At 37.5% G+C, this 57,671-nt stretch carries 39 protein-coding genes and 1 pseudogene (2 of these 40 running past the window's edge); 27 read left to right on the top strand and 13 right to left on the bottom strand.

The window, feature by feature from the left end:
- Positions 1-508: the end of a lytic murein transglycosylase gene (locus AAEU28_RS10285; RefSeq protein ID WP_421964028.1), read on the top strand. The gene continues 509 nt to the left of window position 1, outside the view; 508 of the gene's 1,017 nt are visible here — the last part of the coding sequence; the start codon falls outside the window, past its left edge; it ends in the stop codon at positions 506-508.
- A gap of 73 nt (positions 509-581) precedes the next feature.
- Here the strand turns inward: AAEU28_RS10285 and AAEU28_RS10280 are convergent, their stop codons facing one another.
- Both AAEU28_RS10280 and AAEU28_RS10275 read right to left on the bottom strand, forming a co-directional pair.
- The gene (locus AAEU28_RS10280; protein ID WP_349287025.1) at positions 582-1,124 is read right to left on the bottom strand and encodes a GbsR/MarR family transcriptional regulator; all 543 of its coding nucleotides are present in this window, start codon (positions 1,122-1,124) and stop codon (positions 582-584) included.
- 141 nt (positions 1,125-1,265) lie between these two features.
- Positions 1,266-2,405: a Na/Pi symporter gene (locus tag AAEU28_RS10275; protein WP_421964027.1), complete on the bottom strand. Its 1,140-nt coding sequence runs from the start codon at positions 2,403-2,405 to the stop codon at positions 1,266-1,268.
- Positions 2,406-2,752: 347 nt separating this feature from the next.
- On the opposite strand from AAEU28_RS10275, the gene AAEU28_RS10270 reads away from it, so the two are divergent.
- From AAEU28_RS10270 to AAEU28_RS10260, 3 genes are all read left to right on the top strand, one after another.
- On the top strand, positions 2,753-4,636 hold the full coding sequence (locus AAEU28_RS10270; RefSeq protein ID WP_421964026.1) for a 7TM diverse intracellular signaling domain-containing protein: 1,884 nt from the start codon (positions 2,753-2,755) through the stop codon (positions 4,634-4,636).
- Positions 4,637-4,719: 83 nt separating this feature from the next.
- Positions 4,720-6,522, top strand: a complete 1,803-nt coding sequence (locus AAEU28_RS10265; protein ID WP_421964196.1) for a DUF885 domain-containing protein — start codon at positions 4,720-4,722, stop codon at positions 6,520-6,522.
- A 91-nt stretch (positions 6,523-6,613) separates the two neighbouring features.
- Positions 6,614-7,111 (top strand): YcgN family cysteine cluster protein, encoded by a 498-nt coding sequence (locus AAEU28_RS10260; RefSeq protein ID WP_421964025.1) that lies wholly within the window; start codon positions 6,614-6,616, stop codon positions 7,109-7,111.
- A gap of 54 nt (positions 7,112-7,165) precedes the next feature.
- On the opposite strand, the gene AAEU28_RS10255 is transcribed toward AAEU28_RS10260, so the two are convergent.
- Entirely contained in the window at positions 7,166-9,325 is a 2,160-nt protein-coding gene (locus tag AAEU28_RS10255) for an ATP-binding protein (protein ID WP_421964195.1), read from the bottom strand.
- Positions 9,326-9,525: 200 nt separating this feature from the next.
- Here AAEU28_RS10255 and AAEU28_RS10250 point away from each other — a divergent pair, with 200 nt between their 5' ends.
- From AAEU28_RS10250 to asd, 10 genes are all read left to right on the top strand, one after another.
- On the top strand, positions 9,526-11,415 hold the full coding sequence (locus AAEU28_RS10250) for a methyl-accepting chemotaxis protein (protein WP_421964024.1): 1,890 nt from the start codon (positions 9,526-9,528) through the stop codon (positions 11,413-11,415).
- 240 nt (positions 11,416-11,655) lie between these two features.
- Positions 11,656-12,408: a DUF3450 domain-containing protein gene (locus tag AAEU28_RS10245; protein ID WP_421964023.1), complete on the top strand. Its 753-nt coding sequence runs from the start codon at positions 11,656-11,658 to the stop codon at positions 12,406-12,408.
- An 11-nt stretch (positions 12,409-12,419) separates the two neighbouring features.
- The gene (locus AAEU28_RS10240; protein ID WP_421964022.1) at positions 12,420-13,784 is read left to right on the top strand and encodes a MotA/TolQ/ExbB proton channel family protein; all 1,365 of its coding nucleotides are present in this window, start codon (positions 12,420-12,422) and stop codon (positions 13,782-13,784) included.
- A gap of 2 nt (positions 13,785-13,786) precedes the next feature.
- A complete protein-coding gene (locus AAEU28_RS10235) occupies positions 13,787-14,314 on the top strand; it encodes a MotA/TolQ/ExbB proton channel family protein (protein ID WP_058032524.1) in 528 nt (175 codons plus the stop codon).
- 20 nt (positions 14,315-14,334) lie between these two features.
- The gene (locus AAEU28_RS10230) at positions 14,335-14,745 is read left to right on the top strand and encodes an ExbD/TolR family protein (RefSeq protein ID WP_058032525.1); all 411 of its coding nucleotides are present in this window, start codon (positions 14,335-14,337) and stop codon (positions 14,743-14,745) included.
- Between the two features lie 8 nt (positions 14,746-14,753).
- Positions 14,754-15,359: an energy transducer TonB gene (locus AAEU28_RS10225; protein WP_058032526.1), complete on the top strand. Its 606-nt coding sequence runs from the start codon at positions 14,754-14,756 to the stop codon at positions 15,357-15,359.
- A 28-nt stretch (positions 15,360-15,387) separates the two neighbouring features.
- On the top strand, positions 15,388-16,689 hold the full coding sequence (locus tag AAEU28_RS10220) for a tetratricopeptide repeat protein (RefSeq protein WP_421964021.1): 1,302 nt from the start codon (positions 15,388-15,390) through the stop codon (positions 16,687-16,689).
- 214 nt (positions 16,690-16,903) lie between these two features.
- Positions 16,904-18,559: a hypothetical protein gene (locus tag AAEU28_RS10215; protein WP_421964020.1), complete on the top strand. Its 1,656-nt coding sequence runs from the start codon at positions 16,904-16,906 to the stop codon at positions 18,557-18,559.
- A 75-nt stretch (positions 18,560-18,634) separates the two neighbouring features.
- Positions 18,635-21,349, top strand: coding sequence for a TonB-dependent receptor plug domain-containing protein (locus AAEU28_RS10210; protein ID WP_421964019.1), 2,715 nt, complete (start codon positions 18,635-18,637; stop codon positions 21,347-21,349).
- Between the two features lie 213 nt (positions 21,350-21,562).
- A complete protein-coding gene (gene asd / locus AAEU28_RS10205) occupies positions 21,563-22,672 on the top strand; it encodes an aspartate-semialdehyde dehydrogenase (protein ID WP_421964018.1) in 1,110 nt (369 codons plus the stop codon).
- Here asd and AAEU28_RS10200 read toward each other — a convergent pair.
- Positions 22,669-23,175 (bottom strand): DUF4240 domain-containing protein, encoded by a 507-nt coding sequence (locus AAEU28_RS10200; RefSeq protein ID WP_421964017.1) that lies wholly within the window; start codon positions 23,173-23,175, stop codon positions 22,669-22,671. The two genes, asd and AAEU28_RS10200, sit on opposite strands and share 4 nt — an antisense overlap.
- Before the next feature lie 194 nt (positions 23,176-23,369).
- On the opposite strand from AAEU28_RS10200, the gene AAEU28_RS10195 reads away from it, so the two are divergent.
- Positions 23,370-24,581 (top strand): tyrosine-type recombinase/integrase, encoded by a 1,212-nt coding sequence (locus AAEU28_RS10195; protein ID WP_421964016.1) that lies wholly within the window; start codon positions 23,370-23,372, stop codon positions 24,579-24,581.
- 64 nt (positions 24,582-24,645) lie between these two features.
- Here the strand turns inward: AAEU28_RS10195 and ydiJ are convergent, their stop codons facing one another.
- Together ydiJ and ppsA are read right to left on the bottom strand one after the other, a co-directional pair.
- Positions 24,646-27,681 carry a D-2-hydroxyglutarate dehydrogenase YdiJ gene (ydiJ, locus tag AAEU28_RS10190; RefSeq protein ID WP_421964015.1) on the bottom strand — a complete coding sequence of 1,012 codons (3,036 nt, stop codon included), beginning with the start codon at positions 27,679-27,681 and terminating at the stop codon, positions 24,646-24,648.
- 366 nt (positions 27,682-28,047) lie between these two features.
- A complete protein-coding gene (gene ppsA, locus AAEU28_RS10185; protein ID WP_421964014.1) occupies positions 28,048-30,426 on the bottom strand; it encodes a phosphoenolpyruvate synthase in 2,379 nt (792 codons plus the stop codon).
- A 139-nt stretch (positions 30,427-30,565) separates the two neighbouring features.
- Between ppsA and ppsR the strand changes: the two genes are divergently transcribed.
- Positions 30,566-31,375, top strand: a complete 810-nt coding sequence (ppsR, locus tag AAEU28_RS10180) for a posphoenolpyruvate synthetase regulatory kinase/phosphorylase PpsR (protein ID WP_421964013.1) — start codon at positions 30,566-30,568, stop codon at positions 31,373-31,375.
- 103 nt (positions 31,376-31,478) lie between these two features.
- Here the strand turns inward: ppsR and AAEU28_RS10175 are convergent, their stop codons facing one another.
- The gene (locus AAEU28_RS10175; RefSeq protein ID WP_421964012.1) at positions 31,479-32,828 is read right to left on the bottom strand and encodes a class II 3-deoxy-7-phosphoheptulonate synthase; all 1,350 of its coding nucleotides are present in this window, start codon (positions 32,826-32,828) and stop codon (positions 31,479-31,481) included.
- Between the two features lie 869 nt (positions 32,829-33,697).
- Positions 33,698-33,838: pseudogene (locus AAEU28_RS10170) on the bottom strand (integrase core domain-containing protein); the annotation flags it as partial.
- A gap of 1,936 nt (positions 33,839-35,774) precedes the next feature.
- Between AAEU28_RS10170 and AAEU28_RS10165 the strand changes: the two are divergent.
- Positions 35,775-36,644, top strand: a complete 870-nt coding sequence (locus AAEU28_RS10165; RefSeq protein WP_421964011.1) for a DNA replication terminus site-binding protein — start codon at positions 35,775-35,777, stop codon at positions 36,642-36,644.
- 9 nt (positions 36,645-36,653) lie between these two features.
- On the opposite strand, the gene AAEU28_RS10160 is transcribed toward AAEU28_RS10165, so the two are convergent.
- The gene (locus AAEU28_RS10160; RefSeq protein ID WP_421964010.1) at positions 36,654-37,868 is read right to left on the bottom strand and encodes a replication protein A; all 1,215 of its coding nucleotides are present in this window, start codon (positions 37,866-37,868) and stop codon (positions 36,654-36,656) included.
- A 675-nt stretch (positions 37,869-38,543) separates the two neighbouring features.
- Here AAEU28_RS10160 and AAEU28_RS10155 point away from each other — a divergent pair.
- The 6 genes from AAEU28_RS10155 to rmuC all read left to right on the top strand — a co-directional run bounded on the left by AAEU28_RS10155 (position 38,544) and on the right by rmuC (position 46,670).
- Positions 38,544-39,782, top strand: a complete 1,239-nt coding sequence (locus tag AAEU28_RS10155; RefSeq protein WP_421964009.1) for an AAA family ATPase — start codon at positions 38,544-38,546, stop codon at positions 39,780-39,782.
- Positions 39,783-39,792: 10 nt separating this feature from the next.
- On the top strand, positions 39,793-40,755 hold the full coding sequence (locus AAEU28_RS10150; RefSeq protein WP_138479350.1) for a transcriptional regulator: 963 nt from the start codon (positions 39,793-39,795) through the stop codon (positions 40,753-40,755).
- A 155-nt stretch (positions 40,756-40,910) separates the two neighbouring features.
- Positions 40,911-44,015, top strand: a complete 3,105-nt coding sequence (locus AAEU28_RS10145) for an SNF2-related protein (protein ID WP_421964008.1) — start codon at positions 40,911-40,913, stop codon at positions 44,013-44,015.
- 227 nt (positions 44,016-44,242) lie between these two features.
- Positions 44,243-44,443: a hypothetical protein gene (locus AAEU28_RS10140; RefSeq protein WP_421964007.1), complete on the top strand. Its 201-nt coding sequence runs from the start codon at positions 44,243-44,245 to the stop codon at positions 44,441-44,443.
- A 14-nt stretch (positions 44,444-44,457) separates the two neighbouring features.
- Positions 44,458-45,141 (top strand): response regulator, encoded by a 684-nt coding sequence (locus AAEU28_RS10135; protein WP_421964006.1) that lies wholly within the window; start codon positions 44,458-44,460, stop codon positions 45,139-45,141.
- A 65-nt stretch (positions 45,142-45,206) separates the two neighbouring features.
- Positions 45,207-46,670, top strand: coding sequence for a DNA recombination protein RmuC (rmuC, locus tag AAEU28_RS10130; protein ID WP_421964005.1), 1,464 nt, complete (start codon positions 45,207-45,209; stop codon positions 46,668-46,670).
- A 49-nt stretch (positions 46,671-46,719) separates the two neighbouring features.
- Here rmuC and AAEU28_RS10125 read toward each other — a convergent pair whose 3' ends face one another.
- The 3 genes from AAEU28_RS10125 to AAEU28_RS10115 all read right to left on the bottom strand — a co-directional run bounded on the left by AAEU28_RS10125 (position 46,720) and on the right by AAEU28_RS10115 (position 51,124).
- Positions 46,720-47,211, bottom strand: a complete 492-nt coding sequence (locus AAEU28_RS10125) for a hypothetical protein (RefSeq protein WP_421964004.1) — start codon at positions 47,209-47,211, stop codon at positions 46,720-46,722.
- 115 nt (positions 47,212-47,326) lie between these two features.
- The gene (locus tag AAEU28_RS10120) at positions 47,327-49,360 is read right to left on the bottom strand and encodes an ATP-binding protein (RefSeq protein ID WP_421964003.1); all 2,034 of its coding nucleotides are present in this window, start codon (positions 49,358-49,360) and stop codon (positions 47,327-47,329) included.
- A gap of 159 nt (positions 49,361-49,519) precedes the next feature.
- Positions 49,520-51,124, bottom strand: a complete 1,605-nt coding sequence (locus AAEU28_RS10115; protein WP_421964002.1) for an isocitrate lyase — start codon at positions 51,122-51,124, stop codon at positions 49,520-49,522.
- 249 nt (positions 51,125-51,373) lie between these two features.
- On the opposite strand from AAEU28_RS10115, the gene AAEU28_RS10110 reads away from it, so the two are divergent.
- Positions 51,374-53,551, top strand: coding sequence for a malate synthase G (locus tag AAEU28_RS10110; RefSeq protein WP_421964001.1), 2,178 nt, complete (start codon positions 51,374-51,376; stop codon positions 53,549-53,551).
- A gap of 473 nt (positions 53,552-54,024) precedes the next feature.
- Here the strand turns inward: AAEU28_RS10110 and AAEU28_RS10105 are convergent, their stop codons facing one another.
- The gene (locus AAEU28_RS10105) at positions 54,025-56,070 is read right to left on the bottom strand and encodes a beta-propeller domain-containing protein (RefSeq protein ID WP_421964000.1); all 2,046 of its coding nucleotides are present in this window, start codon (positions 56,068-56,070) and stop codon (positions 54,025-54,027) included.
- Between the two features lie 174 nt (positions 56,071-56,244).
- Between AAEU28_RS10105 and AAEU28_RS10100 the strand changes: the two genes are divergently transcribed.
- The 3 genes in view from AAEU28_RS10100 to AAEU28_RS10090 are tightly spaced (each overlapping or abutting the next) and all read left to right on the top strand, a layout consistent with a single transcriptional unit that may run on beyond the window.
- On the top strand, positions 56,245-57,180 hold the full coding sequence (locus AAEU28_RS10100; protein WP_421963999.1) for a MipA/OmpV family protein: 936 nt from the start codon (positions 56,245-56,247) through the stop codon (positions 57,178-57,180).
- Positions 57,170-57,580, top strand: coding sequence for a DUF3019 domain-containing protein (locus AAEU28_RS10095; RefSeq protein ID WP_421963998.1), 411 nt, complete (start codon positions 57,170-57,172; stop codon positions 57,578-57,580). The genes AAEU28_RS10100 and AAEU28_RS10095 overlap by 11 nt, the downstream gene beginning before the upstream one ends.
- Positions 57,580-57,671: the beginning of a response regulator gene (locus AAEU28_RS10090; protein ID WP_421963997.1), read on the top strand. It continues 598 nt past the right edge of the window; the window shows 92 of its 690 coding nt (coding positions 1-92); it begins with the start codon at positions 57,580-57,582; its stop codon lies beyond the right edge, outside the window. The genes AAEU28_RS10095 and AAEU28_RS10090 overlap by 1 nt, the downstream gene beginning before the upstream one ends.

Raw genomic sequence — 57,671 nt, 5'->3', positions numbered from 1 at the left:
TAAATTCAAAGGCTCCTGGGCTGGGGCTATGGGTCAAACTCAGTTTATGCCAACTTCTTTTAATTCTTATGCCGTTGATTACGATGGTGACGGGCGAAAAGATATTTGGACGACTGAAGTTGATGCATTTGCTTCAATTGCTAATTATTTAAAACAAGCTGGTTGGAATGACAATCTCACTTGGGGTCGCCAAATCCAACTACCTGAAAACTTTGACCATAAATATGTTTTAAAACGAGGCACTAAGACGCGTAAACAATGGCTAGAATACTGGAAAGATTCAGAGCGTTCTTTAAGTGACTGGCAAGCTCTGGGTTTACGAAGAGCGGATGGTTCAGACTTACCTAAAGTAGATATTACAGCTGCGTTAGTTATGCCTGATGACATCAATGGTCGTATGTATTTAGCGTATGATAACTACAAAGCCTTAATGCATTGGAATCGCTCTTATTACTTTGCAACGAGCGTTGGTTACCTATCAGATAGAATTGGCTATCCAAAAATCTAGTACGATTCTCATATAAAAAAGGCAGCTTCATAGCTGCCTTTTTTGATTGGGCATAATGCCTGCAAGTGTGAAATTATTTCTTTAAAAGCTTATCTTTTAAATCTATTACTTTGCTAACCGAAGAGCCAAGCTTCATGAGAGTTTGTAATTGTTCAGGTGAGAGTCTTTGTAATTCGGCTGACCATTTAGTTACCGTTTCTAATAAGTCATGGATCTGCTGCATTTGCTCTTGCGCATAAGCTTCTTCATTAGACTGAGCCGGTTCTATAATCGAATCTCTAAGTAAGGTAAGTGTTGGATCGATTTCTCTTTTTCTTCGTTCTTCAAAAACTTTATTTGCCAAATCCCAAATAGACCCATTTGGTGCATAGTATTCTTTTCTATCACCAGGGACATGAATGACTTTAACCAGTTGCCAAGATTGTAGTTCTTTGATCCCCATACTGACATTACCACGGCTAATTCTAAGTGCTTCAGCAATCTCATTTGCACTAAGAGGCTGCTCACTGATAACCAGCAGACCAACCATTTGACCTATCGTTCGGTTAAAACCCCAGCGGCTACCCATTTCACCACAGTGCAATACAAAGTTTTCTAATTTCTGAGATAAAATCATTTTTAAAGTTTCAGTAAAATTTGAAAGTCAATTTAGACTTAGCAGAATTTAATTGCAAGGAAATTATTGAATTAATATGAAGGAGATCAATAAAAACAAAAAAGAGGAGCAGGGCTCCTCTTTCATTTATTTCACAGTTGTTTATCTTACTGCGAACATGATTAGTCCAGGTAGTACGAAGAATGAACCAAGTACATAGCCTAACGCTGCTGGCTTATTTTCAGCGCCAATCTTTGCAAGTTTGTCAGCAAGTTGTAATGGAATCTCACGAAGTAAAGGCATGCCGTAGATTAGGGCTACTGCAAATACATTAAACATTACATGAACTAGGGCAATGGTTAGTGCCACTTCTGCTGCTGGACCTGTGATAGACGTTGCTGCAAGTAGTGCTGTGATGGTAGTACCAATGTTCGCACCTAGCGTGAATGGATAAATTTGGCGTGTAGTGAATACACCGCTACCTGCTAACGGGATCATTAGGCTAGTAGTGGTTGAAGATGATTGAACCATTACAGTAACTGCGGCACCCGATGTGATACCTGCAATAGGGCCACGACCGATTGCGCCATGTAGTAAATCTTTTGCTTTACCAACTAGTGCTTTTTTCAATAGTTTACCAAGCGTAGTTACAGCAAACAGGATCATCGCAATACCGATAACAACCATTGCAATACCAACTGCTTTGCCGTCTAAGAAGCTTACTGCGTCTTTAACTAAACCTACAGCTGGTTTTACGAGTGGCTTGATGAAGTTGTAGCTTTTAAGTGAAAGATCTGCATCACCAACAAATAAATGTGCCAGGCTAGATGCAAATTTCTCTAACAAGCCGAACATGATCTCAAGTGGTAAGAAGATTAATACCGCAAGAAGATTAAAGAAGTCATGAACTGTTGATGCTGAAAATGCACGCTGGAATTCTTCTTTAGAACGAATATGACCAATAGAAACTAATGTATTAGTAATTGTAGTACCAATGTTTGCACCCATTACCATTGGAATTGCAATACTGATAGGCAATCCACCAGCAACTAAACCTACTATTACAGAAGTTACAGTTGAAGATGATTGAACAAGTGCTGTTGCAAGTGCACCAAGTAATAAGGCAACAAATGGGTTGGTTGCGAATGAGAAAATCTCTTTAGCACCAGCACTACCGCCAGATGCTAATTTAAAACCACCACTGACTGTACCAACGGCAACTAATACTAAATAAACTAAGAAAGCAATTGCAGCCCAGTTTACGATTTTATTGAAAAGTGTTTGCTGATTAGAAGCACTCATAATGTTCTCGTTTTGTTTATGCCTTATATGGCATTTTCATGAAGTTTTTGTTTCAGGCGGCATTAAAACAGACAAATATTACAGAAATATTTCATCTTGGTGATTGTGTAATCATTCAAGTGTTTAATGACATAAAAATAATTGAGAACATTATAGAAACATATAGTTACAGATTTATGTTTTTACATTCATTTACAATCTGATTAGTGTGTAATCTGATACAATCCATATTTGATCCATAGTTGGTTCATAAATTGTAAATATTAATAATTCTTAATTGATTCTATTTGATGCGTTTTTGTTATTTTATTGTTTTAAGTGTGTGTTTTGTCCTTTACAGTTTTGCTGTGAAAGCAAGTGACTTAGTACTAGATAAGCATGGTACGGTCTATGAGCTTAAGGACTTTGCCTTGATGCACCTTAACTATGACAATAACTTATTTGACACTGAGGCTATTAGAGATAACAGAAATTGGGTTGTAGCGCATAGTCTAAAACAGAAGCCACAAATTCATAATTACAGTAAATGGTTAAAACTTGAAGTTGAAAACCAGTCTGATTTAGAAAATTGGTATCTTTCTTTCGGTTATGCAAGACTTCCTTTGTTTCGAATGTATGAAATTGAGGACACGAGCTTAAAGTTAAAGTTCGAACTTGATGCTAATGATACATTTTATGATAGACCGATTTACGACCCCCAGCTTTATATTCCTATAAATTTAAATCTAAATAGAAAACACACACTTTTAATCGAATACAGAACGTTTGCAAATGCACCTGCCAATATGCGATTACATAGCTACAATCATTATTTAGCCACTTCCCAAAAAAGCACACTTATTAATGGTGCAATAGCTGGTATTGTCATGGCTATTCTTCTCATAATTAGCGTAAATCTATTTTTTAACCCTAATAGAACCAATATTTTCTATGCACTATGGACATTCACTTTTTTAATGATTGTATTGGATATGTCTGGCTTCACCTCAAAGTATTTTTGGCCTATGTTAGGCGGTGAGTCCAGCTCGTTTTCAACTCTGTTAATGACATCAGTGCCAATTTTTCATTTGCTTTTTATCAAGAGTTTCTTACAACTTAAGCAATTTAATCGTGTGCTTTGTAAAATCTATACGTATTTATTATACGCATATCTTGTTCTGATCCCGGTTTCATTGTGGTTCAACACTGTATTTTTTAATTTAGTCCTGAGCACTTTGATTATTCCTTTGTTTTTATATACAGCTTATTGGAGTTGGTATCAAAAAGCCCCGGGTATAAGAGTTTTTTCGTTAAGCCTCTTTAATCATGTCCTATTTGTAAATGTATTGACGATTGTCGGTGCAAGTTATGGCAATATTTTTCCAAGTCTAGAGATTTCGGATTATATAAAAATAGGGTATTTGTTAGAGGTAAGCCTGTTTACAGTCGCCTTGGCTATACAAAACAAATCAGTACAAAATCAACTTGTCACATATCTTGAAACGCAAGTTGATGTTTTAAATCAGAATCTTCATAAAGAGAAACTTCAGCAAGAGTCAAGCATTGAAGCGGTTAAACAAAAAGAAGAAAAGTTATTTGCTGATTTATCTCACGAATTAAGAACGCCACTGACAGTGATGAAAGTTCAAGTGGAATCACTTCAGCATAATATTGTAGATAATGTGCACACAAGTTACGGTAAATTGATGAATAAAATTGATGAACTCAATTTGTTTATCGATCATTTAATGCAAGTATCGCCAAATATCCAAACTTTAAAAGTGAAACAACATACGGTTAAAGACTTATTATCACACATTCAATCTATCAATGCTGACAATACGAAGTTGAGTCTAGCGCTTCCTGATGAAAACTCCTTAACTGCAAAGCAAATGGAGCTGGTTTTAGAATACGATCAACAAGGCCTGATCACTGTATTTAATGAGTGTTGTGATAATGCCATTGCACATGGAGGTTCACAAATGAATATTTCAATAAACATTGATAATGAATCAGATGCACTTAGTATAAATATAGATAACTCAGGAGAAGCGATCTCTTCAGATTTATTCAAAGATATATTCAACCCCCTTGTGCGCCTAGATGAAGCAAGACAAAACTCAAGTAAACATAAAGGTGTTGGCTTAAGTTTATGTAAGCAAATTATCGAAGCGAATCTAGGAAACATTTTTGCCTCAAACGGTCCGCTGGGTGGCTTAAGTGTTCATATTGTGTTGCCTTTAAAAGTGTAACAAAGCGTTTAAACTTAAATTTACACATGGTTTTTTTATTAAGCTCTGGCACACTGTCATAAATACCTTAATAAGGACACATGATGTTTAAATACTCTCTAATAGCTATCGCTTTAACTGCTTCTTTGGTTGGTTGTAGTGCCACAGGCACTGACAAACAGCGTTCCCCAGAATCTCTCCAACAACTTAATCAAAATGAACTAGTTAACCATTTGAGCGAAGATTACTTCAACTCAATGATTGAACTTAGCCCAATCTCGGGCACGTATATGGGCAAGCAAGGTGTCAATGATAAGTTTGATGCTGCTGCAACGGATGAAAGTCTTAAAAAAACATATGAATTACTAACGTCATATCAACAGAAGCTAGATAAGATTGATAAAAATAACTTGTCGGGTCAAGCATTACTAAGTTATGAGATTCTAAAACGCGATCTTGCCTTTTCTAAACAAGGTTTTGAATTTCCAAGTTATATGATGCCAATCAATCAAATGTCTGGTTTGCATAATGTATTTGCCGGCCTAGGCTCTGGGCAAAGCGCTCAGCCATTTAATAGCGTTGAAGATTATAACAACTTTGTTTCTCGAGCAGATGGATTTATTAAATGGCTTGAAGGTATAGAGTCGAATATGCGCCTTGGGATAGAAAAAGGCGTTGTCTTACCAAAAGCTTTAACCACTAAACTCATTCCTCAGTTTGAAGCTCATATTGTAGAAGACGTAACTCAATCAGTTTTCTGGGGGCCAATTAATAACTTCCCTGATTCTTTCACTAAAACAGAAAAAGAAGAGTTAACAGCGAAATACAAATTCATGGTCCTTGAAAAACTTGTACCAGCATATAAGAAAATGACGCACTTTTTGAATACAGAGTACCTACCTAACAGTCGTGAAACTGTTGGCTATAGCTCGTTACCAAATGGTAAAGCTTGGTATGAATATCAGATTGCGAACCATACCACTTTAGACATGAGCGCGGATGAAATCCATGAAATTGGTTTAAGCGAAGTTGCGCGTATAAGAAATGAAATGGAATGGGTAAAAGGTCAATTAAAATTTGAGGGTGACTTACAAGCTTTCTTCGAATTTTTAAGAGAAGATGAACAGTTCTATTTCAAATCTGCAGATGAATTGATCAATGCCTATGTTGAAGTTAAGAAAAAAATTGATGCAAGAGTGCCATTGTTATTTGATGTAGCCCCAAAAGCTGATTACGAGGTAAAGTTGGTTGAAGCTTTTAGAGCAGAATCTGCAGCAGGTGCATCATATGCTGCGCCTGCACCTGATGGTAGTCGACCGGGTGTATTTTATATTAATGCGCATAATTTGAAAGCACAGCCGAAATTTTTAGTAGAGACCTTATCTATTCATGAAGCCGCACCTGGACACCATTTTCAAATTGCACTTCAGCAAGAAGTAAAGGGTCTTCCAAGCTTTAGAAAGTTTGGCGGGTACACTGTATTTGCTGAAGGTTGGGCGCTTTATGCAGAAAGCCTAGGTAAAGATCTTGGTTTATTCACAGATCCACTCATGTGGTATGGTCGCTTAGTTGACGAACAATTAAGGGCGATGCGCCTTGTTGTTGACACAGGTCTGCATGCTAAGGGCTGGTCACGAGCGCAAGCAATTAAGTTTATGCTAGAGAACTCGTCTATGGCTGAGTCTGATGTTACGGCAGAAGTTGAACGTTATATTGGTTGGCCAGGTCAGGCAGTTTCATACAAGGTTGGTCAGTTTAAAATTCAAGAGTTAAGAGATTATTCAGAACAACAACTTGGTAGCAAATTTGATATCAAAGCATTTCATACTCAAATCTTGATTGATGGCGCACTGCCAATGCCAATTCTAGAATCTAAGATTAAAAAATGGGTTGAATCACAACGCTAATTTGAGCTTTTAGGGTCAACGTTTGTTGGCCCTTTGCTTGTCATGCTTGCATCAAGTAAAATTTACGCGTTTATAGTAATTTGAGAAAACAATGGGCGCAGAACAATTTTGGCAAACTAAATCGCTTGAGCAAATGAATGACCAAGAGTGGGAAAGCATTTGTGATGGATGTGGTAAGTGTTGTCTACATTCTTTTATAGACAGTGATGAAGAGGACTTTGCAAGTACGGATCACCTACGAGAGGGAGAAACACTTATATATTCAAGTTTAGTTTGTCAGTACATTGATGAGCAGACGTGTGCATGTACACGTTATGCAGAAAGACAAACACTCGTGCCATCTTGTGTCAAACTCACTAAAGATAATCTGAAAGATATTTTTTTCATGCCAAATAGTTGTAGCTACAGGCGCCTTTATGAGGGGAGGGGCTTAGCAAGTTGGCATCCTTTGCTGAATAAAGGCAAAAAAGACAAAATGAATGAGCTTGGTGTTAGTATTCAAGGTCGAGTCACTAAAGATAATACGGTAGATATCGAAGAAGATTTTGAAGACTACATAGTAGATTGGCCAGAATTTGATTGTGATTAATTCAAACTCAGTAAAAAGCTAGATCTCTTTTCTCTAGCTTTTACTTTTCATAATTTATTTTAGCGGTAAATCAACCTCAATTTTCAATCCACCTAACTCGCTCTCTGAAGCGTTAATCTCACCCTTGTGTAAGTCAACAATTTGCTTAACAATCGATAACCCTATGCCATGGCCTGGTGTTTCTGTGTTCGACATATTTGGAACACGAAACAGATGGTCAAAAATTTGCCCTAAATGCTCTTTTGGCACCGATGGCGCGCTATCTTGTACGATTATTTTAAAATAACGCTCACAAGCCGCAAAATGCACGTCAATCTCACCATCTTTATGTGTGTACTTCTTTGCATTGCTATATAAATTAGCAATTAATTGTTTAACCCGAAATGGGTCTATGTGTGCGAAAGTTTCGTTAAATTTATTAGTCCCAACTGTCAGTTTTTGTTCTGTAGTTTGAGTCGCCAATTCATCATGAATATCACTAACAAATTTGTTTAAATCTGTTTCTTGAGTACTTAATGTGAAATTTGCAGTTTCAAGTTTAGCAAGACCTGCTAAGTCCTTAACTAAGTGGTTTAGATCTGTAAGCTTTTCACTAATTTTAGAAAGGTTTTCAGGTTTACACTCGATGATTTGATGTTGCATCGCTTCAATATGCAAGCTTGCGATGGTAACTGGGTTACTGAGGTCGTGTGCTATTTGCGAGAATAATTGGTTTCTTTGTTCAAGTAGTTTATTGAGATGTAGTCTTTGTTGTTGTTCTAAAACACGATTTTGTCTTATTTTAATGTAAATAATCATCGTAAAAGAGATGAATACAATAAATAAAATGATAAATACCATTTGTTGATTTTGTTGCTGCGCTAACGCGTTACTGATTAATAGGTTTTCTTGTTCTTTCTCTGCAAGTTTTTGCTCTTTTTCTTTAGCTTCAATTGTATTTTGCAAAAATGCTAATCTATTTGCATAGTTTTCTTTATGCGCAATAGACTGTAATTCAAGTAATTTATTTTGTACCAAATAAGCGTTTTCAAAGTCTTTCATTATTGAATAAGCACGATGCATGATACTAAGGCTTGCTTGTCTTCTGTCTTTCAATGTTTCGACATCACCAAATTCGAACGCTTGTTTAGCATAGTTAAGCGCTTTTTTTGGGTTGTCAATTACGAGGCTTAATTCGGCCAGATGATTCCAAACAGAGGTTTTTAACTGGTAGTCTTTCTTCGTTTTGTTTAGTAAGGAATAATTATCTTCCTCAAGTACAATCGCCTTTTGAAGTTCACCTTTACCTGCATAGTTTAAAGCTAGGTTATGCTTTGACCATGCTGTATTTCGTTTATGCTTTATATATTGGAACACAGAGATTGCCTCTTCAGCGTGCTCAATACCAAGGTCATAGAGTTCCAGTTTATAAGCCTGGTAGGATAGTTTGGCAAGGCTATGGCCAATGTCTTGTTTGTTATCTGATTTTCTGTCTAACGCTAATGCTTCAAGAAATTTATTGTAAGATAAACGATGCTCGCCAATTTTATTGTATGAGTCTGCTATCCCAAATAAATTACTTGCCATTCTTTTATCATCAGCATTTAGTTTCTTATCTATCTCAAAACTTTTTATCTTAAACTCTAAGGCAGTTTGAAACTCACCTAGATGGTCATAGGCACGTCCATAAAAGTAAAATAGGGTAGAAAGGTCATTCTCTGTGAGCGAACTTTGGTATTCTTTTTGGTAAGTTTTTACAATGTTGATACCTTTGAGATAGTGACTTGTTCTAAGTTCAATTGAAGCTTGTCTTACAATACCATGTGTTAAAAACTCAATATTGCCAGATTTTTTATAATGGTATATCGCTTTTTTAATTGTTTCCCGTGCGTCTTCATAGTCATAGTTATGGTACTGAATGTCTGATAAATCTTTGTAGAGTCTTGCTGTCCACCTGTGATTGTAACCAAAGCTCGGTTTATTAATTTCATTTAACAAGCGTTGTTTGGCTTCTTCACTACGACCTGCATTACTGAGCGCTTTACTATAAGAAACATAGTATTCACTTGCCGCAACTTGATCTGTCAGGCTCGCAGGATCAATTTGCTCGAAAGCTCTTAGTTTGAGCTCATTATTTGGTAGCTTTTGAATTGCTTTGAGTTCAGTAATATTTGTGGCGTTTGATTGTGAAGTTAATAAAGTTAGGAAACAAAACAACCAAAGCCTTGAGAGCATAGACACTCTAGTTCGCTCCTTGCAAAAGATTGCGTATTTTACTTAATTGTATTTAAGCTGCAATCGCAAAAATTACATGTTCTATACTAAATGAGCTTAAGATTTATGAAATTCTGTCGATTATATAGAGCGTAACACTAAAAAATTTGTTAAAAAAGAGTTGCAAAGGTTGCGTTCATATAAAAATAAGTAGGATCCCCATGCTCCAATCATTACGTTTTTCTACCAAAGTAACTGCCGCGGCATCTTTGGTTTTAGTGATCATCTTAGGGCTGTTCACAATCAATAACTTCATTGTTATGAGAGCCCAAACTCAAGAACAACTTACCGCTGTTTTGCACGAAATATCAAATTCAGTTTCTCAAAATATCGCCAACTGGTTGAATGATAGACTCAAAATTGTAGAGTCAGTTGCAAAAGGTCATAAACAGTCAGACACTGAATCAGATATCTTACGGCGTCTAAAAACGGCTGATATCGCAGGTGAATTTAAAAATACTTACATCGGTATGCCAGATGGTACATTCGTTTTAGATGACCCATCAATTCAGTTACCTTCAGATTATGATGCGACAACAAGGCCCTGGTATAAACTTGCAGAACAAAAGCGCTCAACAGCATTTACTACGCCATATATAGATGTCACGACAAATGAGTTAACTATCTCTGCAGTCGTACCTTTATTTGAAAGTGGTCGACTAAGTGCTGTTGCTGGTGGTGATATTGATATGGCCACTATCACAGACATCATAAACGAAATTGACTTTTTAGGTTTTGGTTACGGCTTTTTACTGGATAGTGAAGGTAGAATTCTTTCTCATCCAAATACGAGATTAAATGACAAACCAATGACAGAGTTGTTTGGAAAGCGTCTTTCTCTGCAAAGTGAGTTCGTTGAAATGCAGTTAGAGGGGGTAGAAAAAATAGTCTCTTTCGTACCTATGAAAGGCATCAATAACGTTAATTGGTATCTAGGTGTCGTAATTAATAAAGAGATTGCCTACTCATCGGTATCTTCATTTAGAAACATGGCTTTGATTTATCTTATAATCGGGGTTGTGGCAATTGTTGTGATGCTTCAATTATTGCTTAAATACTTGATGAGGCCAGTTAAAGAACTAAATGATGCCATTAAAGACATTGCTCAAGGTGAAGGCGATTTAACTCAACGTTTAAGCTGCTCTAGCGAAGATGAATTCGGTGAATTGTCGACGCAATTTAATATCTTTGTCGACAAAATTCATGACTCAATTAAGCAAGTGCGAGAATCTACCTTAACCCTACAACAATCTATCACCAGTATGAATGAGCAAGCGAATGATGCGCTTTCTTTGTATAACGATCAAACGAAACGTACTGATAGTGTTGCAACTGCCATCAATGAATTGTCTTCTAGTGCACAAGAAATAAGTAGTAATGCACATAATGCATCTGAGCTTGCGTCTGAAGCGAACAAACTTAGTGCAGATAGCCAAGATGTACTTAATTCAAATATTGCCGGAATTTCTTCTTTGAGTGACAAGATGGCTCAAGCACAAGACACAGTAACCAGTCTTGATCAACATTCAGCGAGTATTGGACAAGTACTTGAAGTAATAAAAGGTGTCAGTGAACAAACAAACCTTTTAGCGCTTAATGCTGCAATAGAAGCTGCAAGAGCGGGTGAAGCAGGTAGAGGTTTCGCTGTCGTTGCTGATGAAGTGAGACAGCTTGCACAACGCACACAAGAGTCAACTCAAGAAATCGAAAATACCATTTCAGACCTTCAACTTGGCTCTAGTACAGCTGTTGCAGTTATGGTCGAAGCGTTGAAAGATTCTTCAGAAAGTGCAGATAAAGCTGCTGCGGCAGGTGATAAAATGCAATCTGTTACATCTGCCATTGATTCAATTGATGGCGTAAATCACGCTGTGGCTAGTGCAACACAACAGCAAAACGATGTTATACATAATTTAGATTCTGATATTCATCACATCAGCGATATTAGCAAACAAGGTGTCGATAACCTTCATCAGACTTTAGAAGAATGTAGAACACTTCAAGCTCAATTTAGAAACTTAGAAGAAATGTTATTAAAGTTTAAAGTTTAATTACACATAAGCTCTAATATAAAAAGCTCCTTTTGGAGCTTTTTATATTTTTGGCACTGATAGATATAAATATGGATTAAAAGGAGATATAAGCCGTAATTAATTATATCTTGATCCCTCAGGTGTATTTATATCAATTATTACACCTGTAATAAAATTGTATTTTTTGCGCAACACCACTGTCATTTTACCGCTTTAAACTGCACGCAATTTCATAACAATCAATCTAAGGTGTATGCGATGAAGTGCATTAACCCTCTGCTTCTTGCAGGTGTTTTAGCAACAGCAACTGGTGTTCACGCCAATTCTTTAAATCCTGTTGTTGAAAAAAGTGCAGCGATTAATGACTCTGCTTTAAAAACTCAGGGAAAAATTGACTCTATTTCTGACTCTATGCAGTCGAAATTACAACAATTCAAAACATTAAATAAAGAAATTGATGGTTTGATGGTTTACAACAGTCAATTAGATAAACAAATTCAAAACCAATTAGCAGAGATGGCTGACATCAATGCATCAATGGACCAAGTGTCAGTTATTGAGCGCCAAATCACCCCGTTAATGCTTAACATGATCACAGGTCTTGAGCAATTCGTTGCTTTAGATGTGCCTTTCCTATTAGAAGAGCGTAAGCAGCGTGTTTCAAAGCTTCGTGAAATGATGGAACGTGCTGATGTGACATCAAGTGAAAAATTCCGTCGTGTACTTGAAGCTTACCAAGTTGAAGTTGAATACGGTCGCACAATTGAAGCTTACCCAGCGCTTATTAACGTTGCTGGTCAAGAGCGTGAAGTTGACTTCTTACGTATCGGTCGTCTCGAACTGATGTATGTCACTAAAGATAGAAAAATGGCTGGTATTTGGGAAAAAGAATCAAAACAATTCAAAGAATTACCAGACACAAACATTAGCCAAATCAATAAAGCGCTACGCATAGCACGTAAACAGCTAGCCCCAGATATGTTAACGCTACCAATCAACGCTGCGAAATAAGAGGTCTTAAAATGAAACTGTTAAAGAAATTTAGTCAAGCTGCGATCTTAGCGACGACATTCGGTTTATCAGGCGCAGCAATGGCCGACGAACTTAAGTTAGATGCGTTACTTAAAACGCTGGAGCAAGGTCAGGTAGCACAAACTGCAGAAAATAAAGCCAGAGAAGCTGAGTTTGTTGCAAAACGCAATGAGCAAGATGCGGCACTTCGCAAGCTTACTTCCGACAGAAATGCGCAATTATCGCGCTCAGAACGTTTAGAAACGTCATTTGAAGAAAATGAAATCAAGCTTCAAAACCTTTCTGATACGTTAAGTAAACGTATGGGTACATTAAAAGAGCTATTTGGTGTGCTTCAGCAAGTATCAGGCGATGCTAGCAATAAATTCCAAACATCAGTTGTTTCTGCTGAAATTACTGGTCGTAGCGCTTTTATGGATGAAATGGCTGCAAAGATGGGCTCAAGCTCAAAACTCGCATCAATTGAAGACATCGAAAAAGTGTGGTTTGAACTACAACGTGAAATGACAGAGCAAGGTAAGGTTTCTCGTTATAACGCAGAAGTTATTGTTGCTGGTGGTGAGAAAGTTAATAAAGAAGTTTTACGTGTTGGTGCGTTTAACTTAATTGCCGATGGTAAATACTTAACTTTCAACCCGGTTACTAACACAATTTCTGAACTAACAAGACAACCAGTTGCACGTTATCAGACTTCAGCGGCAGATTTACAAGCGGCAAATAGCGGAGTCGTCGATTTTGCACTAGACCCAACAGGCGGTTCTATTTTAGGCCTTCTAGTTCAAGCACCAAATACAGAAGAACAAGTTCACCAAGGTGGCTCTGTTGGTTATGTGATTTTAGCAACCGGTGTTATTGCCTTACTTATCGCACTTGAACGCTTCATTAGTTTAATGCTGATGAGTGCAAAAATTCGTCGTCAACTTAAAGACACAACGCCACGTGAAGATAACCCACTTGGCCGTGTGATGAAAGTTAAAGAGCAGTATCCAGATGTTGCTTATGACACGTTAGAACTAAAGTTAAGTGAAGCAATACTACGAGAAATGCCTAAGATCACTCGTAATCTAACCCTGATTAAGATTATTTCTGTTGTAGCACCACTACTAGGTCTACTAGGTACAGTAACGGGTATGATTAATACTTTCCAGGCAATCACTTTATTCGGTACCGGTGATCCTAAGCTGATGGCTGGTGGTATTTCTCAGGCACTTGTTACAACTGTACTGGGTTTAGTAGTTGCTATCCCAACCGTATTCTTATACACGCTGTTAAATACACGTTCTCGTAACCTGTTACTTATTTTGCAAGAACAAAGCGCTGGCATTATTGCAGAGCGTAGCGAGAAAGGAGCGTAAACGTGGTTTTATTGCTAGATGCAATTAACGCACTACGCAGCTTTCTAGATACAGGTGGCCAGGTACTCCTGGTCATCGGTGTCCTTATCTTCGCAATGTGGTTACTTATTTTAGAGCGCTTTATTTATCTATTCGGTTTATACCGTCAACAGCGCAAAGAGGTAATTGCTAGCTGGAAAGCACGTTCAGAGCGTAATAGCTGGAATGCGGAACAAATTAAACAAGCTCAGATTTCACGTATTGGGATTAAGTTAAATACAAACCTGCCATACATTGGTGTCATGGTTGCCTTATGTCCTTTATTGGGTCTATTAGGCACAGTTACAGGCATGATTGAAGTATTCAATGTAATGGCAATCACCGGTACAGGCAGTGCACGTTCAATGGCTGCGGGTGTATCTAAAGCAACTATTCCAACTATGGCCGGTATGGTCGGTGCACTTTCTGGTGTATTTGCTGTGACATTTCTACAGCGTAAAGCAAAACGTGAAGTTGAGTTATTAGAAGATAAATTGTTGCTAGATCACTAAGCAACACGAGGTAAAGAATTATGAGAGCGCCATTAGCAAAAGTTTTTCAAGAAGAAGAAGCAGAAGAAATTAATATGACACCTATGCTAGATGTTGTATTCATCATGCTTATTTTCTTCATAGTGACCGCTTCTTTCGTGAAAGAAGCAGGTATTGATGTAAATCGTCCAGAAGCAGCCACAGCTGTTAAAAAGCAGCGTGCAAATATTTTAGTGGCGATTTCTGACAAAGGTGAGATTTGGATAAACAAACGTCAGATTGATATTCGTGCTGTCCAAGCAAATATCGAACGCTTAAAAGCTGAAAACCCACAAGGCAGTGTAGTTATCCAAGCTGATAAGAAGGCCACAACTGAGCTACTTATCAAAGTAATGGATGCTTCAAGGGCTGCAGGTGCGTTTGATGTATCAATTGCTGCGCAGGAATCATAGGAGCAAAAATGCGTTACTTAACCGCTTTATTAATTGCTGCCACAATCACCTTCTTCCTATTTTTGGGAATGCAGGCTTTGATCCAGAGTGGCGAAGGTGCAATGACTGAGCCTGCAAAAGGTCAAGTACTTGACTTTGTGAGGTTAAAGAAAGAAGAAACGGTTCAAAAGAAAGAGCGTAAACCACAAAAGCCACCAACTCCTAAGGAGCCACCACCACCCATGGAGGCGCCTCAAATGCAAGCTAATAATCTTGATGCAGCTGGCACAGATTTTGATTTTAGTGCTGATGTACAAGCAGATGTTGATTTGGGTGGTGGTTTAGCTTTGGAATCAAGTGATGGTGAGTATCTTCCTATCGTTAAAGTAGCACCAGTCTATCCAAGACGTGCTCTTTCAAGAGGTATTGAAGGATACGTGATTGTTGAGTTCATAGTAACTAAACAAGGCACTGTTCGCGATCCAAAAGTAATTACCGCTGAGCCGCAAAGCATTTTCGACAGAGCAGCCCTAGATGCAGCCTTGAAATTTAAGTATAAACCCCGTGTTGTTAACGGCGAAGCGGTTGAAGTGGCCGGTGTTCAAAACAAAATTTCATTCCAGATCAATGGATAAGTTTTGTGTGTGTTGCGAGGAAATATAAATGAATATTAGAAAGTTAACTTTAACCGTTAGTATTGTTTTATCAGCGTCTGTTTTACCAAGTTTATTATCGGTTACGCCTTTAACTGACATCAATACAGTTTATGCTGAGACTAAAACAAAGCGTGTGCCGGCACTTAGAAACAAAGTGTATAGCCAATTGGCAAGAGCTCAAAAATTGGCTGATGAAGGTAAGGTACAAGAAGGCCTAGAAGCGTTAGACAACATCAAAGCAAGAGCAAGCAGCATGAATGCTTACGAAGTGGCGATGATGTATAACTTCTATGGTTTTATTTACTATAACGAAAATCAGTTAGACAAGGCCATTGAGTCTTTTGAGCAAGTGATCTCTGAAGAACAAATTCCTGAATCTTTGAGGCAATCTACTACTTTTAGTTTGGCCCAGCTTGCTATGGCTAACAATGATTATACGAAAGTAATCACTTATCTTGATAAGTGGAAAAGTGGTAATACTAAGCCGATTGCAAATAGCTATTATGTCTTACGAGCCAACGCGCATTACTTACAAAAACAGTATGACAAAGCTTTAGAGAGCATAAACGTAGCGATTCGTTTATCTGAAAGTAAAAATGAGCTGCCAAAGGAGAACTGGCTAGTTTTACAACGTGCGCTTTACTATTCACTAAACAAACCTGAGCAAGTTGTCGTTGTACTAGAAAAAATGGTTAAGCTTTTTAACAAACCTGAGTATTGGGTGCAACTTGGTGGTATGTACGGGGAAGTGGGAGAAAGTAAAAAGCAACTCGCAATACTTGAGGCTGCCAAGCAGCAAGGCTTTATTCAATCTAAAAACGAAATAATGCAGTTGGCTCAAGTCTATATGTATAACGGTTTGAATTTTAAAGCCGCTGAGGCTTTGAAGCAAGGAATTGCAAACGGGAAGATTGAAGACTCCGCAAAGAACCAGGCTTTCATAGCTGAAGCTTTTGTGCAAGCAAAGGAAGATGAAAAGTCTATTCCTCATTTTAAAAAGGCAACAAGCAAAGTGAAGCATGGTAACTATGCTCAAAGGTTAGCTGAGGTGTATTTAAATCTAGAAAGATTTGAGGACGCAGCTGATTACGCCAGAGAAGCCCTTGATAAAGGTGATTTAAATTTTGAAGCCAACGCATATGTTGCACTTGGTATGGCACAATATAACTTAGAGAATTTTGATGCTTCCATTATTGCTTTTGAGCAGGCTGAAAAACACAAAAAATCAGCTAGATTAGCCAAACAATGGATTAAGTTTGTTGAGAAAGAAAAACTACATTTAGAAAGTTTAAAAAAAGCACTTTTATAATATAAAAAATCGCAACACCAAAGCCGCGTTCAGTATAGCTGGAGCGGCTTTTCTATTTTATAATGCAACATAATATTTATTGTTCTTAATCAAACTGTATTAATACTGTCATTTAACTTTATATTTTATGTAACCCAACAGTAACAAATCTCCATTACTTTATGCATCAAGCTTTTTGCGCTTATAACGACTTATTATATTTTTGGAGATTAAAATGAAACTTTCTGGGTTTTTTAAAGCTAGCCTAATTACTTCTGCTCTTGTACTTGCTGGTTGTGGTGGTGGTGATATCAACGTAACACCAACAACAAATGATAACCGTGTAGACAACTCTACTAGCAATGTAACAAATAATACTGGAAGTGATAACTCAGGAAATAACGGTGGCGGTACTACAACACCTCCAACGACTGCAATTGAATGTGCTTCTTACACAATGGATGGTGTTGAGTTCAAGGGTAAACCTGATGACGCAAATAAAAACTGTGTGTACAGCCAAGCATTTGCAAGTAACGCAAAAGATATTACTGCTTCTTTCTTAATCCCTGCATTACCGGATGGCGGTGCACACATTTTTGAAGGTGAACTATTCATCGGTGCTGATGTAGATACATCTAAAGGCGGCGTTATTGATGTCAACGGTCCTACTTTAACAATCGAAGCGGGTGTAAACATTGCCTTCACTAAGCCAGAAAGCTTTATCCGTATTGCACGTGGTGCAAACATCGAAGCAATCGGTGAAATTGATAAGCCAATCGTATTTACAAGTATCAGCGACATTGATGGTGATGATTCAACAACTGCGCAAATTGGTGACTGGGGCGGTATCCAAATCAACGGTATGGGTCAATCAATTCGTTGTGCAAAAGCTGATGCTGAAGCTGGTCAATGTAACCACAAAGCAGAAGGTATCGTTTCTTACTACGGTGGTAATGATGCAGCTGACGACAGTGGTACATTGAAACATGTTGTTATCAAATACGCTGGTTACGAAGTAACACCAGATAATGAATTAAATGGTCTTACACTTAACGCAGTTGGTTCAGGTACTGAGATTGAATACATCCATGTTCATAATGGTGCTGATGATGGTATCGAATTATTCGGTGGCTCTGTAGATATCAAGCACATTGTTATCACAGAATCAGTGGATGATGGTATTGACTGGGATGAAGGTTGGAAAGGTAATGGCCAGTTCATTTTAGTTCATTCAAAAGAGCATGGTAACCACGGTTTTGAAACTGATGGTGCGAAGAAAGCGCCAAGTGCAGATTCTGAATTAGTTACTTCTGTTTCTTTCCCTACTATTGCAAACGCTACTGTTGTTACAAATGGTAAAGTTGATGCTGAAGCACGAAAGAACACCGGTGCTGGTATGGAAATGAAAGAGTGGGGTAAAGCAAAATTAGTTAATATGCTATTTGTTAACTCTTCTACTCAATCTGGTGCAGGTTGTTTTGACCTATTCAATGATAAAGACCAATCACATGAAGCAGGTGTACACGCAAATGCTAAAGCTGGTGATATTTCGTTCTCGAACTCTATCTTCGCTTGTGGTTTGAACTTCGAAGAGATTAACACTGAACTTACTGGTGACCTAGCAGGTTTCGATATTGAGCAGTGGTTCTTAGCTGGTGAAATGAATAAGCTAATCGGCTTTGCTGATTTCTCAAATGTTCTTGCTGAAGACGGTGTTACGACTAAAGGCACAATTACTGATAAAGATGGTAATGCGGTTGCTATCGAGTCAGCAAAACTGAATGCTGACAACTCATTCTTCGACGATGTTGCATTCATCGGTGCAATCGGTGAAGGCGCTAGCGACGAGTGGGTTGAGTTTGTAAAAGCGTCAATGGCACGTAAAAACTAATCTAAACCACAAAATAAACTGATAGGGCGCACTTTTGCGCCCTTGTTGAATCAATTTGGTTTAGAGGAATTAAAAATGAAACCAATAAAGCAATTTAAGGCAAATTTAATTACCTTATCATTACTTTCTTTATTGGCGCCAGCATCACAGGTTTTAGCTGCAGATGAAACTGCACAAGAAATTGAAGAAGTTGTTGCTGTTGGTAGTCGTCTTAAAGGAAGCGCGAGCGCTGTTATTGAAGAGCGTAAAAATCAAGCGTTCGTTGCAGATATCATGGGTTCTGAGCAGATTTCAAGAACCGGAGATAGTGATGCTGCGTCGGCACTTCGCCGTGTAACAGGTTTAAGCTTGGTAAATGATAAATTTATCTATGTACGTGGCTTGGGTGAACGTTATTCAAGTGTTCGCTTAAATGGTGCAATCGTACCAAGTCCTGATTTAACCAGAAATGTTATTCCACTCGATATTTTCCCTTCTAGTATTATCGAATCGCTTGCAGTTCAAAAAGCTTACTCACCAGATATGCCAGCCGCATTTGGTGGTGGTGATGTAAATATTCGTACTAAAAGTATCCCATCAGATAGAGTATTCAAAATTGAAGTCGGTGGTGCTTATAAAGACACGAATGATACTGGTCTTGTTTATAACGGTAGTGATGACGACTGGTTAGGCAAAGACGACGGTCTACGCCAAATGCCAGCAGAAATTCAAATGGCATTAAATACCTATATAAACGGCTTATCTGATTTATCTGTGCGAAATATTCGTCAAGTTGAATCAAAAAAGCAGGGTTCAGACATAGGCCAAGATGCTGCAATTGCACTTAATAAGGGTTTAATCAAAGCATTACCTCGTGATTTCGGTATGGTCGAAAAAAGCATTGACCCTGAATTCGGTGCAAAGGTTGTGTTTGGTGATCGTTTCGATGATTTATTTGGTTTTGGTGGTCAACTAGGTTTCTTAACTTCTGTTGCCTATGATAATGAATGGTCTAATAGCACAGAGTTCAACTCAGTTTTGGCAACAAAAGACACTGAGGAACTAGAGTGTAGTAAAGATACATTCACTTGTTATTCTGCAAAAGAAGAAAAACAGTCTACCAAAAACAACATCAAACTAAATGCCTCATTAAATGTTGGTTACAAACTTGACGGACACGATATTAATGCAGGTTATATGATGCTTCGTGACACCGAGAATGAGGCGTCATATGCAATGTATCAAGAACCTTCAAAGTCATTAAGTATAGAAAGTGGACAAGTTACACGTAAAAACCTGACTTCTTTTGAACAACGTGAGCTCGAAATTCTTCAGGTTAGAGGTACTCATAATTTAACTTGGTCATTACTTGATGGTGTCGGTGTTGATTGGCACTACACAGACTCAACCGCAACCACTGATATTCCAAGTGAATTAGAAGTTTCAGTGCGTGATTTATATGTAAACGGTCAATACTCAGAAACGATTTATACCGGTAGTTCAGGTGGTAATCCTTATTTATATCGTTATGTAGCGATGGAAGATGAAGTAGAAAACTTCGGTTGGAATGCAAGTAAAGCGTTTTACTTTGATGGATCTGAGTTAGAGCTTAAAGGTGGTGGTTTCTTTGTCGATAAAACGCGAGATTACCGTACAGATTTCTTAAAATATCGCTTTGGTCAAAATGAAAGCCTTTCTCTTGCTGACACGCCAACTCAAGCTTTAGGAATAGGCTCTTACTTCAGAGATGATTCAACTGTTGATATGACTGATGTTGAGCTTCTTTTCCAAGAGCCGGCTGCTGATGATTATCTAGCAGCTCAGAAAATTGATGCTTATTTTGGTAGCTTTGATTATCTAATGGGCGAAAAATGGCGCTTTTCTGGTGGTGTTCGTTATGAAGATTTCCGTCAGGTAGCTCTGGCATATTCTCGCTCAATTTTTGATCCAGCATTGCTTGCTGACAAACTTAGTGAAGAAGCTATTCAACAAGCGAGTGTGATGGAAGATGATTACTTTGGTTCTTTCTCTGTCACATATAGCGAAAAGTCTTATCAGTTGCGATTTGGTTATGGCCAAACAATTGTTCGCCCAGACTTACGTGAATTAACACCAGTTCAGTACCAAGATCCATTAACAGATTATCGAACACTTGGTAATCCAACACTTGAGTCAAGTTATTTAGATAACTTTGATTTCAGAGCTGAGTTTTATATGGAAAATGGCGACAATTATTCAATCGGCGCCTTCTATAAAGACATCGATAAACCAATTGAAGCCTTATTAACAGAAGCGGATGGTCGTTTCACTCTAGAGTTTGACAATGCTGATACGGCTTTTGTTTATGGTATTGAAGCAGAATGGCTACTTGAATTATCTGCTGATGCGTTTGGTGGCGCTATATTTACATCAGGTAACGTTACCTTAAGTGATTCAGAAGTTGAAATATTAGAAGCTGACAAGGGTGATCTGACAAACCTCAAACGAAGAATGACAGGTCATTCTAAGTATGTAGCTAACTTCCAGCTTAACTATGATTCACATAATGGTAATCATCAGGCATCAGTAATTTATAATGTATTTGGTGATCGTATTTTAGCGGCAGGCGTTAATGATTTTGATGATGCTTACGAGCAGCCAATAAACTCATTAGATCTTGTTTATAGTTATTATCCGAACTTTAATACAACAGTTACTTTTAAAGTGAAGAATCTATTAGGTCAGAACTTTGAAGTACAACAAAATAACGTTGTGATCCGTGAAAAAGAAATGGCTCAACAGATCAGCTTAGATGTTTCAATGGAATTCTAATCTGAGCTAAAAAGCATCAGTAAGCCCACTAAAGTGAGTGGGCTTTTTTTTAAACCCACCACGAACACATCTTACTAGTTGCATTAAAAGTAAAACAGATGAAAGTTTTTAAATTTAACAAGATAAAGCTAGTGCTATTTGTTGATTTTTGTTAATTTTAGACGTCTAGACTCACGCAATGATTCTAAATAATTTGATACAAGGTAAAAGACTATGAATAAAGTAGGACTCGTTGGTTGGCGTGGTATGGTTGGCTCCGTTTTAATGGAGCGTATGCAGCAAGAAAATGATTTTGATAAGATTGAAGCGCATTTTTTTACAACTTCTCAAACTGGTCAATTAGGACCTAACATTGCTGGCACGCCAAAACCGTTGCTTGATGCAAATGACGTGACTGCTTTGTCCCAAATGGACATTATTATTTCTTGCCAAGGTGGTGATTATACAAAATCTGTCTATCCACATTTAAGAGAGTCAGGCTGGAGTGGATATTGGATTGATGCAGCTTCTGCTCTTAGAATGGAAAGCGACAGCATCATTGTTTTAGATCCAGTTAATAACGATGTTATTAAGCAAGGGTTAGAGCAGGGCGTCAAAACCTTTGTAGGCGGAAATTGTACCGTATCATTAATGCTATTAGCATTAGGTGGCCTATTCGAACGTGATTTAGTTGAGTGGGTTTCTCCAATGACTTACCAAGCAGCATCTGGTGCTGGCGCGCGTAATATGCGAGAGCTGATCACACAAATGGGTGAAATTAATTCAGAAGTTAAGTCTCTGTTAGATGATCCAAGTTCAGCAATACTCGAAATTGATAAACTAGTCGCAGAGAAAATTAAATCTGATTTGTTACCTAAAGATCAATTCGGTGTGCCGCTTGCTGGAAGTTTAATTCCTTGGATTGATGTACCAATGGAATCTGGCCAGTCAAAAGAAGAGTGGAAAGCGCAAGTAGAAGCAAACAAAATTTTAGGCTCTAGTCGTTCACCAATTCCAATTGATGGACTATGCGTAAGAATTGGCGCAATGCGTTGTCATTCCCAAGCAATGACCATTAAATTAAGAGAAGACTTAAGCGTAGAAGAGATCGAAAGCATTCTTGCTAATCATAATGAATGGGTTCGTGTTATTCCAAATGATAGAGATATTACAGCAGAAGAATTAACACCTGTTAAAGTAACTGGCACATTAGATATACCAGTTGGACGTATTAGAAAACTAACTATGGGTCCGAAGTATATTAGTGCATTTACTGTGGGGGATCAGCTACTTTGGGGAGCAGCTGAACCATTAAGAAGAATGTTAAGAATTATTATCGATTAATTCTTTTTCCAAAATTTATTAAATAAGTTTGGATAATTTTCTTTAAGGGACTTAGGTTTATTTTTAAACCTTTTTCCCTTAGGTTGAAAGTTAACTACTTGATGGTAAGGTAATTCTTCACCAGTTAGTTCTTCAAATAATAAACCTGGTACTAGATCAAGTTCGTCAATATAAGGGTAAGCTAAACTATCCTTAATTGGAAAATTATAATCGAACAGCTCGTCTGGTTTACTAGTTAGTTTTATATTAAACTCTTTTCCTTGTAATAAACACCAATTACAAAAATCTAAAAAATCATACTCTGTATTACAACCACATATAATAAATGCAACCGCCCAGTTATCCCAATGCCAAAGATTTTTAAGCTTTTCTGTATAAATTGTATCAAAACATTCGATATCATTGCTTGTTAATTTAGCTAATATTGATTTAAGTGTTTCATTTGGATCTTCTGGAGATTGACTTACTTTTTCTAAAATTTCCCAAAAGGTTTGTTCATTCATTTTTTTATAGGCCAACTAATAACTGAGGGCAAATTTTAACATTATTTTCTTCTATAGTTAATCTCATATAATTTACGTTATGTTAAATGATTGATTTGTACGTAATTGAGTTTATCCTAGGTAAAAAACTTTAGTTTACATACCCTTTCTAAATCTCTAAACTATGTCCAATACTAACCAATATCGGACTTTATATGATTTTCCCGTTAGTTGATACTGTTAAGCAACTAAGATATATGATTGCCCATGTTGAAGATGCTACCCTTAAAACCGAATATCCTGAATTAGAGTCTCAACTTACAACACTAAACTGTAAACATGGCTTTATAACTTCGGATTACGAATTTTTATTAAAGTTTTTGTATGTTTACGGCAGAAAATCTGAGGCAACATTCAATCGTTTTCGAAATGAAATCGAACGATTCTATCTATGGTCTTGGTATTTTACAAAGTCATCAGTTTTCAATTTAAAGCGTGAAGACATTGAAGCTTATGTCGATTTCATGGTTAAGCCTGAAAAAGCTTGGTCAACAAATTCTGTACAATGGCGGTTTAAAGATAAAGACGGCATAAAATGCATCAATGAAAAATGGCGTCCTTTTATAGAAAAAGAAAACGGTGTCAGTCAACAAACCCTTGCAGCCATGTTTACCGCGCTAAATGTATTTTATAAATTTGCACAATTAGAAGAAAAATCAGCTTTTAACTATGTGCCTGTAATTAAAAAAAATTCTCCATATTTAGTTGTGCAATCTCAAATCAATATGCCGGATACTCTAAGTGACCTTCAATGGGAATATGTCTTCGGTGTGACAAAAGATAAATGCTTAAAACAGCCTAAATTCGAAAGGAATTTATTCACTTTAGCTTGTTTAAAAGGGTTATATCTTAGAATTTCTGAATTATCAGATAGACCACAGTGGTCACCAGTTATGAGTCATTTTTGGCAAGATGCTGATAATTACTGGTTTTTGCGTGTTATGGGTAAAGGTAACAAATTGAGAGATGTTACTTTAAGCGAAGAATTTTTGGAATATTTGAAGAGGTATCGTATTCATAGAGGGTTTGAACCTTTACCTCGCGCAGATGATCCATCCCCTATCCTTCATAAATTACGTGGACAAGGTGGTATGAATGTCAGACAGATCAGAAGAATTGTTCAAGAAAGTTTTGATCTTGCAATCGAAAAATTAGAAAAAGATGGTTTCGACGACGAATCAGAACAACTTAAAGCAGCTACATCTCATTGGCTTCGTCATACAGGTGCAACGCATGATGCAAAACATCGACCACTGAAACACCTTTCCGAAGATCTTGGGCATTCAAAAATTGCGACGACAGACCAGATTTACATACAAACTAATGTGTCTGATCGTGCAAAGTCTGGCTCTAAGAGAACTTTATAAAAGCGTGTTTTGATTATGTTAAATTGAATGTGGTTGAATTATTTCAACCACATTACTCATATATTTAAAGTTTAGAAGCAATAAGTTCAATTGGATGAAGTGGCTTCTTACCTTCAAATCGTTTAACTTGTGAACGACAAGAAAAACCTGTCGACAAAATATTATCTATTTGTTCACTTTCTATCTTCTTCTTCCAAGAAGATTCATACAACAACTTAGATTTTTCATAATTTTGTTTTTCATGTCCATATGTACCAGCCATACCACAGCAACCAGTTGCAGGAGTATTTAACTCTAAACCTATCTGAGAAAAAATATTTTTCCAAGTTTTTGATGCTGACGGCATAGCTGTTGTTTCAGTACAGTGTGACAATAAGGTAAAGCTATTTTCACTGTTTATTTTTAGCCCGCTAAAATCAAATGATTCAAACAATTCATGTGCAAGTTTAACCTCGAAGCGACCTCTATCTTCAGAGTTTAAAATTGTTTTATATTCGTCTCTATATACCATAACTAAAGACGCATCTAAACCAATCATAGGAATGTTTAATTCTGCGACTTGATTCAAAAACTGACTTGAGTTTTTTGCAGTTGTTTTAAATTGCTTAAGAAAACCTTTTACGTGTTGAGGTTTTCCGTTTGGAACAAATGGCAGAACAAAAGCGTTTTTTCCTAATGCTTCGATAAGTTTAATCGTTGCTGCAACTAGTTCTGCTTCATAGAAACTAGTAAATGGATCTTGCACGATTAAAACTGAATTATTTTTTTCAGATTCAGAAAGTAAATTAATTTTTTCGAAATCAAAATTGTTTTTTGTTTTTATGCGTTCAGATATTGAAGGTACACTCAAGTTTGGTGTATCTACGTAGCCAATTACATTATTTATGAACTGTTTCCCAGGAAAACTATTTACAATAAAATTATTCAACCTAGGGAATCTAGACATAATTGGCGCTGTTGTTTCTACACTTCCTACGAGTAAATCTTTAGCTGGTCTTAAATAAATACTGTGATAGAAATTTAAAAATCGAGCTCTAAATGTAGGAACATCTACTTTGATTGGGCAGGCAGATGAACATGCTTTACAAGCTAAACATTCATCCATTGCTTCTTTGACTTCATGGTTAAAGTCGTAATTATTAGAGCCAGAGTTTCGGTATCTTTCCCACCAGGTAGTATCACTTTCTTTATTAATTAATTGCTTTTCAACTTCTAGAAGATTAACGCCCTCCTCTTCTTGAAGTCTTAACCATTCTCTAAATAATGATGCTCGCCCTTTAGGTGAATGACGTCTATCTTTGGTAACTTTATAAGATGGGCACATTGGTGTGTCATCATCATAATTAAAACAAAGTCCATTACCATTACAATTCATCGCATTTTCAAAACTGTCTTTAACAGTTACATTTATTTTTCGATCAAACCAACTTCTTTTTTGTCCATCAACTGAAACAAGTGAGTCTTTACTTTCTATTGGCGTACAAATTTTTCCAGGGTTTAGTCTATTATTTTTATCGAACACTGCTTTTATTTTTCTAAGTTCGTTAAAAAGTTCTTCACCAAAAAATTCAGGACCATATTCACTGCGATAGCCCTTACCATGCTCACCCCACATCAAACCGTTATATTTAGCTGTAAGTGATACGACTTGATCAGAAATTTTTCTAAGTAACTTTTCTTGCTCAGGATCGCACATATCGAGTGCTGGTCTAACATGTAATACACCTGCATCAACATGACCGAACATACCATAATGTAGATTATGGCTATCAAGCAATGTTCTAAATTCCGAAATAAAGTCTGCTAAATTTTCAGGAGGAACAGCCGTATCTTCCGCGAAAGCGAGAGGTTTTTGTTTTCCTTTTGTATTTCCAAGTAACCCGACTGCCTTTTTACGCATCGCATAAATTTTTAGAATTTCAGATTTATCGTTTGTTAGTTGATAACCGATAACACCCGCTTGTTTATTTTCGATAAGTGCGTCAAGTTTGTCACAAAGATTTTTAATTTTGTCATCCATTTCATTTTCGGTTTCTCCATTGAATTCAACCATGTTTAAACCCAACATTTCTTTGTCAGGGACATCTTGAATAAGATCCGAAACTGAATGCCAGATAATATCTTCTTTTGCTAGATTAAGAACTTTACTATCTACGGTTTCTACGGACGTTGCTTCTGCATCAACTAAAAATGGAGAATTACGAAGTGCAGAATCAAAACTATCATATTTTATATTTATTAAAGTTTTAAATGGTGCAATATGTGTAATATTAAGTTTTGCTTCTGCAACTATCGCTAGTGAGCCCTCACTACCAGTTATAACTCTTGATAAATCGAATGTAGATAGATCTTCATTAAAAACATTTTCTAAATCATAACCAGTTAAAAAACGATTGAGTCTCGGGAATTTCTGTAGAATTAATTCTCTGTTACTTTCACATGAAGTAAGTACTTGCTTATATACAGATGATGTAGTTGTTTGCTGCTCTGCTAATAACTCAGCTTGTTCTTTAGTAATTTTACTTGTATTTAATTCGGTGCCATCAACAAGATATGATTTTAACCCTAAAACATGATCACTGGTTTTTCCATATACTAAAGAACCTTGTCCAGAAGCATCGGTATTTATCATACCGCCAATTGTTGCTCTATTACTAGTTGATAAATCTGGGGCGAAGAAATATCCATAAGGTCTTAAAAAATCATTTAACTGATCTTTAATTACACCCGCTTGAACTTTGACCCATTTTTCTTCTTCATTTATTTCTATAATTTCACGCATATGCCGTGATAGATCTAGAATGATGCCGGGTGTAAGTGATTGCCCATTAGTGCCTGTGCCTCCACCTCTTGGACCAAAAGTTAAAGACAAAAATGGATCTTGGTTGGCTGTTTGAAGCGCAATTTGAATATCTTTATTTGATTTAGGAAAAACGACAGCTTGAGGGACTTCTTGATATATACTGTTATCAGTTGAATTAACAATACGTGTTGCGTAACTGGTATCAAGATCACCAGTAAAGCCTGAACTTTTAAGCTTATCTATATAGCTATTGATTAATTCATTTGCGTTATCTTGTTGAGAAATTTGAGCAATCATGACGGTTTTTACTTATTACTTATGACTCTATTGTATCACGGTAGAATGTTAAGAAAATTGAGTTTTATATTCTTTGTTACAGTTGGAAACAGAAAATTATATTTAACTTGTTATTATTTAATACAGGAGGCTGTTATGAAGAAATCTCTTACTTTGAGTTTAGGTTGTCTATTTGTAATATTAGCAATTATCTTTTTTTTGTGCCAGGCCCTTCAATCATATTTGGTTTGGCTGCACTAATGTGTTTTTCTTTTTATTACCCTAAAGCTAGAGTTTATTTAAAGAAATTACAACGAATATTTAGAGACGTTTGCTATAGGTTAGACAAAGTAAAATGAAAAAAGCCGGCGAATGCCGGCTTTACAATTAGTTAGCTTTAAGTTTATCAGCTAAATACAACCAAGTTTCTAGTACTGTATCAGGATTTAAAGATACAGAATCAATACCTTGTTCAACAAGCCAAGCAGCAAAATCTTCATGATCTGAAGGACCTTGACCACAGATACCTACATACTTTCCTTTCGCTTTAGCCGTTTGAATAGCCATAGATAAAAGCTTCTTAATTGCAGGGTTTCTTTCATCGAATAGGTGTGCGATTAAACCTGAATCACGGTCAAGACCTAATGTTAACTGCGTTAAATCGTTAGAACCAATAGAGAAACCGTCGAAGTATTCTAGGAACTCTTCTGCAAGTAATGCATTTGATGGTAATTCACACATCATGATTACTTTTAAGCCATTTTCGCCACGTTTTAAGCCATGTTCTTCAAGTAATTCAATTACTTGTGCAGCTTCTTCTAAAGTACGTACGAATGGGATCATGATTTCAACATTAGTTAAATCCATGCCATTTCTTACGCGTTTAATTGCTTCACATTCTAGTGCAAAACATTCACGAAAATCTTCAGAAATATAACGAGATGCGCCACGGAAACCAATCATTGGGTTTTCTTCTTCTGGCTCATATTGCTGACCGCCAACTAAGTTTGCATATTCATTCGACTTAAAGTCTGACATACGAACAATGACGCGCTCTGGCGCAAATGCTGAACCTAAAGTAGCAATACCTTCAACTAGTTTCTCGATATAGAATTCAACTGGAGAAGCATAACCTGCAATCATTTCTTTGATTTCAGCTTGTAAATCAGCTGGTTGAGTATCAAAGTTGATTAAAGCTTTAGGGTGAATGCCAATCATTCGGTTGATAATAAACTCTAAACGCGCAAGACCAATACCAGCATGTGGTAATTTAGCAAAGTCGAACGCACGGTCTGGATTACCAACATTCATCATGATTTTCATTGGTAAATCAGGCATAGAGTCAATTTCAGAAGTAATTACTTCATAATCAAGCTTGCCTTCGTAGATATAGCCTGTATCACCTTCAGCACAAGAAACGGTTACTTCTTGGTTATTAGTGATTAAGTCTGTTGCGTTACCACAACCAACTACAGCTGGAATGCCAAGTTCACGAGCAATGATTGCTGCGTGACATGTACGGCCGCCACGGTTTGTAACGATCGCAGCTGCACGTTTCATGATTGGTTCCCAATCTGGATCTGTCATATCAGTAACTAATACATCACCAACTTGTACTTTATCCATTTCGTCGATTGAATTAAGTACTCGTACAACACCAGAACCAATTTTATGACCGATAGCACGACCTTCTGCAATAACATTAGATTGTGCTTTAAGTTGGAAGCGTTCCATCACGTTTGCGTCTTCATTCGAACGCACTGTTTCTGGACGTGCTTGAACGATATAAAGTTTACCGTCATTACCATCTTTAGCCCATTCGATATCCATCGGACGGCCATAATGTTTTTCAATAATTACAGCTTGCTTTGCTAGTTCTTGTACTTCTTCATCTGTGATTGAAAAACGATTTGATAGTTCAGGTTCCATATCTACAATTTCAACTTGTTTACCGTGTGATTCATCACTTGAGTAAACCATTTGAATTGCTTTAGAACCAAGGTTTCTTCTAACTACAGAAGGTTTACCTTTGGCCAAAGTTGGTTTGTGAACATAAAATTCATCTGGATTAACAGCGCCCTGTACAACCATTTCGCCAAGACCATAACTTGACGTGACAAACACAACGTCTTCAAAACCAGATTCAGTATCAATACTGAACATTACACCTGAAGATGCTTTATCTGAACGAACCATGCGCTGTATACCAGCCGAAAGCGCAACGCCGCGGTGGTCATAACCTTGGTGCACACGATAAGAAATTGCACGGTCGTTGAATAACGATGCAAATACGTGTTTGATTGCAACCATTACAGCGTCAATACCACGAACATTTAAGAAAGTTTCTTGCTGACCAGCAAATGATGCGTCAGGCATATCTTCTGCAGTAGCAGATGAACGAACTGCGAAAGAAACGTCTGCAGAAGCATCACCATGGAGCGTGTTGTATGCGTCGCGAATTGCTTTATCTAGTTCTGGTTGGAAAGGTGTATCGATGATCCATTGACGAATGTCAGCACCAACTTTTGCAAGGGTATTAACGTCATCAACGTCTAATGTGTCTAGGATTTTGTGAATTTTTTCGTTTAAGCCTGATTGCTCTAAAAATTCATTGAAGGCTTCGGCGGTTGTAGCGAATCCGCCTGGTACTTGTACACCAGCGTTTGCTAGGTTTGAAATCATTTCCCCAAGTGACGCATTTTTGCCACCCACTCGAGGTACATCTTGCATACCTAACTCTTGATACCAGAGAACGTAGTCTTGCACGGAACTGTCTCCATAAACAAATTGTAATAAATGTGAGAGATTGTTTGACCATTAGTATAGTCGAGTGCATTCTACACTGGCAAAGCTAGTCGCGTAAACCGCGATAAGGAAAATAAACAAATTTCATTAGGCTTATTTTATGAGAACTGCTTTTTATATTTCTGATGGTACAGCTATCACATCTGAAGTTTTTGGTCATGCGACCCTTTCACTTTTTCCAATTGAATTTCAACACAAAACCATTCCTTTCGTTGAAACTGTTGATAGAGCGCATGAAATTAAAGAGCTTATAAACAATACTGTTAGTGCAGATGGAGATAAGCCATTAGTATTTTTCACTTTTGTAAATCCAGAATTGTCCGATATTATTTCTTCGAGTAATGCCGTTTGTTATGATTTTTTAACACTGGCCAGCCATGTTCTTAAAAAAGAACTAAAAACAGAACCTGTCCCTCGTATTCATAGAACGCACTCTATACACGAATCAAGTTATGACTTTAGGATTGATGCTGTTAACTACGCATTAGCAAATGACGATGGCGCAAATATTAAGAACTACGAAGAAGCAGATATCATTTTGGTTGGTGTGAGTCGTAGTGGTAAAACACCGACGAGTCTATATCTTGCACTTCAGTATGGCATTAAAGCTGCCAATTATCCGATGACAGAAGACGATCTTGAAAAAGGTAATTATCCCAAATGCTTATTACCTTATAAAAATAAATTGTTTGGTTTAACAATTGACCCTGAGAGACTTTCTTTAATCAGACAGGAACGTATGGCTAATTCAAAGTATGCGTCAATACGTCAGTGCCGGATTGAAGTGAGAGAAGTTGAAATGTTATTTAAAAAGCATAAAACACCTTACTTAAATTCGACCAAACACTCAGTAGAGGAGATTTCTGCAAAAATTATTTCTGAAGCTGGGTTAGTAAGGCGCAAATACTAGGTCTTATATTTGTACTTAGGAAACTTAAGGACTATTCTAAAAAATAAACCCCACAACTTTATGTGGGGTTTATAAGTTAATTAAGCTTCAATCAATAATTCAACTACTTTCTAGCATCTTTCAATAAATCAGCGACTAAAAAGCCAAGCTCTAATACCTGATCAGCATTAAGTCTTGGGTCACATTGCGTTCTGTATCTTTGCGCTAAATCTTCATCAGATAAACCATAAGCACCACCAGTACATTCTGTAACGTGTTGACCAGTCATCTCTAAATGAACACCGCCTGCATAAGACCCTTCTGATTTATGTACAGCAAAGAATTGACTAATTTCACGTAAGATATTGTTAAAGCTACGTGTTTTATAACCAGTAGTCGCTTTTTCAGTATTACCATGCATTGGATCAGAAGACCATATTACCTTCCGACCTTCCTCTTGTACTTTTCTCACAAGTGCCGGAAGCTTTTCAGGTAGTATATCAGCTCCCATTCTTGTTATAAGTGTTAATCTACCTGGGATATTTTCAGGGTTTAAGGCATCTATTAATTCAATTAGTTCATCAGGCTTCATACCTGGACCAACTTTAACACCGATCGGGTTTTTAATTCCTCTGAAGAACTCAATATGTGCATGGTCTAGTTGTCGAGTACGTTCACCTATCCATACAAAGTGCGATGAACAGTCATACCAATCACCAGTTAGATGATCTCTACGCGTTAGAGCTTCTTCATAACCTAGCAGTAAAGCTTCGTGCGAAGTATAAAGCGAAGTTTCTTTTAAACTAGGAGCGACAGATGAGTCAATTCCACATACTTCCATAAACTGGAGCGCGTCTTGAATTCTGTCGGCTAACTGTTGGAATTTTTCTTTTAGTGGGTTTGCTGCAACGAAACTCATGTTCCAACGGTTCACCTGGTGTAAATCTGCCAAACCACCTTGTGCGAATGCTCTTAATAAATTTAATGTTGCTGCACTGTGATGATAAGCCGTCATCAATCTGTTTGGATCAGGTATACGAGCTGATTCTGTAAATTCAAAGCTGTTTACAATATCGCCACGGTACGATGGTAATGACACACCATCAATGGTTTCATAATCTGAAGATCTAGGTTTGGCATACTGTCCAGCCATTCTTGCAATTTTAACGACAGGGCATTTTCCGCCATAAGTTAGTACTACCGCCATTTGAAGTAAAGTTTTAAACGTATCTCGTATATTTGCAGCACTAAAATCAGAGAATGACTCAGCACAATCACCCCCTTGAAGTAAGAAAGCCTTCCCTTCACAGACGTCAGCCAGGCTTTTGTATAAACTTCTTGTTTCTTCCGCGAATACTAAGGGCGGCGCAGAATTTAGCTGCTTTTCTACTTTCTTTAATTGTGCCTGATCAGGATATTCAGGTTGCTGGACGATTGGAAAATCTCTCCAGCTATTTGGGTTCCAGTTGTTCATTCCTCATTCCTATATTTATTTTGAACACAAACAACTTACAACATTGTTATTATGATCTCAATAGTTACAACACCAATTAAGAACACAACATACAAATCAACAAGCCATACGTAAACTCTGAGTTACAATAAACTTTTATTATAAAAGACCATATAAAGTACACATCATAAGAATATATCTCCACCTAGAACGAACACATCATACAATGTTAAAAAAAGTTAATATGAAGCTAAGTTTATTATTTAAACAGGATAAAAGATTTATTCGCTATGATTCAGACTAAATCAGTGTTTGAAAATGAGTTTTTAGATTTAAAATCTTTATATAAAGCTAATTGAAAGAAACAAGCATATCATTTTGTGATTTATAGTTTTCAGTCATGTGTAAATCTAGCAGAAGACATTCATTTTCTTTTTGTGTTTCTGAATGGTTAATTCGCGAGTTTTACCTTATTTAATAAGTTCTGTTTCTATTTGCTATCTGATTTACTGTTAGTAAATTTAGTCTACTGATGTTTTCTTAGTATTAATTGTTTTTCATAGTATTCATTTTAATTAGTCATAACATTTAAATGATTCACACTTTGAATTTTCTACCAGTTTTTTATGTTAAAAGTATCTTATATTATCAGCCCCCTTTTCTGGCTTACCCTTTCCATAAATTTTCTATAAGATTGGTGTTTCTTAGAATTGCTTTAAAATACAGAAATTTTAGTCTTCACATTTAAAGTACTTTAGTGATCTTCAACTGGAAAAACCGAACGTCAAAAAATATTCAAATACTAAGTCTTTAGGATATCATTAAAGTTAGCTGTAGAAATGTTCCTATTACTTATGTTTTTGTAACTCCAACCAATTTGTGTCATATCACTAAGTGATTTCATGAAGCTGCTCATAATTATAAATGTTTAAATATTCATCTGTGATTTCACGTATTTCTTGCAGTGACTCAAACAAGTATAAATCTAGCACCTCTTCACGGTAACTCCGATTAAACCTTTCTGCAAACCCTTTTGATAAGGGCTATCATGTTTTAGAAACTCCAGCCTGATATTATTTTGTAAAGCCCAAGTTTTATGGCAGTTTAGGTAAAAAAAGACCGTTATCTCTCTGATTTGTTGAGGTTTACCACTCAAAGTGGTTACGTGTTTTAATGTACTAATCACTCTTTCAGCAGTTAAACAGGTATCTACTTTAATCGCAAATGCTTGCCGATTGAAGTCATCAAAGATATTCAATGTTCTAAAACGATGTCCATAGCTTAATGCATCACTTATAAAGTCCATTGAACTAGATTCATTATGTTTCAGTGGTGCACTTAATGTTTCTGGTGTTCTCGTGGTTACACAACGCTTTCCTTTACGTCTCAAATTGAGTTTTAGTATGTTGTTAACTCACTTTACACGCATTTTATTGCTTAAATAGCTTCGGCAGTCCCAATCTTTGATGACGTTCGACTATCACAAAAAGCGCGTCGATAACTTCATCATCGGATGGCCCTTTATGTTTGTAATTAATAACTGAGCGGCTTAGCTCTGCCACTTCACAAGAAAATTCAATGCTGACGTTAAATTAGTTACATCAACCAGAATACCTTTTCCAAATATGCTTATGTTTCGTAAAGAGAATTGAATGTAAAAGGTGATTTTAATCTGCAATAATTTTATTCAAGTTGTGACCTACTTAACTACCAAGAGTTCGATTCGTTAACTAATCTAGTTTATTGCTATGCATTAAAAACGACATCAATAATGACCAGTTGTTCTATTAACTGTTATTGCAAATTTGTGTTTCAAAATAACATCAAGCTATAGTTTTGATAATTTTTACTTAGCTTATCTAAATATCTTTGATGATAGATTCAACTTCTTTGAGCGGATAAGAGGCTCGTTAAATATTAATTAGTGACATTTAATTTAAAAGTTTCATAAATTTTTTTGGAGCTGTACTAATCAGTTTGAAGTGATTTCTGTAAAAATACTTAGAAAGTTACTCTTAAAACATATATATGAACGGATGGTAATTTTGAGTTTAAATCTTCAAGCGAAAGTGGGGGCTTTTCATTTAAGAACTTATATAGGTACTTTGCTTTCAAGGTTTTGCTTTTCATCTATTGTATTGACTTACTCTGATTTCTGAAATAATGAATTACGAGCAGCTTAATTTTCCCCTATTTGAAACAGAGATAACAATTATTTGTAATATTATGCTGCGACTATATTTCACAATCTTATTTAACATAATATAACCATTTGTTCAATAAAGCAAAACAGTATTAGACATTCGTTAGTCTAATGTGATATATAAGGAACACATCATACTTTCTTTTTTTATCTTAAATTTTACTTTAAACTTAAAATCAATCAAGAAGAAAATAGCTCTTATATTTTATAATATACGTGGTATGAATTCTCGATTGCTGTCATATGTTGACTTCTATACTCTAGTACGATTTGAAATAATTTAATTTCAAAAATATGCTATCTTAAAGAGAGCTAACGTTTTACCAGGAGATACTTTCTATCAAATATAGTTCCGTGTTTAAGTTGTATTTTACAAATAGAGTTAGTAAGTCATAAAAACCATTAACTTATCTAACTTTGTATTAAGGTGTTTTCATTTTTTAATATTCAGTTGAACACTAAAACTCCAAAATCTTCATATTTCCATTTAAATTATAGTTTCGTATATCCTAAATTTTTTATGCATTTTTAGGGTGATGTAAATATTTAAATTACTACCCTTTCAATAAACAAAAAATGTTTTTTTATTACTTTTGATATATTGTTGTTGATAAATTTTTTCATCCCGCTTCTTTTGCCTTGAACTATAACGATAAAGCTATCATCCTTCACGAAAACGCAAAACAAGAATAAATTTTATAAAGTGTTATTTTATGTTATAATTAAAGAACACATCATACATAATTTCTAATGTTTTAACTAAGATGAATATCAATTTTCTTATCAAAGCACAATTCGATTTGTTGCAAAATCATTTAGAACTTTTCTCTAAAGAACTTGAATCAGCAAATATTATTTCAGCTAATTATTACTCTCTTCCAGGCTATAATAAAGAGCAAGAACACACAGCTCCTGAAAAAATTGTTGTAAATGAATTAACGGGTGATGAGGCTTTAAAAAAGATTATATTTTCATTCAATGATTTATTTTTAGAATCCGGTAAAAGTGGTAAAGTTTTAACACGGCATCCAGGCATTGTTTTAGTTGAAGACAAATTCAAGCATTTACAAAACAGGATCAATTCAATAAACATTGAAAAGACAAAGTTTAAGGAGTTAATTCTTAGTATCCCTAATAATGATGCGCGTTTTGAAGCCGTTCATTCTGCAGTCCCAAATTTAATTACTTTAGCTGCATATAGAAAAATTCACTGTGAATCAGAATCACCTTTTTCGGTTCGATTTTCTTGGATGAAGAAGCATGCAACGAAAACTTTGACCAAAGATGCAGCTCTTGAAATGCTTGATCGTTCTTCTAAATACTCTAACCCGAGAGCTATAGATCAAGAATCATGGTTAAAGGCTGTAGAAACTGAAAAGCTGCGAGTCCAAAGTTTGCAATCAGACTCAAAACTGAGAATACGCAGACCAACTAGAGTAACACCAGAAGTAAATATTCGCTTTACTGCTACCAATAGATATCATGTAAGTGGTGCTTTGCCATTTATTATGTTAAATCCAAGCAAAAAATTAAAAGTGGGAAGTCTTCCTAATTATGATGCAAGTGTGAATGATCCAAGAAAGCGAGAATATAACTTCTTGGTCGATAGAATATATTTAGAAAAAAAAGAGTAAATGTTAAGTTTACTCTTTAACAATCTCTTCAAGTACATCCTCGTCAATTACTTCAACGGCTTCAACTAGTCGTTTTCCACCTTGAATTTCGATTCTCTTATTTTGTTTATTTAAAGTAAGAATTTCATCACAAAACTCTTCTGAAGGATGCATTTCATATACGTAATCGATGATTTTTCCTGTTTTATCATCTTTTACATTGGTTATATCGTATTCAGAAATAGCACCTTTTTCAATCAAATCCTTCATTGTCGTAGTCATATCTCGACGCAATGCTTTCAGTTTATTCTCTGTTATCTCATCTGTTGAATAAATAGAACCATATTTTTCCATGATCGAAAGCAATCTGAAGTGATAAGTTTTACCTGGTGCAGCATATCGCCATAGATGATATAAACGAAGCATCATCCAACGAGATAAACCCCGCTTTAATTCTTGTGCTCTGTTGAAATAGTAACCTTTATATTCCAGATTATCGATCATGTTATGCACAAATGCGTTCAAACAAGCAACACATTTTACATTGCCACCCTGACCTTTTTTGCCGCTAAAGTGTAATGAAGAAAGGAAATTCATGTTTGATTCGTAGAAAGAATCATCAACATCTGTATTTTTAGTATCAGTTGCTGAATATTTAAACGATAATTTAGAACCTTGAAGTGCTTCTAAAGATTCTTTTATTTGAGGGTAAGGCATAGATTGGCCAACAGCTTTTAATTCCTGCGCCAATTCGTTCATTGAGAAAATCACAGCATATTGAATACCGGACTTAAAATTGATTTTTACAATTTTACCTTTTGACGCTAAACGAATTAATGCTCTCTCGACTTTTTCTTCACGATCAGACGGCCAAACTAAGCATTCAACTTCTTCGCCTTCTAGTTTAGTACTCACAACAGCTGGCGTAATTTTTATTTCACCTTCATAGAGAATACCATCAACTTTTTCAGATATACGTCGCGTTATTATTGTTTTTTTCGGTGCTTCTTCTAGTGGTAACTTTTTATGACCTGAACGAACAAAACGACCCCAAAGATCATAATGGTTGAATGTATTAGAATATGCTCGAAGTTCATGAGCTGCACTGTCAAGTGTAATACGAACATCTTTGTTATCTGTAAATAGTGCTAAATTTTCATTATCGGTTGCACTTTCTACTCCATGAATTTGCCCACGTAATGAATCAGGTAGATTATCTACTGAGATGTTCACCTTTCGGCTCATTGTTTTACTTCCAAATTTAGACGACATGCTATAACAACATATTCCACGGCAAAAGTTAATAATTAAAGTTAGTAAAAAACTGATCTGAAGCTGATTTTTATTAGGATCATCTTTTTACTAACTCATTTTACAAATCAAAATTTTACTAAGTCAAAATCGATTTGTCATATCTTTTAATCGTTTTAAGTTAAACCTTATCGTTATTTACTGTGTATAACCGAGTTCTAAATTAATAGAGATCTGATCTGTACTAAGAATAGATCAGATCTTTATTAACTTCTCACAATCAATACATAAGAGAACCGTGTATAACTATCTGATATATCTTAGTAAAAATCTGATCTTTAAGCTATTTCTGTTTATAGTTTTGTTTATAAACTGTGGGTAAGTAGGTATCTGTTTTTACAGTTAGTAAAATCTAGATCTACAAGTTAATAAAGATCAGATCTTTACTTCGTAAGAAGGTGATCTCAACTTTTAACTATTAACATTAAAAATCAATAAGTTATTTGTTATTTCTACGTCACTAGCCTTTATTACCTTATACTTTAACCATACTTAATCTTCTTATTTATTCTTTATAAGTAGTAAATTTACAAATGTCTTCTTTTTTTGTTGTTTACTATTAAAGTTATGGACATTATAATCTTTAGCACAAGGTTAAGGATATTATGTATGTCAATTAATACTCGCGCACTATCAACTTATAAACTTTTAAAAGCTACAGCCGAAGTTGCTGAGCAATCTTTAGAAGGTAGGATCCAACATTATCGTGCTCATTTAAAAAGCGATGAAAAAGAGCTCCGCACATACACACAAAAAGCTGCAGCTGATTTACTTGGCTGCAATAATAGAACGTTAAAACGTAGACATGACCAAGGTGATTTTGATGAATTAAACATTCAAAAGGGTGCTAATGGTCATTATGCCTACACACTATCTAATATTTTTGCTATGGCTGAAATTATGGGTATTCCTCATGATCAGCGAAAAGAAAATGATAAACTTCAAGTTATAGTCATTAACTCTTTAAAAGGAGGCTGTGGTAAGACAACATCTCTAGTTAACATCGCTGCAGCACTTGCAACAACAAATATCAAACGTTATCGCATTGGTATTATTGATCTCGATCCTCAAGGTTCTTCTTCTAGCTTCTTTCCTTCTCAAGATCCTGAACCGATCACTGTTGGTGATCTCATGCGCGATTGTATTGAATTAGACGAAGGTGAAGTTTGGTCGGACGTCGTTAGTGAAGCTTTTCAATCGACACATATCCCCAATATTCGACTGTTACCATCGGGGATGGATGATTTTTATTTTGAACATGAAACTGCAACTGAATTAAAAGAATCCTCTACTTATGAACAAACACGTCATTATCACAAACTGCTTGAAAAAGTGATAAAGCCCGTAGAAGACCAGTTCGATATTATCCTCATTGATACTGCCCCTTCTTTAAACTTTATGTTTTATAATGCGTTAATGGCTTCTACAGCGATGCTTATACCTGTTCACCCTGAAGCTGTTGACTTCGATGCTAATAATAAATATTTAAAGCGTTTAGGTGAGATTTACCATACTGTTGCAGCTTTAGGTCATGAGGGTTGGGATTTCATGCAGTTTCTTGTTACTAATTATGTTAAAGGTAACCACTCACAACGAGACATTGTAAAAGATGTCCGTAGTGCTTTTGGTCGTCAGGTTATGAGTTATCCAATCAACCATAGTTCTGCCATAACTGCGAGTTCCTCTTCTTTCAATACGATCTTTGATCAAAAAACATCTGATAGCCTTGCCAGTCGAGAGTCTTTGATCAAATCCCAAGAAAATATCAAAGATGTTGTGGATGAACTTGAAATGCTGATCCGTTCAAACTGGGTTTCGACTCAATCGTCTCTAGAACAACAAGGTTAATAGGTTTTACATGGCTAAAAAACGTAAAAATGACACTCGATTAGACCCTTTTGCTTCGCCTGTAAGTACCAGTAGTTTAGATGAGTTATTAGAACAAGCTTCAGTCGGTGAAGTATTAACTATGCCTGCACCGAGTGATCCAAATAGAATGATCACTTTAACGTGCCAGGTGATCAAACATAGCGATATTGAATCTCAAACGAGAGTATTCGGCCAAAATCGCCGTGAACAAAGTTTGCTTTCACAAAAATCAGTTGCTGACATTCTCCCTGCAATCAAAAATGACCAACGTAATCTACACCCTGCATTGTGCTGGTCAAAAGGCGATGTTCAATGGGTTTTATCAGGCTCTAGACGCCGTAAGGCCTGTTTACTTGCTGATGCTGATTATGTCGTATTATCTTCCCCTGATTTTACTGATGAAGATGCAAAACTGTTAGCTGTTTCTTCTGATCAATATATTGCGCCTAGTCTGTGGGAGCTAGGACAAGCTTATGCAGATACTAAGCAAGAACTGATTGCTCAAGGTAAGAAAGGCTCTTACAGAGAGATTGCGGAGCTTGAAGGCGTATCTCACACAGCAATCGCTGACTCTTTAAAAGCTTTTGAACAAATCCCTTTAAAAGTTTTGCAACATTACCCAACGCCAAATCACTTAGGTCGTGAGGCTGCAAAGAAATTAATTGATGCAATTAAAAAAGATCAAGATATGTTTTTCTTATTGTTAGAAGATTTACGAAATCAATCTTTTATGTCTGAAGAAATGAGTGATGAGAAGCGTGCTATCAAAATTACTCAGTTCCTGATTAACTTTGAGCAGCCTGTCCGCCGAAACGAGTCTCTGTTTAGCAACGAATTTATCGATTTGCAAAGAAGTAACAAAAGCGGCGATATAACAATTAAAATTAATAATCAGGTTATTACTGACAAACGTTTAGAGCAATTACAAAAGCTGCTCGCTACTTACAATTGATAAAGGGCTTCGGCCCTTTTTTATGCCTACGTTTCATTGTTAAATTTATGTCTTGTCTTACCAGTTAAGTTTTTTGCTATATCAAGTTTATTAGGTTTATTCGTTGGTCATATTTCCATATACTGGGCGGATGATTTGATTTTTACGCGAATTAAATGTCAACGCAGTTATCTAAAGAACAATTATTTGCTCTTTTTGAGGAAATAAAACAAGAGCAAGCGACTCAATTTCCCCTTTCTGAGCGCTTTTTAAAGCAGTACTTCAATAGTGGTCTCTTGTCCAAAGCAAAAGAGTACCTTCATAACTCCCAAATTAGTTTTTTAGAGCATAGCGAAGACTTTTCAACCATCGATAGTCAAGTTATTGGCAATTTTGGCAATACCTTCTCTCAACATATCAAAATTACTAAAGTAAATAATAACCCGAGTGTAGATGCGCAATGTACCTGCTCCAATAATGCTAAATGTCGACACATTGCTGCTGTTCTCCTGAAGCTAAAAGTTGAGCATTCTGGTGGCTTTGGTGAAGCATTTCTAGTGAATGACTGGTTTAATGAATTAGCAAGTTTGCAGCATGGCGAATCTATTGAGACTGATAATGTTTTGTTGTTTACGCTCGAACCAATCGGTCAGGAACTATTACTTTACCCCAAAATGTCGCCCTATCGTCCTGATGGTCAATATCCATTAGGTCGTCTATTGACTGAGCCCCAGTTAAATAGTCCCGTAGCCCCTCCAGGCGTGCTTGAGTCTGACTTTAGACTATTTAGTTGGGTTCGCTCGCAAAACTCACCAGGGCATTATGAGCTTTCAGGTAAGTGGGGCTTCGAAGCAGTTAATCAGCTTTTGCAAACAAAGCGACTTTTCTTACAAAATAATAGAACATCTTTAAAACTCGGCCATCAGGCCAACCTTGCTCTGAACTGGCTGCAAAAAAATGATAAGTCACAATTAGTTGCCGCGATTGAGGGGATTGAAAATTGGCACCTAATTAAAACGGATCCACCGCTCTATTTGGATGCTGATACCCATACCATTGGCCGTATCAACAGTGCGCTGAGTGCCCAAGAGCTAGCACATATAAACACCATGCCAGCAGTACCGAATGATCAATTGATGCAAGTGGTGAAGCGATTCCAAGAGGTATTTGCTGATAACATCGTCAGCATGCCAAATGGTGCGAAAACGGAGCTAGAGTCATCAGGTGTCCCTTTAAAGCTTAAATTAGTTGCCTCAGGCGCATATTTTGGCTTTAAGCTGATCTCATCGTTAAAGACAGATGCAAAAAATACAGAAGTCAGCAAAACTTTAAAGCGCTCTGAACAATATTTACTGGGTCTAGGCTTACGTTTTGAAGATGACCTTTTTGTTTTGCCTCAGCAAGATGGCGCATATATCCATTGGTTTAACCATGAAATAAGAGGCCACTTGCAAAGTAAAGGTTGGCTGGTAGATGAGATCACGGAATCGAGTTCAGTTATATCAACTAAAGTGTCTTTATTGTTGAAAAGAGACAAGCACCATCATATAACAGGTAAAGTATTACTCGATTCTAACCCTGTCTTACTTGACTGGGATAAACACGCTGAGCTCGAAGTAAATACACTTGCTAATCACTTTTATTATGTGGATATTGCCAAACAAACTTATGCGCTTGAAAGACGCGCTTTTGATAAGTTGATGTCTTTGAAAGCGCGGTTTAGTTATTACGCATCGAGTGCGCAATTTAAATTCCCTTTGTCTGTGATAAAGCAACTGTTTGCTATCGATGAACTTAACATTGAATGTAAAGATAAGAAGCTGCTCGATTATTTAAGTGAGCTTAATAGCCCTGATCAAGTTCAATTGAAACCAAGTAATCATAACAGTGATTTATTTACATTAAGAGATTATCAAGAGCTGGGTGTAAATTGGTTAAAGTTCCTACATCGCCATCAGCTTGGGGGGATCCTTGCTGATGACATGGGATTAGGCAAAACACTACAAGTTATCGCTTACTTTATTAATCAGCATAATACCTTAGTGACTAAACCGAGCTTAATTGTGTGTCCAACGAGTTTGGTGGGAAATTGGCAAAATGAGTTTGCGCGTTTTGCGCCTAATTTACAGCTGACGACGGTCCATGGCAGTCAACGTGACAAGGTCTTAAATCACCTTCATGGTGCAAGATTTATCTTAACCACTTATCCATTATTGAAACGCGATCTTGAGTATTATAAAGGGCTTGACTTTGATTCGATTGTACTAGATGAAGCCCAGTACATTAAAAATGAAGCGGCGCAAGTCTCTAAGTGTGTTAAACAATTGTCTGCACAGTTTAAGCTTTGCCTCAGTGGCACGCCGGTTGAGAATAATTTGCTTGAGCTTAAATCATTGCTCGATTTCGTTATGCCCGAAATATTAGGCACCAAGCAGCAATTTAAAGGTTATTTCCAGCAACCGATAGAAAAAGAGCAAGACCAAAGCCGTGTCTCGGAGCTTAAAGACCTTATTTCGCCGTTTATATTGCGTCGTACTAAGCAACAAGTAGCGACCGAGCTACCGAGTAAAACTGAATTAGTGAAAGAGTTACAGTTTGCGCCAATACAAGCTCAGTTATATTCGAACATACAAAAACAACTAGAAAATAAACTCTTAGAACTCTTTAAAGAGCAAGGTGTTGAGCGAAGTAAATTGGCATTTTTAGATGCCCTTTTGAAGCTTAGACAAATTTGTTGTCACCCTAAATTGGTAGATAGTGAAACTTCTGAAGTAGGAGCTAAATTGTCTTGGCTGGGTGAACACCTGCCTGAAATGCTTGCGCAGGGTCGTAAAGTGATTATTTTCAGCCAGTTCACCTCTGTACTTGATTTGATAGCAGCGCATTGCAATGAACTGAATATCACATTCAGTATGCTTACGGGCCAAACACGTCACAGAGACAAGGTGATCTCGACGTTTACAGAAGGTGAGAGCAACGTGTTTTTGATTAGTTTAAAAGCGGGTGGAACCGGACTGAATCTGACACAAGCTGACACCGTGATCCATTTTGATCCCTGGTGGAATCCGGCGGTAGAAAATCAAGCGACTGATAGAGCATATCGAATAGGACAAGATAAGCCTGTTTTTGTCTATAAGTTAATTATGGCTGACTCAATAGAGCAAAAAGTGTTTACTATGCAGCAGCAAAAGCAGGCTCTGGTCGATGCGTTATTTAATGACAAGCATATGAGTTTCAATAGTTTTAATGAGGAGCAAATGCTTGCATTATTGCAAGGCTAAAAAAGTTAAAATTATTTTGAACTAACTCGATTAAGGGCAGTCTATAAGTACAGTGATGCAGAATTACTGTTTTATTTCCCCCTTAACTTACTTGTTTTTAATGGCCAACTTAATAGTTGGCCATTTTTTTTAATGTTTTTCATCATTCCACATTTGATCCACATTGTGTTGCTTTAATTACCCTATCGCTTACTAAGTTACATTTTTTAGACGGTTTGGAGTCGATTATGCTTTGCCCTCAACAATCTGAATTAAGTTTTATTGAACCACTTTCACCTTGTGATCAGGATTTACTTTCAGAAGTTGCCAGTAGTGAAGATCTTTCAAGCATTTTAACTATGCTTTTATTTGATGAAACTTTATCGTATGAGCTAAAGCAAAGTGTTAAAGCTCAGCTTAAACAACTAAAATGTCTAAAGACTCAGTAATAAAATAAGAAACCATGCCACATATTCTAATTGTTGAAGATGAATATGACATTGCCGAACAGGTGATGTTATTTTTTAAAGCAGCTCAATTTGAAGTCACCCATATTGCCGATGGTGCAGAGGTTGTCGATTGGGTTGCTCAACATAAACCTGATGCCATTTTAATGGACATTATGATCCCCAACCAAGATGGGGTTGAATGCATGAAGCAGATCAGACAATTTTCAATGGTGCCTATTCTGATGATGACGGCAAAAGTCGCTGAAGCTGACAGGTTAAGAGGCCTTGAATTTGGTGCTGATGATTATGTCTGTAAGCCGTTTAGTGCTGCTGAACTTGTGATGCGAGTTAGGGCTATTCTTCGTCGTTGTGCTCCTTTAGAGGCTAAAGAAGAAAAAATACTGGTGGATGAAGAGCAACTATTGATAAAGCTTAAAGGCCAAGCTTTATCGTTAACTAAAGTTGAGTTTGATATATTTGCACTGCTTTATAAAGCGCCAAGTCGTGTTTTCTCTCGTCAACAAATTCTAGACTTTATCCAACCCGATAATTTTGATATTTCAGATCGTGTTATCGACAGCCACATCAAAAATATTCGTAAGAAGATTAAGCAAATAGGTGTATCTTCTAAGCTGGTAGGCTCTGTATATGGGGCTGGGTATCGTTTTGATGAACAGCAAATAGACACGGCAGTTTAACCCATTAGTGAACCCTTGCCTTGACTAAGGTATTATCAGCCTAATAATAATATTAAGAGGTTGATATGATTGATTCATTTATCTCGCAATTAACTTGGGTGCATGGCTTAGTTGGCATCCTAGGCGTTGCTGCTCCTTTGCCCTTTTTCTGGCAACGCCTTGTAAAAAAACAATCTTTAATTCATCAACTTGAATTGCAACTTGAGCAATATATTGCTCAACAAGCACAATTGCAGCAGGCTCACAAAGCTGAGCAGCAAATAGTGCAACAGCTACAAAATGATAAGTTGCAGCTACATGGTCAAGTTCAACAAACTCAAGCGCGCTTAAGTGAGAAACAACTTCAGGCACAGCAATTTCATAAGCTTTGGCAACAGGGGGAACAAAACCTACAAACCCTACAGCAAGAGAAAAGTCTCATTTCGGTTGAGTTAGCTGAATTAAAGGCGTCATCAGAGCAAAAACAAGCGGCATTAGAAGCACAACTAAATCATTTAGAGCAAACAAAGACTCAACTGAAACAAGAGTTTGAAAACTTAGCTAATCAAATCTTCGAAGAAAAGTCGCAGCGTTTTGGGCAGCAAAGCCAAGAACGAATTGGTCAATTGCTGCAACCAGTTCAAGGTGAATTAAAAGGCTTTCGTGACAAAATGGAAGCCATTCATAGTGAAGAACTCAAACAACGTGCAGCATTAAAAACTGAACTGTTACACCTGCAAGCAAATAATAAATCAATCACTGAGCAAGCTGATAAATTAACGACAGCACTGCAAGGACAAAAGAAAACCCAAGGTAATTGGGGAGAGCTTATGCTTGAAAATGTTTTAGACAGTGCGGGTTTAAGAGCGGGTGATGATTACAAAAGAGAAGCGTCTTTTGCCACTGAAGTTGGCAAGTTTAGACCGGATGTATTGGTCTACCTTCCCCAACAAAGGCATTTAATCATCGATGCTAAAACATCATTAAATGCATACACTCGTTATGTGAATGCGGAGTGTGACGCCGAAGCGCAAACCGCCTTAGCTCAGCACTATCAGGCTGTGGCAGATCGTATTAAGGAATTGGGCGATAAACGGTATGAAAAGCTACCCGGGATCAACTCACCCGAAGTGGTGATCATGTTTATTCCTATAGAATCAGCATTTGTTGCGGCAGTTAAACATAATCCAGCCATTTATCAACATGCGTTAGAGCATAATGTTTTAGTGGCGACACCCACGACTCTTTTAACCAGCCTTAATATCGTCAAACAGCTTTGGGGTTTTGAAGAGCAATCAAAGCATAGTCGTGAACTTGCTTTACGTGCTGAGCGTTTTTATAACAAGCTCAATGGTTTTCTCAATAGTATGGAAGGTGTGGGTACTCAATTGGATAAAGCCAAAGAGAGTTATGAGAAAGCCTTTTCTCAGCTTTATGCCGGCAAAGGTAATTTAATCAAACAAGCTTCAGAGTTTAAAGAGCTCGGCGTATCAGTCACTAAAGAGCTTCCAGAGTCTTTGCAAGAAAAAGCCCGATTAGAGCTAGAATAGTAATAAAAAAGGAGCCTTTTGGCTCCTTTGTTCTCTCAGTTTTGTTGGGTTAACTGTTTTGTCTTGAATTAGGGTTGTTACATTTGGCCTTTTGCCCTTTTCGTTGCAATGACACAAATAAATTTAGAGTCAGAGGATGTGTTTTAACATCTTGCCAGATCACACTGCTTGTTGGCGGACAAAGAGAGTGTTGTATGTAATTTCTTAGTACGTCACCGTCCATGTTTAGCTTTTCAGGTACTCGAACATGTGTGATAACACCGTATTCACTGAACTTTACTTCATCTAGTTGCCAAGTGCCCATCATAAACTGTTTTGAGAAATAGCGTGCAATGCGAGTTTGCGAGTCATCTGACAGTGGTGTTTGTGCTTGAGTTGCAGGTAAACTAGTCCAATAAAAAACCGCAAAAATAGTCAGGAAGACAAGCCCTATAGAGACAAATTTGAACGATGAATTGCGTGATTTTTGGGTACTATTTTGCTTTTGGCGCGTTTCAATGATTTTCGCCCAATCGCCATGTTTTAAAGTTGGTTGAGACATATTCTTTCTCCCGTGTTAATGGCGTTATTAAAACAAACCAATGTGGAAGAAAAATGGAGTGAATGTGGAGTAAATTTGTAGGCTTAGAAGAGCCTACAAATTGAGTTGTTAAGCTTTAGGTATTGCGTTTAATTGGCAAAGTGATCTGAACACACAATCCACCTGACTTTCCATGTTTGAGTACGATTTTTCCTGCTAAAGCCTGAACTAAGCTTTGGCAAATTGACAGCCCTAATCCTGAACCGCCTAAGGCTCGAGAGCGAGACTTATCAACCCTGTAAAGTCGATCAAAAAGTTTTGGTAAGTCTTCATCATTCACACCAGGGCTAGAATCATCGAGTTGAATAAACACCTGGGTATGATTTGCTCTTACCTTCAGTCTGACATGTCCCGGCACATCCGTGTAGAGACAAGCATTTTTCGCAAGGTTGAGTATCACTTGCTCTAGCTTTGATTGATCCGTTTTCAATACCGTATTTGCAGTAAAGTCGATGTCACTTATAAATCTAAGCTGGTTTTGCTCTGTCAGTACTTTAATATCGGACATAAACTTTTGCGTAAGTTGTTGTAAATTGACTTCTTGCAAATCGATATAGAGTGCTTTGTTTTGCAATTGAGATAATTGGTATACATCAGAAATAAGATTATTAAGCTGTGCAATTTTGTCATTGATCTTACCGTAGGCTAAAAATTTATCGTCAATTAGATTATGTTCTAGGGCTTCAATATGCAGTTTGAGTACGCTCAGGGGAGTGCGAAGTTCATGAGAAATATCAGCAAGCATTTGTTCCTTTTGCTCAAGGTTATGTTGATACATTTGAGCCTTATAGTGAGTATTTTTTTGCTTTATATAGTAAGCATAAATAATAAAACCACTCACAGCAGAGATGAGTAAACTGGCTAATAACCAAATGCGTTTTTGTAAGGTTTCATTTTCTAGCTCGATAGTCGTTAACGCATGTTTCTTTTCTTCTTGCGCAAGTTTTAAAGATTTAAGTAGATTATCTAAGCGCTTCTTAATGGTGACGGCATCACGATCTTCCATATTTTTAGCATAGGTTTTCAAGTTGGCAGTTGCATCAAGTAAGTATGAATAGGCTTTTTCATAGTTTCCTTGTTGCGAATAGGCTTTACTTGAGTACAAGTTGTATTGGTGAGCAAAAAAAGCTGACTTAAATTGCGCTGCAAGTGGTTTTGATAGCGCAAGATACTCTAGGGCGATTTCAGGCTGCTGATGCTGAATATAGGCTTGGGCTAAATGAATATAAGACCAAAACTTGCGAACAGTTGATTCCGTCTTTTCTGCATAAGCATGTTCTTTTTTCGCATGCCAGAGACTTTTTGCAGGCTTATTTTGCTTGAAGTAAATATTAAATAAGGTACCGTGAGCGCTTGATAGCCCTTCATTTGCATCTAATTGGGTTAATAATGAAATGGCTTCATTTAATTGAGGAATGGCATTTTGATAGTCGTCACCTTTAGCTGAAAGCTGTGCAAGTGTTAATGCCGTCGATGCTATATTACGTTTGTGACCGGTTTTCTTGTCGTAAACTAGAGCCTGCTCAAGGAAAAAGCGTGCCTTTTTACTATTACGCAATACATTTGATAAACCATACAGATTGTAGTAATTAGCGGCTTTAAGCCCATAATTATCTGAGCTTTCTAACATTTTTTGTGCGTTAATCTGTAGCTCCATCGCCTTGTCAAATGCACTTTGTGCCTCATATAAAACGCCAAGGTTTATCATTGATTGCGCTATAAGGTCGTCATCATCTAATGAAAACGCGATTTGCTTTGCCGCTAAGTAATAATATTCCGCTTTATCCGTGTGCATGTTTCTACGGAAATTGACCCCTAACTCTTTGTTCACGTCATATCTAAATTCAAGAGTTTGTTCTGGTAGGGTAAGTAGCGGCAACAGTAGTTCTATGGCCTGGTTATATTGCGCTTGCTCACGAGCTATTTTTGCTCTTTGTAAATTAACCTGAGGTTGAAAAATTAACTGTTTTTCTCGTTCGAGCGTTTTCAGTGCGACATCTAGTTTACCTTCCTTGGTGAGCTTTTTGGCTTCAGAAATAACTTCTGATGTTAACGGTGCGGCGCTTAAACTAAAGGCCAAAGCCGCTAACAACAAGGTAAAACGTTTCATGTGGCTTTGTTGAAGGGAATTATTTATTGAATCTTAAGCGCAAATTGTGATTGAAATGTGGAGTGTAAAGGCCCTTTACATATTTTTAGTGAGGTTACTCTAAATGATAAAAGGGCCCGATTGGGCCCTTTGCTGATAAGGAACTATATGACTCAAAAATTAGAACTGGTTCATGGTGTTGGCTTCACCACCTGCTTTAAGCGCATTTTCACCAGAGAAATACTCTTTGTGCGTATCACCGATGTTTGAACCTGCTAGGTCTTGGTGCTTCACTGACGCTTGTTCACGGCGGATTTCTTGACGTTGAACATCACGTACGTAAGCCAGCATGCCTAGGTCACCAAAGTAGCCTTCAGCAAGAATATCTGTGCTTAGTGCAGCCGTGTGATAAGTTGGTAGCGTGATTAAGTGGTGGAAAATACCTGCTTCACGTGCGCCATCTTTTTGGAAGTTTTGTACTAACACGTCTGCCGCAGCTGCAAGCTCTGAGCTATCAAGTTCAGGTGCCATCAATGCTTTGATATCTTGAGACGGATCTGGGTAAGCAGATAGGTCTTTACCTTGTGCTTGCCATTCTGCGTATACTTGCTCGCGGAACTTAAGTGTCCAGTTGAATGACGGTGAGTTGTTGTATACTAACTTCGCGTTTGGTACTTGCTCACGAACACGATTAACAAGCTCAGCGATTTGTTTAACGTTAGGTTTTTCAGTTTCAATCCACAATAGGTCAGCGCCCGATTGTAAACTAGTCACACAATCAAGTACTACGCGGTCTTTTTCTGTGCCTTCTTTGAATTGGTATAAACCATTGTCTAGGCGTACTGGCTTGCACAGCTCACCGTTAAGTTTAATTGCCATCTCGCCTTCTTCTAGATCCGCACCGCCAGAGATTGGCGTTGTGTCTAAGAATGCAGTGTACTGGCTAGCTAAATCACCTGGTGTTTTAGATACAGGCACTTTTTGTGTCAGACTTGCACCGAGTGAGTCAGTACGCGCTACGATCACACCATCTTCAACACCTAGCTCAAGGAATGCATAACGAACAGCGTTGATTTTTGCTAAGAAGTCTTCGTGTGGCACAGTCACTTTACCTGCTTGGTGACCACATTGTTTTGCATCAGAAACCTGGTTTTCAATTTGAATAGCACATGCGCCCGCTTCAATCATTTTCTTAGCAAGTAGGTATGTTGCTTCTTCGTTACCAAAACCCGCGTCGATATCTGCAATAATTGGTACAACATGTGTTTCGAAGTTGTCGATTTTGCTTAGTACCGCTTCAACGTCGCCACCATTTTCTTTTGCTTCATCTAGCTCTTTGTATAGGTGATCGAGTTCACGCGCATCTGCTTGCTTCAAGAAAGTATAGATTTCTTCGATAAGCGCAGGTACTGAGGTTTTCTCGTGCATACTTTGATCAGGTAGTGGACCAAATTCAGAGCGAAGTGCCGCAACCATCCAGCCACTTAGGTAAACGTAAGAGCGCTTAGTGGTTTTTTGATGGCGCTTAACAGCCATCATCATTTGCTGTGCCGTGAAGCCGTGCCAACACCCTAGAGACTGAGTGTATTGACTGCTATCTGCGTCATAAGCCGCCATGTCTTCACGCATCACCTTTGCAGTGTACTTTGCGATGTCTAAGCCTGTTTTAAAGCGGTTTTGCAAATTCATACGGCTTGCAAACTCTGGGCTGATTGATTGCCACGTGTTGCCCTGTGTTTGGCAAAGTGTGCTGAAGTGGTCAAGTTTTGATTGATAGCTAGTCATAATAAAAATCCTTCGAACGGGTTGCTGTATAACTTTTTATTCATGTTTATGAGAGTGACACCATAAAGCTGTTGGTTATTTGCTCTGTTTGGCGCTTAATTCAACACTAGGCCGATTTTTATGATTTTTTAAATTTATAGTTGTTATCTTGGGTATTCTTTTTGTGAATGGGTTAGGGGTTAGGTTTTCGCTGTTTTTAAGATATGGTTTGTCTAAACCCGTTCAAATTTTATGCTTAGGAAGATATTCATGAGTGCAACAGTTCAACAAGCTGGCTTAACCATAGATCAGCAACTTTATGACTTCGTTAATCAACAGGCTTTGCCCGGCACCGGTTTGCAAGCAGAGACTTTTTGGCAAGGTTTTGCAGATCTGGTCAATGAACTTACACCAATCAATAAATCATTACTGACAAAGCGAGATACACTGCAGTTGCAGATTGACGCCTTTCATAAGCAGCAAGGGCAATGGGATGCAGAGGCTTATAAATCATTTTTGACTGAAATAGGTTATCTAGTGCCTGAGCCTGAAGAAGCAACGATCACCACTGAACACGTTGAACCTGAGATTGCGCTCACAGCAGCCCCACAGTTAGTTGTGCCTGTAAGCAATGCACGTTTTGCATTGAATGCGGCGAATGCAAGGTGGGGCTCGCTCTATGATGCACTGTACGGCACGGATTTATTGCCAGAAAAAGACGGCGCTGAAAAACAAAAAGCATATAACCCGGTACGTGGCTTTAAAGTAATGGCTTACGCGAGACAGTTTTTAGATATTGCCCTGCCCCTGCAATCAGGCTCTCACATTGAGAGTACTAATTACTCAGTGCTAGACGAACAACTTGTTGTCACTTTGAATGACTGTTCGCAAGTCTCGCTTTCGACACCTGCACAGTTTGTGGGTTATCAAGGCCAGGCACAGAATCCTACGGCTTTATTGTTCAAACATCATGATTTACACATCGAAATTCAAATTGACCCGCATAACCCTATCGGACAAGCCGACAAAGCGGGGATCAAAGACGTATTACTCGAAGCCGCGTTAACGACTATTATGGACTGTGAAGACTCTGTCGCCGCTGTTGACGCTGAAGATAAAGTCGGTGTTTACAGCAATTGGCTAGGCTTGATGAAAGGTACCCTAACGGATACGTTTATAAAAGATGGTCAAGAACTGACACGAAGCTTAGCGACCGATCGCGAATATACCAGTAAGAGTGGTGAGCGTTTGAGCTTGAAAGGTCGTAGCATGATGTTTGTGCGTAATGTCGGGCATTTAATGACGAACCCTGCGATCTTAGATCAAAATGGAGAAGAGATCTTTGAGGGGATCATGGATGCGGTGATCACGTCGTTGTGTGCAATGCATGATCTACAAGGCAACAGCCCATTTAAAAATTCGACAGCTGCGAGTGTTAATATCGTTAAACCTAAGATGCATGGTCCAGAAGAAGTCGCCTTTACCAATACCCTATTCTCTCGTGTTGAAAGTTTATTAGGTTTGCCAGAAAACACATTAAAAATGGGCATTATGGATGAAGAGCGTCGCACTTCCGTGAATCTAATGGCGTGTATTAACCAAGCTAAATCTCGTGTGGTATTTATTAACACTGGGTTCTTAGACAGAACCGGTGATGAAATTCACACCTCAATGGTCGCGGGTCCGGTATTGCCTAAGGCTCAGATCAAGGCACAACCTTGGATAGCGGCGTATGAAGATCAGAATGTGGATATTGGTCTAAAATGCGGTTTCAGTGGCAAGGCGCAGATCGGTAAAGGCATGTGGCCGATGCCAGATAAAATGGCAATGATGATGGAACAAAAGTTGGCTCATCCTAAATCAGGTGCCAATACGGCTTGGGTGCCTTCTCCAACAGCTGCAACGCTGCATGCGATGCATTACCATCAAGTGGATGTTTTTGCTATTCAGACTGAACTGCAAGCGCGTCAACAAGCGTCACTCGATGACTTATTAACGCCACCTTTGTTGCTTGATGTAGAGCTAAGTAAAGAAGATATTCAATCTGAACTTGAGAATAACGCACAAGGTATTTTAGGTTATGTGGTACGTTGGATAGACCAAGGCGTTGGTTGCTCAAAAGTACCAGATATTAACCATATTGGTTTAATGGAAGACAGAGCGACTTTGCGTATTTCAAGCCAGCATATCGCAAACTGGTTGAAACATGGCATTTGTACGCCAGAGCAAGTACAAGCGACATTTGCCAAGATGGCGGAAGTGGTCGATACGCAAAATCAGCACGACACACACTATACGCCAATGGCATCAAGTAAGGATAGCCTAACAAGTAATCTAGCGTATCAAGCGGCATTAGCCTTGGTATTCGAAGGTGAGCAGCAGCCTAATGGCTATACAGAGCCACTGTTACATAGTTACCGCCTCAAGTACAAAGCGGCAAATTGCTAAAGTGCTAACCTAACCAATTTCTTTCCTAGATTGATGCCAACGTAAAGTTGGCATTTTTCGTTTGTTACCCATAAAAATAAATTTAATTAAAAAACTTAAAGTGTGATGTTGTAACACTTTAGGTTTTGTTATATTGTAACAACTGTTTTAAGTGATGTACTTTCTTTTCCCTTGAAAAGATGAATTCATAAACTAATCGCCCGTATTAGTTTATGAGTATCGATTCAGTTAAAGAGTACGCTTTAGGCGGAGGGTTTTCTCAGTTTCCCTCCGCCTTTTTTATATCGCAAAACCCCTCATTTAAAAATGTAAAGCCCCTTTACAAATGAATAGACACTGTTGACGAAACGAGAGTTAATTCTAATCCCTCAAAACTATTGAGATTTGGATATTCCTGTTTTTCAGAATAAAAAAAGCTGGCAATTGCCAGCTTTGGTAATACCCAGTTAGGGCATTATGCGTAAACTTTATTGTTAGAGTGGACCTTTATTGTCACTCGGCGTTTGCCATAAACTATGCCAGATGTAATTGCCGTGAATGTAATATAAATCATCGCTATGAATTACAGCCCTGTCTAATCCACCCCATACATATGGCGCGGTTTCAGCGCTAATATTTGAATAATCTACTTTGCTGCTACCAAGGTAATTAAGTGCTGGCGCTTCTGTTGTATCTATTTCAAATGAAGCAAGCTCGCTCACTCTATGCCATAAATATGAAGTGCTGTTATCAGATTGACTTTGCCATGTCTCGACAGGCATGGTGAATCGTAATACACCTGAGCCAGTCGTCAAAAAGCTGAGTGATTTATAGTCCCACTCTGCTGGAGTGTAAGCATTTGCAAATACTTTCTCATTAACGACTTTCGGATTTGTGATATCTGAAATATCAAAGAGTGTGACTTTGGCACCACTTTCAATCTCTTGCGCATTTGGAGCTTGCCAATCTTGAATATTTTGTCCGATACCAAGCAGTAAGTTTTCACTGACAGGGTGTAAGTAGGCTGAATACCCGGGGATCTCTAATGCGCCTGCAATTTTAGGCTTTGTTTTATCAGCTAAATCGACAACATAAAGTGGGTCTATTTGTCTAAACGTCACGATAAACGCTCTATCTTCAGAAAAACGAACCGCGTAAATATTCTCATCAACTAAGCCCTGCTCATTGGTTTTGCCGATAGGAGTGGGATGCGTATCGTTAGGCAGTTTTGCAATGGGCGCTAATGAGTTCTCTTGTTGTTGTAAAACAAATAACTGATGTTTAAATGGCGAGAAACCAGCAGACTCGTTAAAAGGTAAGTTAGTTGTGGTGACAATGCGCAAATCGTTATTAAATTCGCTGAATCTTAAATTTTCTGGTCCTCTGCCTAAATGCCCTTCGACAGCGCCAGTTGCTGTGTAATCAAGGATATCGCCAGCCAGGTCAAATTTATGAATAACGGTTTTTACTGTATCATCTTGAAATACAGTACCGTGTGTATAGAGTGCGTTCTCTGAAGCATATATCCCATAGATATTCGTGTTGATACAAAGCGACTCTCTTTGTTCAGGGTTACTTAAATTAACTTTAGTGATAGTAATAATACTGTCGAATCCATCTTTATCTGATGCATCAGATGAAATATAACAGTTATCTGGCGTGACCAACTCTTCACTATTTTGATTGGCTGTATTAGTAATGTTAGGTGTCAGTTCAGCGAGTTGCACTTTACTGAGGTTTTGATAGTTTGCCAGCACAGTCGCTTCATCATTATTACTCGTATCGAATCCAGTAAAATTAGGGTGGTAGTTGCTCACCAAATAAAGAGACCCATCAATAACCCTGCTATCGATTAACCCTCCTTCAATTTTAAATTGGTGTTTGATGGCGGCTTGGCTAGGTTGACTGACATCAACTAGGCTTAGCTCAAATTCATTATCACCGTAATAGAAAAATGGCTCTACAGTCGCTGCCATGTCATTTGCGATGGGAAATGAAAAGTAGCTAGGTGAATAATTTAAAATAGCGAGTGTATTATCATGAAGGTAGAGTTGTTGATCTGATCTGTGCGCTTCAGAATAAGTCAGGTTTTGTATAGGGGTCATTTCACCCTTTTCATTGCGTTGCATGATACGGATATAGTTTTCACCTTCATTTGAATCATGATCTATATCGTTGAATGAATTAGCCGCAATAAATAAAAACTCACCGTCATATTTAATTCTGTCTGCTTCATCAACATTTTGCTCTTGTTGATTTGTTTGAGAGAAGTCTTCTGATGTTGAAGGCGAAGCGGTTGCATCGTTTTCTGGAGCCTCATAGTTAGAAAGGCGCGCTTGATAACGTTTGAATAATCCGTTTTTAAGATTTTGAGAAAATTGAAACTCAGATGCCTTGATAAGTGGTGCTGCCGATACTTTTATATCATTCAACTTTGGAATTCTTTGTTCATCTATTGGTGGTGTATCTGTGTTATTACTACCCCCACAGCCGATTAAAATACCTAATGTCAGTGAACTGAGAAAAAGAGAACGTTTCACTTTGGGCTCCTTGAAAGTGATTAAGTTAAAAGTCGTTGTGTGTTTTTTAATCTTAATCAGCCTGCCTAGAATATCTGTTATTTTAGCTAGGCGAATTGTTATTTAATGTAACCGAGCATAGAAAAATAACTTAGGAGTGGTAAATTATAGTCAGGGAAATAGAAGGGTTTGATTTTGAAAGCTTCTTTAAAGTATTTATTGCTGTTGGCTGCGTTAACGACGTCCAGATTAGGTTTAGCTGCTGAGTCTGCAACTTGCTCGCAAGCCAATGAGGAATGTATTGAAATTGGTCAATGGCAGGTTTCGTTAGCTGTTGGGGGCGGTGTACTGACAAACCCTTTGCAAGGTGGCGAAAATATCCCTCTCATTGTGGTGCCTTATGTCAGTTACTACAATGAACAGTTTTTTCTTGAAAACACCACACTTGGTTATACATTTCAAGAAGCTGAACACTTTGACATAAGTGCTATTTTAGAACTCAATGGTGAGCAAAAGCATTTTAATCGGCTGCATGCCGGTAATATTATTGGCGTTGATGGTGCGCTCAGTGAAGGTGGAAACTCTGAAGTCCCAACTTCTCCTGATTCGAACGGATCTGAAGACCTTTTCCCTGATACAGATAAACCTGCTGAACCAAAACGTCTTCCAACTTTAGATGATATTGCCAAGCGCGATTGGGCTATAGATGCCGGTGTACTTGCCCATTGGTATATAGGTAAACAGCATAAAATAACCGCTCAGTGGTCACATGATGTCAGTGGCGTTTATAAAGGCCAGCATATTAAAGCCAGTTATAAATACCAGCTTGCTGTTTTTGATTGGCCTGCAAAACTGCAGCTCTCAGCAGGATTTGACTGGCAAAGTGCTGAGCTTATTGACTATTACTATGGTCTAAATAGTAAAGATAACGTAGAGCAAGCGTACTTTTATCAGGGAAAGCAAGGTGTGTCGCCTTTTCTTGGGACGGTATTTAATTACCGGATTAACAAGCGGTGGCAGTTTAAGTTCAGTGCCAAGCGTACTTTCTTATCGAGTGCGATAACTGATAGCCCATTAGTGAATGATAAGCACCAAGATTATGTATTTATCGGGGGACTTTATGAGTTTTAGTCGCCCATTATTCATATTGGTTTCGAGTTGTTTAATCGCCTCTCTTGCAAATGCGCAAAACGTTTCTGAACCTGGAAATCAGCATGCGCCCTCCCTTGCCATTAAACCTATCACCTGCGTGGTGAAAAGCTTAGGTGAAGCATGCCAAATGAAAGCGAACGTGACTTGGCAGTCACCTGTACCGCAGAGTGTGTGTTTGTTTCAGGATAAACAGCAACTGAAGTGTTGGGCTAAGCAAAATCAAGCATCTGAAATGTTTGATGTGACACTTGATAAAACCATGGTATTTAGCTTGCGTGATAAAAAGCAAAATACATTAGTTGAACAAACCATCAAGGTGCACGCACTGAGTAGTCGAAAGTACCGCCGAAAGTTAAAGTCTGATTGGAGTTTATTTTAATGTCTAAAGTTATTTTAGTTGAAGACGATGTTCGCTTAGCCACTTTGACTGCGCAATTTTTAAAAGCAAATGGGTTTGAAGTAGAGATGAT

It is taken from the genome of Pseudoalteromonas sp. SS15 (assembly GCF_049257195.1).
GTDB lineage: Bacteria > Pseudomonadota > Gammaproteobacteria > Enterobacterales > Alteromonadaceae > Pseudoalteromonas.
The sequence above is the reverse complement of the archived record's forward strand: the minus strand, read 5'-3'. Positions and strand labels throughout refer to the sequence as shown.

What these genes read in the sequence shown, in the direction of transcription:
- AAEU28_RS10280 (WP_349287025.1), bottom strand. Translation starts at nt 1,124, where the DNA reads ATGATTTTATCTCAGAAATTAGAAAACTTTGTATTGCACTGTGGTGAA.
- AAEU28_RS10275 (WP_421964027.1), bottom strand. Translation starts at nt 2,405, where the DNA reads ATGAGTGCTTCTAATCAGCAAACACTTTTCAATAAAATCGTAAACTGG.
- AAEU28_RS10265 (WP_421964196.1), top strand. Translation starts at nt 4,720, where the DNA reads ATGTTTAAATACTCTCTAATAGCTATCGCTTTAACTGCTTCTTTGGTT.
- AAEU28_RS10260 (WP_421964025.1), top strand. Translation starts at nt 6,614, where the DNA reads ATGGGCGCAGAACAATTTTGGCAAACTAAATCGCTTGAGCAAATGAAT.
- AAEU28_RS10255 (WP_421964195.1), bottom strand. Translation starts at nt 9,325, where the DNA reads ATGCTCTCAAGGCTTTGGTTGTTTTGTTTCCTAACTTTATTAACTTCA.
- AAEU28_RS10250 (WP_421964024.1), top strand. Translation starts at nt 9,526, where the DNA reads ATGCTCCAATCATTACGTTTTTCTACCAAAGTAACTGCCGCGGCATCT.
- AAEU28_RS10245 (WP_421964023.1), top strand. Translation starts at nt 11,656, where the DNA reads ATGAAGTGCATTAACCCTCTGCTTCTTGCAGGTGTTTTAGCAACAGCA.
- AAEU28_RS10240 (WP_421964022.1), top strand. Translation starts at nt 12,420, where the DNA reads ATGAAACTGTTAAAGAAATTTAGTCAAGCTGCGATCTTAGCGACGACA.
- AAEU28_RS10230 (WP_058032525.1), top strand. Translation starts at nt 14,335, where the DNA reads ATGAGAGCGCCATTAGCAAAAGTTTTTCAAGAAGAAGAAGCAGAAGAA.
- AAEU28_RS10225 (WP_058032526.1), top strand. Translation starts at nt 14,754, where the DNA reads ATGCGTTACTTAACCGCTTTATTAATTGCTGCCACAATCACCTTCTTC.
- AAEU28_RS10220 (WP_421964021.1), top strand. Translation starts at nt 15,388, where the DNA reads ATGAATATTAGAAAGTTAACTTTAACCGTTAGTATTGTTTTATCAGCG.
- AAEU28_RS10215 (WP_421964020.1), top strand. Translation starts at nt 16,904, where the DNA reads ATGAAACTTTCTGGGTTTTTTAAAGCTAGCCTAATTACTTCTGCTCTT.
- AAEU28_RS10210 (WP_421964019.1), top strand. Translation starts at nt 18,635, where the DNA reads ATGAAACCAATAAAGCAATTTAAGGCAAATTTAATTACCTTATCATTA.
- asd (WP_421964018.1), top strand. Translation starts at nt 21,563, where the DNA reads ATGAATAAAGTAGGACTCGTTGGTTGGCGTGGTATGGTTGGCTCCGTT.
- AAEU28_RS10200 (WP_421964017.1), bottom strand. Translation starts at nt 23,175, where the DNA reads ATGAATGAACAAACCTTTTGGGAAATTTTAGAAAAAGTAAGTCAATCT.
- AAEU28_RS10195 (WP_421964016.1), top strand. Translation starts at nt 23,370, where the DNA reads ATGATTTTCCCGTTAGTTGATACTGTTAAGCAACTAAGATATATGATT.
- ydiJ (WP_421964015.1), bottom strand. Translation starts at nt 27,681, where the DNA reads ATGATTGCTCAAATTTCTCAACAAGATAACGCAAATGAATTAATCAAT.
- ppsR (WP_421964013.1), top strand. Translation starts at nt 30,566, where the DNA reads ATGAGAACTGCTTTTTATATTTCTGATGGTACAGCTATCACATCTGAA.
- AAEU28_RS10175 (WP_421964012.1), bottom strand. Translation starts at nt 32,828, where the DNA reads ATGAACAACTGGAACCCAAATAGCTGGAGAGATTTTCCAATCGTCCAG.
- AAEU28_RS10165 (WP_421964011.1), top strand. Translation starts at nt 35,775, where the DNA reads ATGAATATCAATTTTCTTATCAAAGCACAATTCGATTTGTTGCAAAAT.
- AAEU28_RS10160 (WP_421964010.1), bottom strand. Translation starts at nt 37,868, where the DNA reads ATGAGCCGAAAGGTGAACATCTCAGTAGATAATCTACCTGATTCATTA.
- AAEU28_RS10155 (WP_421964009.1), top strand. Translation starts at nt 38,544, where the DNA reads ATGTCAATTAATACTCGCGCACTATCAACTTATAAACTTTTAAAAGCT.
- AAEU28_RS10150 (WP_138479350.1), top strand. Translation starts at nt 39,793, where the DNA reads ATGGCTAAAAAACGTAAAAATGACACTCGATTAGACCCTTTTGCTTCG.
- AAEU28_RS10145 (WP_421964008.1), top strand. Translation starts at nt 40,911, where the DNA reads ATGTCAACGCAGTTATCTAAAGAACAATTATTTGCTCTTTTTGAGGAA.
- AAEU28_RS10140 (WP_421964007.1), top strand. Translation starts at nt 44,243, where the DNA reads ATGCTTTGCCCTCAACAATCTGAATTAAGTTTTATTGAACCACTTTCA.
- AAEU28_RS10135 (WP_421964006.1), top strand. Translation starts at nt 44,458, where the DNA reads ATGCCACATATTCTAATTGTTGAAGATGAATATGACATTGCCGAACAG.
- rmuC (WP_421964005.1), top strand. Translation starts at nt 45,207, where the DNA reads ATGATTGATTCATTTATCTCGCAATTAACTTGGGTGCATGGCTTAGTT.
- AAEU28_RS10125 (WP_421964004.1), bottom strand. Translation starts at nt 47,211, where the DNA reads ATGTCTCAACCAACTTTAAAACATGGCGATTGGGCGAAAATCATTGAA.
- AAEU28_RS10120 (WP_421964003.1), bottom strand. Translation starts at nt 49,360, where the DNA reads ATGAAACGTTTTACCTTGTTGTTAGCGGCTTTGGCCTTTAGTTTAAGC.
- AAEU28_RS10115 (WP_421964002.1), bottom strand. Translation starts at nt 51,124, where the DNA reads ATGACTAGCTATCAATCAAAACTTGACCACTTCAGCACACTTTGCCAA.
- AAEU28_RS10110 (WP_421964001.1), top strand. Translation starts at nt 51,374, where the DNA reads ATGAGTGCAACAGTTCAACAAGCTGGCTTAACCATAGATCAGCAACTT.
- AAEU28_RS10095 (WP_421963998.1), top strand. Translation starts at nt 57,170, where the DNA reads ATGAGTTTTAGTCGCCCATTATTCATATTGGTTTCGAGTTGTTTAATC.